Genomic DNA, 47,457 nt, shown 5'->3' with positions numbered 1-47,457 from the left:
GCTTTTCCTCCGTGTTTTGCGAAGATTTCAGCTTTTGTTTCTTTAGTTAAATACATTCCAATATTATTTAAATGATTATTATGTATGAATTGTGTTTTTTCCAATTCGTGTGCAAAGGTAGTTTTATTTTTGGAATGAACAAGTTTTTTCTAAAACAACTTTGCGACTTCTTTGTTTACAAATTCTAAAAAGCGTTCGTCACTCTCACTAAAGGGATCTAAAACATGACTGTCTATGTCAATTTGACCAATGTTTTCGCCGTTTACAAAAAGGGGAACTACTATTTCTGATTTTACAGTAAAACTACAAGCAATATAATTGTCTTGTGCACTTACATCAGGCACTACAAAATTTTGATTGGAAACGGCTACTTGACCACAAATCCCTTTTCCGAAAGGAATTACAGTATGATCGGTTGGGGCTCCAACGTATGGACCTAAATGCAAGGTTTGATTATCTGTATTTGCAAAATAGAAACCTACCCAATTGTAATAGGAAACCTGGTCTTGTAAAAACTGACATAAATTTTGGAGCTTTTCTTCTCTATCTTGTGATGGATTTTGAAGTATTTCAATTATTCCGGGTTTTAAATTTTCAAAGTTCATACTCATTTTTTTTTGCAAATATAGAGTATCAAAAACCCGTTAATTTATATATTTTTGTTAAAAATAGGTTCATGAAAAAATATTTTGAGGCTTATAAACCTTTTTTAGCTTTTTTGGTCAAATTTATCCTAAGTTATGCCATTCTTGGATTGCTTTACAAGTATTACTTGAGTTTCTATAATTCGATACCTTTTGAAGTTGATTTTATTACGCAAGAGGTGGCTAATCAAACTCAAAAGTTAATTTCTTTTTTGGGATATCAAGCCGAACAATTCCCGCATTTGAAACAAAAATCTATCAAGTTATTTGTAAATGGTGTTTATGTTGCCCGTGTAGTAGAAGGATGTAATGCAATTAGTGTTATTCTTTTGTTTTGTAGTTTTATAATAGCTTTTAAAGGGAAGTTAAAGTCTACTCTGCTTTTTATCGTTATGGGAAGTTTATTGATATATTTTTTAAATGTTGTACGGATTGCCTTGGTTGCTATTGCCTTGCTGCATTATCCTAAATACGAGCATTTTATTCACGGAGTGGTTTTTCCGTTAATTATCTATGGAATCGTTTTTTTGTTGTGGGTGGTTTGGGTAACTAAATTTTCTGTTCATGGAAAAAAATCGTAACATGCCCTTGTTTAAATACGGTCTGTTGTTTTTGTTTGTCCTGCTTTTTGTTGGAATTCGGTTCTTTGAACAAACCCTTTTTTATGATCCTTTTTTAATTTATTTCAAAAATGATTATTTGGAGATGCCTTTTCCGGAGTTTGATTTATTAAAATTGGGATTGAGTACAGTCTCAAGGTACGTGCTTAATTCAGTTATTTCTCTAATGGTAATTTACGTTTTGTTTAAAGATTTATCCTTGCTCAAATTTACGGGTTTCTTGTATGCCTCTTTTGGTTTAATATTGTTTTTGGTATTCATTTGCCTCTTAAATTTTGGAGATCAAAACAGTAATTTTGTATTATTCTACGTCCGAAGATTTTTGATTCAACCTTTATTCCTTGTCTTGTTTATACCTGCTTTTTATTTTCAAAAGAGACAGATTTAACCCTAAAATTTTGTATCTTTAAGGTATGAAATTGGGAGCTATGAAAGTTACAAAGTTTTCAGGCGAATTGGTTCATTTTGATAAGGACAAATTAGAAAAATCTCTTCAAAAATCTGGAGCTGATCAGCTTATGGTAGATCGGATTTTGTCTGAAATTGAAAAAACGCTTTACGAAGGTATTCCCACCAAAAAAATATACAAGCTCGCTTTTCAATTACTCAAAAAATTATCAAATGCTCATGCGGCTCGTTATAATTTGCGATCTGCTGTGCAGAATTTGGGTCCTGCCGGATTTTATTTTGAAAAGTTCATTGCTAAATTATTTCAACAAGAAGGATTTCAAACGCAAACCAATTTGATATTGGATGGGAAATGTATTTCACACGAAGTTGATGTTTTACTCAAAAAAGAAAACACGGTATCTATGATTGAGTGTAAATTTCACGGTAGCCAAGATGCAAAAACCGATGTAAAAGTACCACTCTATATTTTATCTCGTTTTAACGATTTGAAAAACAAAGATTTTCCGATTTTCAATTCGTTTTTTTCTATTGATAATTGTTGGATAGTTACCAATAATCGCTTTACAGAAGATGCGATTCAATTTGGACAATGTTCCGGACTTCAATTGCTGAGTTGGGATTTTCCGAAAGGGAATAGTATTCGTAATAAAATTGATGCTACGCAACTTTATCCGGTTACGTGTTTAACAACTTTGAGTTTGGCAGAAAAAGATAAATTATTAATGCAGGAAATTATTACTGTACAAGATTTGATTCAGCAATCCGATTGGTTAAAAAAAATTGAGATCAGTCCACAAAGAATAAAAAATTGCCTGCGAGAAGTTAATCAATTGTGTACTTCAATACATTAAGTCATGAAAATTCATTTTTTAGGAGGAACAAGCACAGTTACCGGTTCAAAAACACTAATTGAAATCAATCAAACCCGAATTTTAGTAGATTGTGGTTTGTTTCAAGGAATCAAATCTTTACGAGATTTAAACTGGCAACCCTTGATTGTCAATCCTTCAACGATAGATTTTGTTTTGCTTACACACGGTCACCTTGATCATTGTGGTTGGTTGCCTTTATTAGTGAAACAAGGCTTTAAAGGTAAAATATTTTGTACTGCACCAACCAAGCAAATTTCAAAATTAATTTTAGCCGATAGTGCCAAAATTCAAGAGGAAGAGGCTTCAAAAGCGAATCAAGAGCATTTTTCCAAACATAATCCAGCCGAACCACTCTATTCAGTAGCCGATGCAGAACGAGTAACACCCTTTTTTAGAGTGGTGGAACCTAATTTGGAAATTAAATTAACAGATGACTGTTATTTTACATTTTTTCCTTCTTCACATATTCTTGGGGCTTGTTCTATTGCGTTGCATGCCGAAGAAAAAACGCTTATTTTTTCAGGGGATGTGGGTCAAGATGATGATGTTCTCATGCATCCGCCTCAAAAACCAAAATCGGGCGATTATATCTTTTTAGAATCTACCTATGGAAATCGAGTTCATCCTCAAAACGATGTAATGTTTGATGTTGAGAAAACCATTAATACAACAATTAATCGTGGCGGAAATGTTGTCATACCCAGTTTTGCCGTAGAGCGAGTACAAACGGTGATGTATTTGATTTGGCAATTGCGATTGCAAAATCGCATTCCAAAAGTACCTTACATCATTGATACACCTATGGGAATTAAAGTATTGGATGTTTTTAATGACAATCCGAAATGGCATAAATTGAATCCGCATGAATGTGATGAAATGTGTAACATGTTTAGCATGATTTCCGATTATGAAGATACCATCAATGCCATTTATGATAAAAGACCCAAAGTAGTAATTGCCGCTAGTGGAATGATTACTGGAGGAAGAGTTTTGTCGTACCTTGAACGCTACATTGATAAACCCGAAAATACGGTGATGCTGGTTGGCTATCAAGCCGAAGGAACTCGAGGGCGTAAATTATTGGAAGGTGCCAAAGAAATCAAGTTTTTCGGAAAATATTATCCGGTAGAAGCCGAAGTGGTTTTAGTCGAAGGACTTTCCGCTCATGGCGACCAAAAAGATTTACTCAATTGGTTGAGCGACTTAAAACAAAAACCTAAAAAAATATTTTTAGTGCATGGCGAAAATGAAGCAGCCGACACGTTGCGATCCAAGATTGTTGAACAATACGGTTACGATGCTATGGTGCCGCTTTTAGGTCAAGTAGTTGAGATCTAATTCAATTAACATTTTTTTTAATCAAACTAATGTAAAAAAAAGTAACTTTGTAGCATGAATTTCAAAAAATGCACAAGTATTTTAATGGCTTTTTATCTGCTGATTACTTCCAGCGGATTGGCTTTAAATGTGCATTATTGTGGAGAAACAATTGCCTCTATTTCCTCTGTTTTTAATACGGAAGAACCTTGTGGGATGGATATTCAACTTGAAGAAAAAGCTTGTTGTGCCATTTCTTCTGATACCCACGACGGTTGTTGTTCCGATGAAACCATTCAAGCCGATTTGGATGATGTGGTGATCAAACAACTGCATTTTGATTTGGATTGTGTTTCGGTTTTACCCGTTTTAGCATTTACTTTTTTTACTCCTAGCGAGGAGTCAATTGATAATCAAATTTTAGATTATTATTGCGATGCTCATGCACCGCCGCTCTATCAATTGTACTCTCAATACGTTTTTTACGCCTGATTTTAGATTAAACTACATTTCACTTTGGTGAAAAAATCACGTTTAATTTAAAATACTTTTTAATGAAAAAACAAATTATAGGATTTGTGTTTTTGTTGATTTCATCTTTGTTTTTTGCACAAGAAAAAGTAACAGGGAAAATCACTTACGATACAAACCAACCTTTACAAGGAGCCAATATTTACTGGCAAAACACCCAAATTGGTGCAGTTTCTGATGAAAATGGAAATTTCTCTATTCCATTTTCAGTCGAAAATACGGTTTTAGTAATTAGTTATGTAGGTTTTAAAACCGTTAACTTAACCATTACAGAACCTAAATTTATTACCCAAAATTTAGAATTTGATACTACTTTGGATGAAGTTACGCTGATCAAAGTAAGAAAATCACTCCAAAAAAATTATTTAGCTCCAGCGAACGTACAAACTATGACAAGTAAAGAATTGCTCAAAGCAGCTTGTTGTAATTTGTCAGAAAGTTTTGAGACCAATCCGTCAATTGATGTCAATTTTTCGGATGCGGTTTCAGGAAGTCGTCAAATTAGAATGTTGGGTCTTACAAGTCCTTATATTTTAATGACGGAGGAAAATATTCCGGCTATTCGTGGTGCTTCACAAGCCTACGGACTTTCATTTGTACCCGGAACCTGGGTAGAAAGCATTCAGATAACCAAAGGTGCCGGTTCGGTTGCTAATGGTTTTGAAAGTATTTCGGGTCAAATTAATTACGAAATGATCAAGCCACACAATGACATTCCATTTTTCTTGAATGCCTATGGGTCAACTGATTCACGTTTCGAATTGAACACTCATTTTAATAAAAAGGTTACAGATAAATGGGCCACCAGTTTGTTCCTTCACGGAAATGCCAGAGTGGCTAAAAACGATATGAATGACGATGGTTTTTTGGATAATCCTATCGGAAAACAAATCAACGCCATCAACCGTTGGCAATATACCGATGCCGAAAAAGGCTGGGTAAGCTTCATCAATTTTCGTTATATGAACGATGAAAAACAAACCGGTCAAGTTGATTTTGATCCGAATAGGGATAGAGGGACTACTAATAATTGGGGCTCTGAAATCAATACGGAAAAGCTAGATATTTCATCTAAAATTGGCTATGTATCTCCCGAAATTCCGTGGCGATCAGTTGGGTTTCAAAATGCATTTAATTACCATAAACAAAACTCGTATTTTGGATTAAATGAATATGATATTACGCAACGCAGTTTTTATTCCAATTTGGTTTACAATTCGATTTTGAGTAATACATTGCATAAATTTGCAACAGGTTTAAATTTCACGTACGATCAATTCTCAGAAAATGTAAATCAAATTGATTTTAGTAGAATTGATAATTCCGTTGGTGCTTTTTTTGAATATACCTACTGCAATGATGACGACTTAAGTTATGTTTTGGGAGGTAGAGTAGATTACCACAATCGATTGGGTGTTTTTGTAACACCTAGAGCCCATTTGCGATACAAACCTTTTGAAAAGACTACTTTCAGACTTTCAGCCGGAAGAGGAAAACGCAGTGCCAATATTTTTGCTGAAAACCAACAGCTATTCGCATCGTCTCGACAATTTCAAATTCTGGATACACAAGGTAGAATTTATGGTTTAGATGCCGAAATTGCCTGGAATTATGGATTTAGTTTCCTACAGGGGTTTAAAGTTTTTGGCAAGGAAGCCGAGTTTTCAGTAGATTTTTACCGAACCGATTTCCAAAATCAAGTAGTTGTTGATGTGGATAACAGTCCGCAGCAAGTACTTTTTTATAACTTGGATGGAAAATCCTTTGCGAATAGTTTGCAAGTAGATTTGAGTTATGAACTGGCACAACATTTCAATATCAGAACAGCTTATAAATTTTATGATGTGCAAACTACGTATACCATAGGACAAATAGAAAGACCTTTACAAGCCAAACATCGTTTTTTTACGAATATCGCCTATGAAACACACGTAAAAGAAAAAGGACAACAATGGAAATTTGATTTCACCTACAATTGGATGGGAAAACAACGCTTACCTCAAACACAATCAAATCCCGAAGAATTTCGTTTGCAGGAGTTTGCCAACCCGTTTTCGGTGATGAATGCTCAAATTACCAAAACCTTTTCCAAAACCTTTGAAATTTATGTAGGGGCTGAAAACTTAGGCAATTACCAACAAAAAAATCCAATTTTAGGAAATAATGATCCTTTTGGTCCCTATTTTGATAGTTCAATGGTATATGCTCCCGTTTTTGGGGCAATGTATTACACCGGATTGCGTTTTAAAATTGAATAGTAACAATATCAGAAGTCAATAACAATAACAATATCAAAAGTTAATAATATGATGAAAAAATTAATTTTAGTACTGATGGTTTCTTTAATAGGAATTTCAGTTCAAGCACAAGAAAAGAAAAACAAAAATGCCAAACATGAAATTGAAGTAAACGGCAATTGCGATATGTGTAAAAAACGTATCGAAAAAGCAGCTTTGTCTGTCAAAGGTGTGAAATCTGCCGTATGGCATATAGATCATCATGATTTACATTTGGTTTTGGATGAGACCAAATGTACAATTGATCAAATTCACCAAGCTATAGCAAAAGTAGGTCATGATACCGACAAAGTAAAAGCTTCAGATGAAGCCTATAACAATCTTCATGGCTGTTGTAAGTTTGATAGAAAACAATAAATTTAAAATTCCGATAACGTTATCGGAATTTTTTTTTGAATTTGATTTTAGTTAATCTATTTTCATTTACATTTGACTCCTAATTTCATTCGTTTGAAAACAGTAAAAGACTTATGTAATCATCACAAAGGATATTTTTCCTTATTGTTGCTTTTTGTCTTTTTATATTCCGGTTTCGTTAGAAGTTATGTAGTTACCGATTTCTCTACTATACCGGTAAAAAAATTAATCCAAGCTCATAAAAGTACTGAAGTTGATGCACAACAAGATCATCTCATTATTTTTAATGCGGTGAATCAATTGGAGAAAAATGATTCGGAGTCGGATGAATTTCACTACGATTTTATCTCTTTTAAAACAGTAACTAATAGTGCATCTTATGTTGCTAATGTTACTATTTCTCCCAAATTAAAATTTGCCAAGGCAATCAATCTTCCGCTTTACGATTTGTTTTGTAAGTGGAAGTTCCATCTTTCTTAATACACAATTTTATTGAATCGTAAGGGTACACCTTACCACCTTCACTGTGTATTAATCTATTTCATTTTCAATGAAAACACATTCAATTGGTTTTGATGAACCTGCCGTTCTTCATAAACTAGCACATTATTTACCGGCCCAAAATCCGTTAAAAGATTTTGTGCATCATAATACTTTGCACGCTTTTCAAGAATTACCTTTTCCTAAAGCCTTGCAAAAAGCTACTACTATTTTTGGCTATAAAACCTATTTACCTTTGTCTGATTTTAGAAATCGTTTTGCCAAAGGTGAAATTCAGGAAGCCGTGTTAAATAGAATCATTTCGAAACAAAAAGGAGAAGATGAAATCTCTTTTTGGAAAGATAAAATGTTGCATCAATCCTATGACGAATCGGTTTCTCCTAGAATTGGCAGTTTACGTTCCAATTGGAAAAAACATTATGCCATCAATTTGGAAAAATCTACGCATAGTTTGTTGTTTCGAATTTTATGCAGTTACCTCGATCAAGGTATTGCCATTTGGAATTTTCCGGTTCATGACAAAGGTTTTTTGTCTTCTATCAGAGAATTAGAAAAGAATACATTTAAAGGAATTTTTTCGTCCCCACGAGCCAAAAAACTATTACAAGAAAAAGCTTCTATTACGCAACTTTTGGAAATTGTGGTTGGAAAAGAATCGTTGTTTGAAACGTATTTGTTTGACCAACAATTCAGTCATCCGGGTTGGAGTGGGATGGTGGCAACTATCGAAAGCAATCCAAATTCGTTATTAGATTCGAAAAAAATTACCTTAGAAGAATTGATTCAGCTGGAACTTTTGTTGGAAATAGACACCTTAGATACTAAATTTCATGATATTTGGGCTCCACTCGGATTTAAAGTAGAAAATCAATCGTTTGAATTGTTTGATAGTATTGCTTACAATGAACTGTTTGAAGTGTTATCCCTTTGGCAACAAGCTTTAGAATGGACCTTTTATGATTCGGTTTTAGCTAATTTAAAAAAGGTGGAAGAAGAACCTAAACAAGCAATACCAAGTTTTCAAGGTTTGTTTTGTATGGATGACAGAGAATGTTCGTTCCGAAGACACATTGAGCATTTGGATGTTAAAGCTGCAACTTATGGTACGGCTGCCTTTTTTAATTTTGAGTTTTTCTACCAACCGGTCAATGGAAAATTCTATACCAAATTATGTCCGGCTCCGGTTACCCCAAAATTTTTAGTAAAAGAAGAACATAGAAAGAAAAAGCAAGCTAAAGATTTGCATTATCACAAGCAATCGCATTCGCTCTTTTTAGGTTGGATCATCAGTCAAACCTTAGGGTTTTCATCTGCATGGAAATTGTTTTTAAATATTTTCAAACCTTCCATGTCTCCTGCTACCACGGCCTCTTTTAAACATTTGCATAAAAAATCGAAGTTAGTGATTGAAAACACAGATGCTTCTCAAAAAGAAGGCGAACTACAAGTTGGTTTTACCATTGATGAAATGGCTCATCGAGTAGAAGGTCTTTTGAAAAGTATCGGTTTGGTATCTAATTTTTCTTCTTTGGTTTATGTCGTGGGTCATGGTGCAACCAGTGTAAACAATACGCATTATGCGGGTTACGATTGTGGAGCTTGTTCGGGTAGACCTAGTTCTGTAAATGCAAAAGTGGCCTGCTTTGCGGCAAACCATCCTGAAGTGAGAGCAATACTGAAAGATCGTGGAATTGTAATTCCGGATTCAACTCAGTTTTTACCGGCTCTGCATGATACGACACGTGATGAAATTGCTTTTTATGACGAAGATATTTTGAGTCAAGAAAATAAGGCATTACATGAGCAAAATAAAATCACGTTTGCAAAAGCCTTACAAAATAATGCCAAAGAGCGATCCAGACGTTTTGATACCATTGATACCAATGCTTCGCCGGAAAAAGTGCATGAAAAAGTAAAATTACGCTCGGTTTCCCTATTTGAACCTCGTCCGGAGTTAAATCATGCTACAAATGCAATGTGCATTGTTGGGAGGCGAAATTTGTCTAAACAGCTTTTTTTAGACCGCCGTTCGTTTTTAAATTCCTATGATTATCAAGTCGATCCATCAGGTGATTATTTAGCCGTGATACTGGGTGCGGTTGCTCCGGTAGGAGGTGGCATCAATTTGGAATATTATTTTTCCAGAGTTGATAACCAAAAGTTAGGAGCCGGCTCTAAATTACCGCACAATGTGATGGGATTAATTGGGGTAGCCAACGGAATTGATGGCGATTTACGTCCCGGATTGCCTAGTCAAATGATTGAAGTACATGACCCTTTACGATTGTTAGTGATAGCCGAACATTTTCCGGAAAAAGTAATGTATGCCATTACCAAAAATCCGGCCACGTATGAATGGTTTCAAAACGATTGGGTAAAATTGGTGGCGGTTCATCCGGAAACCAAAAAATCGTATGTATTTACAAATGAAAAATTTGAATTATATGAACCCATTCAGCAACCCCATTTCATTGCTGACGAATTAAAACTGGCAGAATCTACCAAAGAAAATCTTCCGGTAAGTATCCTTTCTAATGTTTTGAGCCATGAATGAGTTTTTGCAATTTTTTATTTTATTTCCGTTTTTGGGTTTTATCATCAGTTTGTTTTTACCCGAAGCCAAAGAAAAAACCATCTCCTGGATAGCTTTTGGTACTGTTTTTATACAGCTAATCGGAATTACCGCCTTTATTATTTGGTGGTTGTTTGAGGGAGCCTCCGATTTAAATTTGGTGGAACTTTCCGTTTTAAAAACCGCTCATTATGAGTTTTTTATAGATTTTTATTTTGATAAAGTTTCGGCCGTTTATTTGTTTATTGGAGCTTTACTAACCTCAATGATTACCACTTATAGTCGGTATTATTTGCATCGCGAAAAAGGATACAAACGTTTTTTTAATACCGTTTTGTTTTTCTTTTTCGGATATAATTTAGCGATATTATCCGGAAACTTTGAAACGTTATTCATAGGTTGGGAAATTATCGGTATTTCTTCTTTTCTATTAATTGCTTTTTATAGAGAACGTTATCTTCCGGTTAAAAATGCCTTTAAAGTATTTTCGATTTATCGGATTGGCGATGTGGGATTGTTGTTAGCCATGTGGGCAAGTCATCATTTGTTTCATGAAAACATAACTTTCATGAAATTGAATAATTATGAAATGGTGAGCGAGCATTTACAAAATCATTCAACTATCGGACTATTCATTGCACTTTGTTTGGCTTGTGCTGCGGCTGCAAAATCGGCTCAAATCCCTTTTTCGTCGTGGTTACCTCGAGCTATGGAAGGGCCAACGCCTTCGAGTGCCATTTTTTATGGTTCATTGTCTGTTCATTTAGGTGTTTTTCTCATGTTGCGAACATTTCCTTTTTGGGAACATCAAACAGCCATTCGAATAGCAATTGGTTTGATGGGCTTAACCACAAGTTTAATGGCTTCATTAATGGCACGTGTTCAATCATCCGTAAAAAGTCAAGTGGCGTATAGTTCAATTGGACAAATTGGGATTATTTTTATTGAAATTGCTTTAGGTTTTGAAACATTAGCTTTGATTCACTTTGCCGGAAATGCTTTTTTACGCACCTATCAATTATTGGTTTCTCCTTCAGTAGTTAGTTACTTGATTCGCGATCAGTTTTATCATTATAAACCCAAAGAGAAGGCCATTGAAGATTCGTATCCCAAAAAAATAGAATATACCTTGTATATTTTGGCTTTAAAAGAATTCAATTTAGAAGGATTTTTGAATATAGTGCTTTGGCGACCATTAAAGATTATTGGCAAATCGTTAGATTTTTTAAACATCAAAAGAATTTATTTATTCTTTATTCCGCTTTATTTGATTGGATTTTTAATGTATAAATTCAGAGTTGAGTTACCCAGTCAAATAGCCAACATACTGCCGGAAATTTTTGCATTCATCGGATTGGTTTTTGTTTTCAAATCGTTTTCAGAACGTAAAAGTCCTTTTCTAGCATGGATACTGATTGTCATGAATCATTTTTGGATTGCACTGGCCATCGTATTTAATGATAAAGTGAGTGTAAGCGAAATTGTTTATTATTTGGCGGGTGTTGTAGTTGCCGGAATAATTGGATATATAGCATTACTTCAGTTGAGAAAATTAGAAAGAAGAATCTTGATAAGTCAATATTTGGGACATGTTTATGAACATCCAAAATTTGCTTTTTTCTTTTTATTGGCCACACTCGGCATCACCGGATTTCCAATTACATCCACATTTATAGGTGAAGATTTGATTTTCAGTCATATTGATAGCCATCAACTTTTCTTAGCCTTTTTTGCTGCTTCTAGTTTCGTAGTTTCCGGTTTTGCCGGTATTCGAATCTATGCTCGCTTATTTTTAGGTCCTCACGTGAAAACCTATCATGAATTACCTTATCGTTCCTCTTAATTTTTTAAAATAAACATGAAATCAACTATAAATAAATATGTTCCTGCTGATGGATTGGCAGGATTAAAAGAGAATTTTAAAACTGATGCTATTTCCGGTTTTATTGTGTTTTTATTGGCTTTACCTTTAAGTTTAGGTATTGCTAAAGCTTCTGATTTTCCCCCTATAATGGGTTTAATTACAGCCATAATTGGGGGCATCGTTGTGTCTTTTTTTATGGGATCTCGTTTAACCATCAAAGGTCCTGCTGCCGGTTTAATTGTAATTGTTGCCGGAGCTGTTGCTGAGTTTGGTCAAGGTGACAATCAATTGGGTTGGAAACTTGCTTTAGGAGCCATGGTTGTTGCAGGAGTAATTCAAATTTTATTCGGAATATTAAAATTGGGTAAACTAGCCGACTTTTTTCCACTTTCAGCTATTCATGGGATGTTAGCAGCTATTGGAATTATTATTATTGCCAAACAAATTCCGGTTTTATTGAATGATAATCCGGCTTTAGCAAAAGGTTTAGGGCCAATTGAATTATTAATGAATATACCAAAATTTATAATGAATCTAGACGCAAAAGCTTCAATTATTGGTATAGTGAGTTTAGCAATTATGATGGGATGGCCTTATATTAAAAACAAAACCATCAAAATGATTCCGGCACCATTGGTTGTACTTTTATTTGCCATTCCTTGTGAATTGTTTATGGATTTTGCTCATACCGAACCGCCTTATGCTTTAGTAAAAATTGGCAGTTTGGTTGATAATTTAAATATTAATGCCAGTTTTGCCGGGATTTCACAAACCGGATTGTTTATAAAATATGTTATCATGTTTGCTTTGGTTGGTACATTGGAGTCTTTACTCACTGTAAAGGCGATAGATTTAATGGACCCATATAAACGAAAATCAAACATGAACAATGATTTGATTGCTGTTGGAATAGGGAACACAATTGCTGCGTTTTTAGGGGGATTACCCATGATTTCAGAAGTGGCACGTTCGTCATCCAATGTAAATAACGGAGCAAAAACCCGTTGGGCTAACTTTTTTCACGGCTTTTTCATCTTGCTATTTGTATTATTGGCAACACCAATATTAGAAATGATTCCCAATGCTGCTCTGGCTGCTATGTTAATTACAGTAGGCATTAAATTGGCACATCCAAAAGAATTCATTCATACATTTAAAATCGGCAAGGAACAATTGGCTATTTTCTTAGTGACCATCTTCTTTACCTTATTTGAAGATTTATTAGTAGGAATTGCTGCCGGAATGGTATTGAAAATTATCATTCACTTGATAAACGGGACACCAATTTCATCCTTATTTAAAGCTCCAACCATCGTGTCATTTGAAGGGGATAATTATTTGGTTGAGATAAATAAAGCCGCTATTTTTACTAACTTTTTGGGAGTTAAAAGCAAATTAGAAGCTATTCCATACGGATTTAATGTGACAATTGACCTTAAAAAAACTAAACTAGTAGATCATTCTGTAATGGAAAATTTAGAACGTTTCAAACATGATTATGAAACGAATGGAGGAACAGTGGTGATAAGAGGCTTGGAAAATCATCAATCGTTATCCAATCATCCGTTGTCATCCAGAAAAAACAAAATGGTCATACAGCATGAAACAGAGAATAGTAGTATATAGATGTATTTTGTTTCTTTTTGGGTTTTTATACACAACAAGTTACGCACAGGTGAAAACATCCCATAAAAATGTATGGTTGCATTATTTTGGGAGAAATAAGTTAACTGAAAAATTATCTTTTTCATTTGAAGCAACCATGCGTTATGCCAATGGATTTTCTGAAAAGCAACAATACTTTATTCGCCCTTCTTTTGATTATCAAATTACAAAAAGCTTCTCCGGAAGTGTCGGGTATAGTCATTACAACACGTATGTATATGGAAATCCGTCTTTGAATAGAATAAACACCCCCGAAGACCATTTTTGGATTCAAGGAACATTTGTTCATCAAAACGGAAACCTTAAAACGACGCATCGTTTACGTGATGAATTTCGTTATGTTGGCATTGCAATACAACAAACTAATGGAGATTTTGAAATAGATCATTACGAATACCGCAACCGATTACGGTATATGCTTTTATTCAATTATCCATTGCTAAAGAAAGCAAATGAAACCCAATTATTTGGTATTTTAGGTGATGAGGTCTTTTTAAATTTAGGATCCAATGCCGGTAAAACTTTATTAAATCAAAACCGCATTATTGCTGGTTTTGGGTATAATTTTGATAAAAATCATCAACTACAACTTTGCTATATTCAGCAACATATTTTGAATTTTGCCAATACACTTCAAGAAGATAATCCAACTCTTCGATTGAGTTATGTAACTAATTTTGATTGGCGAAAATAGTTTCGTTTTCATCATCAAAAGCAAAATCCGTCAAGAATTTCTTCAAGACGGATTTTTTATTTTGAGATTAGACTAATCACTAATTACTAGTAACTAATCACTAACTTAATTACATCATCCCCGGCATTCCACCACCCATTGGCATACCACCTCCGGCGTTTTCTTCCTTGATTTCCACTAAAGCACATTCGGTAGTTAAAATCATTCCGGCAACTGAAGCCGCGTTTTCCAAAGCTACACGGGTTACTTTTTTCGGGTCAATAATTCCGGCTTTTAGCATATCTACATATTCATCCGATTTGGCATTGTAACCAAAATCACCTTTACCTTCAGCAACTTTTGCAACAACAACAGATCCTTCTAATCCGGCATTTTCAACAATGGTTCGCAATGGAGCTTCTACTGCACGAGAAACAATTTGAATTCCGGTTGCCTCGTCAGCATTATCAGCTTTTAAGTTGGCTAAAACCGCTTTTGCTCTCAATAATGCTACACCACCACCGGCAACAATTCCTTCTTCAACAGCGGCTCTGGTTGCGTGTAAGGCATCATCTACACGATCTTTTTTCTCTTTCATTTCTACTTCAGAAGCAGCACCAACGTATAAAACTGCAACACCTCCGGCTAATTTTGCCAAACGTTCTTGTAATTTTTCACGGTCATAATCAGACGTAGTGGTTTCCATTTGAGCTTTGATTTGGTTCACACGATTTTTAATCAAATCACCATTTCCGGCTCCGTTTACAATGGTAGTATTGTCTTTATCGATAGCTACTTTTTCTGCTGTTCCTAACATTTGTAAAGTAGCATTTTCTAATGTATAACCACTCTCTTCTGCAATTACAGTTCCTCCGGTTAAGATGGCAATATCTTCCAACATCGCTTTTCTTCTGTCACCAAAACCTGGAGCTTTTACTGCAGCAATTTTTAAGGCTCCGCGTAATTTATTTACTACTAAAGTAGAAAGAGCCTCGCCATCCACATCCTCAGCAATAATCAATAATGGTTTTCCGGATTGAGCTACCGGTTCTAAAACAGGTAACAATTCCTTTAAAGAAGAAACTTTTTTATCATATAATAAAATGTATGGATTTTCTAACTCCACATTCATTTTCTCAGGATTGGTAACAAAGTAAGGCGATAAATACCCTCTGTCAAATTGCATTCCTTCTACCACATCTACGTAAGTATCCGTTCCTTTAGCTTCTTCTACAGTAATAACACCTTCTTTCCCAACTTTTCCGAAAGCTGTGGCAATTAATTCGCCAATCACTTCATCATTATTAGCCGAAATAGATGCAACTTGTTTAATTTTTTCGGTTGAGCTACCTACTTCTTTAGCTTGTTTACCTAATTCAGCAACAATAGCTTCAACTGATTTGTCAATTCCTCTTTTTAAATCCATCGGATTTGCACCAGCGGCCACGTTTTTCAAACCTTCTTTTACGATGGCTTGAGCTAAAACGGTAGCAGTTGTTGTACCATCTCCTGCTAAATCATTAGTTTTAGAAGCTACTTCTTTTACCATTTGTGCTCCCATATTTTCAAGAGCATCTTTCAGTTCTACTTCTTTAGCAACCGTTACACCGTCTTTGGTTACGGTTGGTCCACCAAATGATTTACTAATGGTTACATTACGACCTTTAGGTCCTAAGGTTACTTTTACTGCGTTTGCTAATGCATCAACTCCACGTTTTAAACCATCACGTGCTTCAATGTCGAATTTAATATCTTTTGCCATTTTTTTAAATTTTAAATAATTTGAATATTCAGTTTGTCATTACACGATAGCTAAAATATCGTCTTCTCTCATGATAAGGTAATCTTTGCCGTCTAATTTTAATTCGGTTCCGGCATATTTTCCATATAAAACCGTGTCACCCACTTTTACGGTCATGGTGTGGTCTTTTTTTCCGTTTCCAACGGCAACAACAGTTCCTCTTTGTGGTTTTTCTTTTGCAGTGTCAGGGATAATGATTCCTGATGCTGTGGTAGTTTCGGCAGGAGCCGGTTCTACTAAAACGCGGTCTGAAAGGGGTTTAATGTTTACTGACATAATTATTTTGTTTTATTAAATTAAGTTTGACGTTTTCGATGAGTCAGAAATTATGCCAATTGAATGGAACTGACATTTTTTCAGTTGAGTCAAAAAAAAATCCCGATTGCTCGGGATTTTGGTTTGGTATGTATTTTTATTTATTTTCTTCCGTTGTAGGAGTCGCTGATGGAGCAGACGGCGTTGTTGCTTCTGTTGCAACGGGCACATTGCTTTTATCAATTTTGATTGTGTCATTTGAATCATTAAAAGCCAAGCTTGAAAATAAAATCAAGGCAATTAGAATGATTCCCAAAGTCCAAGTACTTTTATCTAAAAAATCTGTAGTTTTTTGAACTCCACCAATTTGTTGTGAATTCCCAAATGTAGATGATAAACCACCACCTTTAGGGTTTTGAACCATAATTACTACGATAAGTAAAAAACAAACGATTGTTATTAAAACTAAAAAAACTGAAAATCCCATGTTATTGATTATTTTGTTGTAAAATTTTGATGTCTTTAATTCGGTCTGCAAAGAAAATACTTTTTTCCGGATATTTCAAAATTAATATTTCATAAGCTTGAATTGCTTTACTATATTTTTTTTGTTCTAAGTATACACGGGCCAAAGTTTCAGTCATTAAATGGGAAGTATCACCGATTTCAATGGGCTTTGAGGCGGTTTCAACGACTTCTTTTGCTGGGGTAATTTTTGGATTACTCTCAATAAATTTGTCAATAATTTCTAATTTTTTTTGTTTTAATGACTCTTTTATAGGAGCAATATCTGTTATTGTATCTTCTTTTTGTACTTCAAGAGGCTCATTAGTATCTGTTTTTCGCTCTATGGGTTTGAAACTAGCTAATTGCAGCCATTCTTGAAATGAATGTTTTTCGTTAGGTGAAAATTCAATAGGTTTGCCGATTTCCAGTTTTTCTTCAATTTTTAAATCAGAGTCAAGGAGATTGTCAACTGTGTCTGCAATTTCTATTTCAGGTGTTGATGATTCATTTTCTGATTTTGTTTCACTTGACTCGGAAGGCGAAATTAATTCAGATGGGATGTCAGATTCTATCTTTTCTTCAGCGTGTTCAGGAGTGGTTATCGTAATCTCAGACTCTTCTGTATTTTTAATTTTTACAAATTCTACTTCACTCGATTCAAATTCAACAGTAGGGATTACTTTTAAATCGGATAAATTTTGAATTCCCGCTATATCCTTAGATTCAACTTTACTGTCAACAACATCAATATCTAATAAAAGAGCTAACTTTTTTTCGTAAATGTCCTTTTCAATTACAGTAAACTCATCTGAAGTTATAAAATCAAAAAGTACATTACGGTCTGTCGTATGTGCAGCTGTTTGTTTGAGTACAAAGTTGTATTTATAACTATCCTGATTGTACAAGCCTTTCAGATAAAGTGCTCTGGCACTTTGAAAGTAAGGGAAACTTTCAACCACTGTTTCCAAAGCTTTAGATTGCTTTTCTGAAACAGCACTTGGATTGTTGAGTAAATATGTGTATTCTGTACTATTCAAGGGGATAAGTTAAACGGCAATTCACTGTATAAAGTTAGAAAAAATTAACAATTAAAGATGATTTTTATTGAAAATCTACCATTTAGCTAAGGACTCATTAAAAATATCTTGCGTGATACGTTCAAAAATCTCTTGTTTTGCAGCGGCCAGAGTAGCTCCAACTAATTGATTATTTGCGGGATAATCATAGAAAAATGAAAAAGGTTTTTCAAAGTTATCTTCTTCTTTTTTCATATTGGTGAAACGAACATTTACCGTAAACGTTAGTCTGTTTTGAGCTGTTCTTTGATCGGCTGTTGCTGTCATGGGAGATATTCTAAATCCTGTAATTTCTCCTTCGTATCTTAAATCTCCACCAGATGTAACCAAATTTAAATTGGTTTGGTTTTGAATTAAATCTTGAAGAGCTAAGGTGAAATCACGTTCAATACCGGGCTCTATCAATTCGGCATTATTCTGAAAATAATTTACCTGAAACGTTTTTGCGTCAATTTTTCCGGTTCCGGTGAAATTATAATACTTGCAACTGTTTGTGATAAAAGTTGATACAAATAGCAACGTGATGATCAAAATTCTCTTCATGGTTTACAAATCAAATTGTTTAATTTTTCGATATAAAGTACGCTCCGAAATACCTAACTCATCGGCTGCAGCTTTGCGTTTTCCTTTGTTGCGTTCCAATGCTTTTTTGATGAGTTCAATTTCTTTGGCATCCAAACGCAAGGTTTCTTCTTCTTCCACTGTTTCGGCAAAAAGATAGTCTTGATCATCGTCATCGTCTTCAAATTCTTCTTGATCAGGAATTGGTTGAGCCGGAATGACATTCATTCGAGGTTCCTCAAACGGAATTTCATTTTCCTCTTTGCTGCCGTAAATTTTTTGAATCAAATTTTTGTTTGTTTCTTGTACTTTGGCACTCCCGTTTTGCATTAATTCTAACGTAAGTTTTTTCAAATCATTCAAATCACTTTTCATGTCAAAAAGTACTTTGTACAAGATTTCTCGTTCGTTACTAAAGTCACTTTCGACTTTTTTATCTTTGATAACTGCCGGAAGATTTGAACCTTCTTGTGGCAAATAACTATATAAGGTTTGGTACGAAATGTTGCGATGGGTTTCTAAAACCGAAATTTGTTCAGCAATATTTCGCAGTTGACGAATATTTCCGCTCCAGCGATATTTCAATAATAAGTCCACTGCATTATCTTCTAACTTTATGGGCGGCATTTTGTATTTCTGACTAAAATCGGCGGCAAATTTTCTAAATAACAAATGAATATCCTCTTTACGGTCTCTTAAAGGAGGAAGCGTAATCTCAACGGTACTCAAACGATAATATAAATCTTCACGGAATTTTCCTTTTTCAATGGCATCAAACATATTAACGTTGGTAGCCGCCACAATGCGAACATTTGTTTTTTGTACTTGCGATGAACCTACTTTAATAAATTCGCCATTTTCCAATACACGAAGTAAACGAACTTGAGTAGTTAAAGGTAATTCACCCACTTCATCCAAAAAAATAGTTCCGCCATCGGCTACTTCAAAATAACCATCACGAGCTCCGGTTGCCCCGGTAAATGCTCCTTTTTCGTGACCAAACAGCTCACTATCAATAGTTCCTTCAGGAATGGCTCCACAGTTAACAGCGATGTATTTTCCGTGCTTTCGGTGCGAAAGCGAATGAATAATCTTTGGAATACTTTCTTTTCCCACACCACTTTCACCGGTTACCAAAACCGAAATATCGGTTGGAGCCACCTGAATGGCTTTTTCTATCGCACGATTGAGTTTCGGATCATTTCCGATGATTTCAAATCGTTGTTTTATTGCTTGTACGGATTCCATGATTTGTTTCAAGTTTCAAGTTTCAGGTTTCAAGTTGAGGTGTTAACCTGAAACTTGAAACCTGAATCAAAAATTATTGCATTATTTCCGAATAACCAACCGCTTCTCCAATTAATGTCGCTGCGGTACAATCGTTGATTTTTACCATTACAAAATCGCCCACTTTGTAATTTTCTTTTGGAAAAACCACTACGGTGTTTTGCGAGTTTCTGCCGCTCCAATGTTCGGTGGAACGTTTCGATTCTTTTTCAATTAAAACTTCAACTTCCTGTCCAACAAAGCGTTTGGTTCTTTCTAGGCCTAATTTTTGTTGCAAGTCGATGATTTCATTTAAACGTCTTTTCTTAACTTCTTCCGGCACATCATCCACCATTTTTCGGGCTGCTAATGTTCCGGGACGCTCTGAATAGGCAAACATAAATCCGAAATCGTATTTCACATATTCCATCAAACTTAATGTATCTTGATGGTCTTCTTCTGTTTCAGTTGGGAAACCGGAAATCATATCTTGCGAAAGCGAAATATCCGGAATGATTTCATATATTTTGTCCACCAACGCCATGTATTCTTCACGGGTATGTTGACGGTACATTTCTCTAAGGATTCGGGTACTTCCACTCTGAACCGGTAAATGAATGTATTTGCAAATGTTATGATATTTGGCCATAATTTCAATCACTTCCACATGCATATCTTGCGGATTGGAAGTAGAAAAACGAAAACGCATTTTCGGGAATTGCACTGCACACATTTCAAGCAATTGAGCAAAATCAACTGCGGTGGCTTTTTGCATATCGGTGGCTTTGTCAAAATCTTTTTTCAAACCGCCGCCATACCATAAATAGCTGTCTACATTTTGTCCTAAAAGAGTTACCTCTTTGAAACCTCTATCATATAAATCTTTGATTTCTTCCAAAATACTTTGGGGTTCACGACTTCTTTCGCGACCGCGAGTGAACGGAACCACACAAAATGTACACATATTATCGCAACCACGTGTGATGGAAACAAACGCATTCACACCATTGCTATTCAATCGAACCGGAGAAATATCGCCGTAGGTTTCTTCTTTAGATAAAATCACGTTGATGGCGTCTCGACCTTCTTCTACTTCTTTTAATAAGTTTGGAATGTCTTTGTAGGCATCCGGACCAACCACCATATCTACAATTTTTTCTTCCTCCAAAAATTGACTTTTCAAACGCTCGGCCATACAACCCAAAACGCCTACTTTCATGGTTGGATTGATTTTTTTAACCGCATTGTATTTTTCCAGTCGCTTGCGAACCGTTTGCTCGGCTTTGTCACGAATGGAACAGGTATTCACCAAAACCAAATCGGCTTCTTCCAAGTTTTGTGTGGTATTATACCCTTGTTCATGCAAAATGGAAGCCACGATTTCACTATCAGAAAAATTCATCTGACAGCCGTAACTTTCAATAAATAGCTTTTTTGTATTGCCTTCTTTTTGTGCTAAAACTAAGCTGGTTCCTTGCTTGTTTTCTTCTATGATCTTCTCCATAATCGATTTTATCTGAAATCAGTCTGCAAAGATAATACTAAAATTGAAAATATGACAAGATGGCAGTGGTTGTTTAACAAAATTAGGGTTCAAAACGGTACTTATTTCTTTGAATTTAGTTTCCAAAAATTAAAAATTAAAAAAAAACCATACTTTTGTTGCCAAACAAATACGTACATGGCAAAGAATTTAGTTATCGTTGAGTCACCGGCAAAAGCAAAAACCATCGAAAAATTTCTTGGAAGCGATTATCAGGTAGAGTCCAGTTATGGGCACATTGCCGATTTACCTTCAAAAGAAATCGGGGTGGATGTAGAAAGAGATTTCAAACCCAAATATGAAGTTTCTGCTGATAAAAAAGCCTTGGTGAGCAAACTAAAATCGTTAGCCAAAAATGCCGAAACGGTTTGGTTGGCGAGTGATGAAGACCGAGAGGGAGAAGCCATTTCTTGGCATTTGGCAGAAGAATTAAAATTGGATCCCAAAAAGACCAAACGTATTGTTTTTCATGAAATCACTAAATCAGCCATTCAAAAGGCTATCGAAAATCCGAGAGGAATCGATTATAATTTAGTAAATGCCCAACAAGCCCGAAGAGTTTTAGACCGATTGGTTGGGTATGAATTATCTCCGGTTTTGTGGAAAAAAGTTAAAGGAGGTTTGTCTGCCGGACGTGTACAATCCGTTTCTGTTCGATTGATTGTAGAAAGAGAGAGAGAAATTCAGGATTTTAAACCACAAGCCTCTTATTCAGTTATAGCCGAATTCTCCAACGAAGCCGGTAAAACATTCAAAGCTAAATTGCCAAAGAATTTTTCAACCCAAAAAGAAGCCGAAGATTTTCTGCAACAAAATATCGGTTCTACATATAAGGTATCGGATTTGGAAACAAAACCAACCAAAAAATCACCTGCCGCTCCGTTTACAACTTCTACATTACAACAAGAGGCAGCTCGAAAATTATATCTCCCGGTAGGAATTACGATGCAAATTGCTCAGCGATTGTATGAAGCCGGATACATCACCTATATGAGAACGGATAGTGTGAATCTTTCACAAGAAGCTATGGCCGCTGCACAAGCCGAAATTACCCGTTCGTATGGTAAAGAATTTAGTAAGCCCAGAACTTTTACCAGCAAAGCCAAAGGAGCACAAGAAGCTCACGAAGCCATTCGTCCAACAGATATGTCAAAGCATATCTTAAATATAGATAGAGATCAAGCTCGATTGTATGATTTGATTTGGAAAAGAACCTTAGCTTCACAAATGAGTGATGCCGAATTAGAACGAACCAATGTAAAAATTGAAGCCAACAATCATAGCGAATATTTTGCTGCATCTGGAGAAGTTATCAAATTTGAAGGTTTTCTCAAAGTTTACTTAGAAGGAAATGATGACGATGAAGAAGAACAAGAAGGCATGTTGCCTGCGATGAAAATCAACGAACGTTTGGTTAACAATTCTATCACCGCAACAGAACGTTTTTCAAGACCGGCTAGTAGATATACCGAAGCTTCTTTAGTGAAAAAATTGGAAGAATTAGGAATTGGACGACCTTCTACCTATGCTCCAACTATTTCAACCATTATCAACAGAAATTATGTAGAAAAAGGAAGTTTTGAAGGACAAGAGCGTAAATACAATCAATTGACATTAAAAGGAAGTACTATAAAATCAGTAGTCTTGACCGAAAATGCAGGTTCTGACAAAGGAAAATTGGTGCCAACTGATATTGGTATAATTGTAAATGACTTTTTGGTAAAAAACTTTTCTACCATTTTAGATTACAATTTCACAGCCAAAGTAGAACAAGATTTTGATGAAATTGCAGAAGGAAATGAAGATTGGACCAAAATGATGCGTGATTTTTACAATCATTTTCATCCAGTGGTAAAAAATGTGGAAGAAAATGCCGATAGAGAAAGTGGTGAACGCATTTTAGGTAAAGATCCCAAAACTGGAAAGCCGGTTTCGGTACGTTTAGGAAAATTTGGCCCTATGGCTCAAATTGGAGATATCGATGATGACAATAAACAGTTTGCGAGTTTGGGAACCGATCAAAATATTGGAACCATTACATTAGAAGAAGCTCTAAACTTGTTTTTATTACCTAAAAATTTGGGCACCTACAAAGGAGAAGAAGTAGAAGTGAATAATGGTCGTTTTGGTCCGTATGTTCGTTTTGGTAAAACTTTTATTTCATTGCCAAAGGGTGAAGATCCCTTGGATGTTTCTATGGAAAGAGCTCAAGAATTGATTGATGAAAAGAACCAAGCCGATGCTCCCATTGGGACCTATGACGGATTACCTATTCAAAAAGGAGTTGGGCGATTTGGTCCTTTTATTAAATGGAATGGCATGTTTATTAATGTAAGTAAAAAATACAATTTTGATAAACTTTCGCAATCGGATTTAAACGAGTTGATTGAGGAAAAACAACAAAAGGAAATCGATAAAGTTATTCATGACTGGAAAGCCGAAGGTATTCGGGTAGAAAAAGCCAGATGGGGAAGGTCTGTTATTATGAAAGGTAAGTTAAAGATAGAGTTGAATAAAGACGTTGATGCCGAAAAATTGACTTTAGCCCAGGTTCAAGAACTTATTGAGAAAAAAACTCCGGCCAAAAAAGTACCAGCTAAAAAAGCAACTACAAAATCAACAACCAAAAAAACACCTGCAAAAAAGAAGTAAGCTATGGCATTTGATTTTTTAGCACCCCTTTCCACCGATTTAATTGAATTTATTCATAAGAATAGGAATGCTCAAACATTAAGTAGTAAAGTTGTTTTTCATACAGATGAAGATTTTCCGGACATTAATAAGGTGAAAATTGCCCTCGTTGGGGTGTTGGATAACAGAGGTGGTTCCAAAACGCTACCAATTACTTTAGATGCATTTCGAAAAGAATTTTACAGTTTATATCCCGGTAATTGGCAGACTAGTATAGCCGATTTAGGTAATATTGAAGAAGGAAATACTCCAGAAGACACCTATTATGCTGTTTCGAGTATTGTGGCAGAATTGATTAAAAAAAATGTAATACCTATTATTATTGGAGGCTCTCAAGATTTAACATATGGAATGTACAGAGCTTATGACCATTTGGATCAAATGGTAAATTTGGTAAGTATTGATAAAAAATTCGATTTAGGAAAAGATCAAGTTAAGCATACAGACGATTCTTTTCTGTCAAAGATTATTATCAACGAGCCCAATAATCTATTTAATTATAGCAATATTGGTTTTCAAACTTATTTTAATTCACAAGAAGAAATAGATTTAATTGAAAAGTTATACTTTGATGCCTACAGATTGGGTGAAGTTACTGCTGATTTAACTCTCACAGAACCAGTCTTTAGAGATGCAGATGTTGTGTCTATGGATTTAACAGCTGTAAAATCTTCAGATTCAGCAAATTTTACTACATTTACCCCGAATGGTTTCAATGGAAAAGAAATTTGTGCCTTGGCTAGATATTCCGGAATAAGTGACAAAGTGACTTTGTTTGGTATTTTTGGTCATAATGATTCCGAGAATGAAGCGGTTTTAACGGCTCAAATTATTTGGTATTTTATAGAAGGGGTTAATTTTAGGTCCAATGAATACCCTAAAGGGGATCGAAATAATTTCATCAAATACATTGTTCCTATAGATGATATGGAGTTGGTTTTTTTCAAAAGTTCTAAAACTGAAAGGTGGTGGATTGAGATTCCATTTATTTCAACTGTTAATAATAAATTAAAAAAAAGTGCGTTATTGCCATGTACACATGAGGATTATTTGCGAGCTTGCGACCAAGATATCCCCGAAAGATGGTGGAAAGCACAAAGAAAGAACCTCTTATGATTGAAAGTAAAAGATTACATTTTGAGTAAAAACATGTATTTCATCGACAAAAACAGCTTTTTATCGATTTTTTTCTTTTTAAATTAGAGTATAATTTTTAGTTTTGGTTAAAATTTAAATTATTGAAATAAATAATTGCATTTTAGAAAAATAATAAATAGGTTTACGGCCTTAAAAATTCGAGTACATGATAACCCAAATTTATATGAAGAAGTTCATTACATTATCAACAATTTTAGTCTTATTAGTGGGCTGTGGTTCAAGCGACAAAGGAGAGCTTGTTGGAGTTAAAGGTAGAAAATGGCATCCGGAGAAACCTTACGGGATGACTCTCATACCTGGTGGAGCATTTATTATGGGTAAATCAGACGATGATTTAGCTAATGTACAAGATGCACCTACCAAAACAGTTACTGTTCGTTCTTTCTATATGGACGAAACGGAAATCACCAACAGTGAATACAGACAGTTTGTAGAATGGGTTAAAGATTCGACTATTCGAATGAAATTGGCCATTTATGCAGATGAGCTAGGTCAAACAACTGGAACCGGTGGCGGTAAGAGAGGTGGAAGCAGTATTGGTGACTATGCTTTTGCAGATGCCGATCCTGAAAAAATGACTCCTTACGACAAATACATGTATGAGAATTACTATAGTATAGGAACAGAGGACGATATGTTCGCGGGTAGAAGATTGAACCGTAAAGTTAAATTGATTACCGATACTTCTAAATATCCGGATGAGTACTATGTAGAAATTATGGATTCTATGTATTTGCCTGCGGCAGAATCTTACAATGGTTTACGTACCATTAATGTAAATAAATTGGAATTTAGCTACACTTGGATGGATATTCAAGCAGCTGCTAAAGCTAAAACCGGAAAAAGATCAGATTTTATCAAAAAAGAGAAAGTAAGAGTTTATCCTGATACGACATCATGGATTAAAGATTTTGCTTACTCTTACAATGAACCAATGCATAACGATTACTTTTGGCATCAAGCTTACAGTGATTATCCAGTAGTGGGTGTTTCTTGGAAACAAGCAAAAGCATTTTGTGCTTGGAGAACGTTGAATAAAAATGCCTATATCAAATCTAAAAAGAAAAAGAGAGATTTTATCAATTCTTTCCGTTTACCTACTGAAGCTGAATGGGAATATGCAGCAAGAGGTGGTCTGGAATCTGCTACTTATCCTTGGGGAAGTCACTATGCTAAAAACGATAGAGGATGCTATTTAGCAAACTTCAAACCAAACCGTGGAGATTATGCTGCAGATGGTGCTTTGTACACAGTTGAAGCTAAATCCTACGAACCCAATAATTACAATTTGTATAACATGGCCGGAAATGTTTCAGAATGGACCGATTCATCGTATGACCCTGCTGCTTATGAATACATTTCAACCATGAATCCAAACGTTCCGGATTTAACCAACAAACGTAAAGTAATACGTGGAGGTTCATGGAAAGACGTGGCCTACTTCCTTCAAGTAAGTACCCGTGATTATGAATATGCCGATTCTGCCAGAAGCTACATTGGTTTCCGAACCGTACAAGATTATATGGGTACGCAAGTAACCGGAAATGCAAACAACAGAGGAAGAGCAAAATAACCAAAATTTAAATTTAACCAACTTTAAATATTTAATTAACTTAACTAACTAAAATTTTTTATTATGGCACTACCAAAAAAAGTAATGAACATGGCCTATGGTCTTGGAGCAGCAGTTGTAATCATCGGAGCATTATTCAAATTGATGCACTGGCCAGGAGCAAGTGCAATGCTTATTGCCGGATTAGGAACTGAAGCATTTATTTTTGCATTATCAGCATTTGAACCTGTTGACAAAGAACTAGATTGGTCTTTGGTTTATCCAGAATTGGCTGGTGGTGTAGCAAAAGAAAAAGGTAAAAAAGAAGATCCTAAAGATGCACAAGGATTATTGTCTCAAAAATTAGATGCAATGTTGAAAGAAGCTAAAGTTGATGGCGAGTTAATGGCTAGCTTAGGAAACAGCATCAAAAATTTTGAATCTGCCGCAAAAGGAATTGCTCCAACAGTAGATTCTATTGCAGGTCAGAAAAAATACAGTGAAGAATTGTCTATGGCTGCCGCTCAAATGGAGTCTTTAAATAGCTTGTACAAAGTACAATTAGAAAGTGCTTCTAGAAATGCAGAAGCTAATAAAGAAATTGCAGAAAATGCAGCTAAATTAAAAGAGCAAATGCAAGCAATGACAGCTAATATCGCATCATTAAACAATGTTTATGGTGGTATGTTGTCTGCAATGGGAAATAGAGGATAATTAGTTTTATCAAATTTATAACAACTTAACAAAACTAATTAGAAATGGCAGGAGGAAAATTAACCCCTAGACAGAAGATGATTAACCTGATGTACTTGGTTTTCATCGCGATGTTGGCATTAAACATGTCAAAAGAAGTACTTTCAGCTTTTGGTATTTTAAATAATAAAATAGAGGATTCAAACTTAATTATTGATAATAATAACCTCGATTTATTTAATCAATTATCTGAAAAGGCTGAACAACAACCAGGTCAGTACGCTGCGAAAAAGGCAAAAGTTGATCAGATAAAGAAATTATCTGACGAATATAATGCGTATGTTGAAAATATTAAAAAAGAAATAACTAAGGATTACGAAAAAGATGCTGATGGAAACTTACCATTTGAATCTATGGATAAAGGTGATCAGGTTGATGAAATGTGGTTTCAAGGTGATAAATTAACTGCTAAAGGTCAAGAATTCCTCGACAAAATGAAGTCTTACCTTAAAAGTGTTAAAGAAATTTCAGGTAGTGATTTACTTGAAGAAACCAAAGTTAAATTAGATAAAAGGTTTTCAACAGCAGATGTAAAATCAAAAACTGCAGGAACAACTTTATCTTACATGCATTACAACTACAATGGATTTCCTGTAATTGCTACATTAACTAAATTAACACAGCTTCAAAATGACATAAAAACTACAGAAAATGAAATTGTTTCTGGGATGTTTTTGGAAGGTGTTAAAAAGGCAGCGTCGTTATCAGCTTTTGAAGCAATAGTTGTACCTGATAAAACTGCTTTTTTTACCGGTGAAACTGTTACTGGAAAAATTATATTAGGGAAGAAAGATCCAAATTTAAAAGCTCATGCCGTAATTGTAAACGGTTCATCTTTATCAGAAGATAAGATGTTGGCTGGTCAGGCTTTATTTTCTTTTGGTGCAGGTGCTATTGGAGAGAGAGATATTACTGGTGAATTTCAATTCAAAGAAGGTGATTCCATTATAAAGCTACCTATAAAAGGAAATTATGTAGTAGTTCCTAAGCCAAACTCAGCAACTATATCAGCTGATAAGATGAATGTTGTTTACCGTGGAGTAACTAACCCAATGACAATTTCTTTTGCAGGTGTTTCTGCTGATAAAGTTGATGCTAGTGCTCCAGGACTAACTAAAGGTTCTAAGCCTGGGTCTTATTACATGAATCCTGGTCAAGGAACAGAAGTAGTGATTAATGTTACTGGGAAATTGCCAGACAATACTACAGTTTCTGATAAAAAAGTATTCCGTATCAAAGGGATTCCAGCTCCTGTAGGAACAATCGGAGGTGAATTATACGGTGCTAAAGGTCAAAAATCACGTTTAGCTGTTTCTCAAATTGGAGCTAAATTACCTGATTTTGATTTTGATGTTAACTTAATTGTAACTGGGTTTACTTTCAAAGCACCAGGTCAAGCAGCTGTGATTGTAAGTGGTAATAGAGTAAATGCTCAGTGTGAAGCGGCTATGGCCAGAGCTTCAAGAGGTGATATAATTACAATTACAGATATCAATGTACGATTAGAAGGTTCTGAAATTAGGTTGCCTAAAACGGCTCCAGTAGTATTCGAAATACAATAATTAAAATAGAATAGCGTTTATTCTTTAAAACCTACAAATAATATCATGAAGTTAAAAGCAATAGTTTTTGGAATCTCAGTCTTAAGCATGACATTTGCAGCTCAAGCTCAATCAAACTTGCTTAATGCCAAAACACCAGATCAAATTGGTATCAAGACTGCAGCTCAAATGGAATCTGACAACGACAAACCTTTACAATATGGGTATGTTCATGACAGAGACGTTCTAATGGGTAAAATGGTTTGGGAAATCATCGATTTGGATGAGAGAATTAACTTCCCGCTTTATTTCCCTGTAGATACAGCCAATATTGGTAAAGACAGAAGATCATTATTTGATGTTTTGATTAAAGAAATCAAAGCCGGTAGAATCACAGAAGTATATTATGATGATTATTTCAATAGAAAGAAGTCATTACAAGACATGAAATCTTCTTTTACTTATGTTGATACTACTGATGCCGGTAGAGAAGAAATAAATACGTATTACGATTTATATTTTCCACAGAAAGCTGCTCCAAAATACGACAAAAAAGGAAAATTAATACCTCAACCTGAAGTTACTCCAAAAGTATTGGATGCCCAATATATAGATAAACGTGAGCTGGGTGCAATTGATGTTTCTGGATATAAAATCAAAGGGTATTGGTATTTTGACAAGCGTCAAGGTGAAATGAAATACCGTTTACTTGGAATTTGTCCGGTTGCTCCTGAAGCCCGTGAAGTAGGTTCTGAAAATCCGGATGTAATTGAATTGTTTTGGGTTTACTTCCCTGCTGTAAGAGATGTTCTTCACGAGTGGAAAGCTTTTAACAACAAAAACTCAGCTATGCCTATTACTTTTGACCATTTGTTAAATTCACGTCGTTTTAGTGGAGTGATTTACAAAGAAGAAAACGTATATGGCGATAGACAGATTGCAGAATACATGAAAGATAATGCTCTCAACCAACTTTTGGAGTCTGAAAGAGTGAAAGAAAAGATTCGTGATTTTGAACAAGATATGTGGAATTATTAATCGCATAAAATTTAATATCAAAAACTCTTACCGCTACGGTAAGAGTTTTTTATTTTTGTAATATGATTGATTATTTAATAGTAGGCTCGGGTTTATCCGGAATTGCATTTGCAGAATGGGCTTTGCAAAATGGAAAGACCATTCATGTTTTTGATAATAAGTCGCAAAATTCATCCGTAATTGCTGGGGGATTATACAATCCGGTTATTCTCAAACGGTTTAGTGAAGTTTGGAAATCTCAAGAACAAATCAATCTTGCTCTACCTTTTTACAGTGCTCTTGAACAAAAATTACAATGTGTTTTAGATTATAAAATCCCCATATTTCGAAAACTTTTCTCGGTTGAAGAGCAAAATAATTGGTACGTTGCCTCAGATAATCCCAATTTAAAACCTTTCATTGCTTCTTCTATACTTTATAAAGACTTTCATGGAATTGATGCTCCGTACGGTTATGGAGAAGTAGTACAATCCGGTTACATAAATACATCTCTTTTAGTAAAAACATATCAAGATTATTTGAATCGTTTTAAATTTCTCTCCGAAGAGTCTTTTGATTATTCCCAATTAGATATTTCAAACGAGTTTCCGGTCTATAAGAATGTGTATTACAAACATGTGGTTTTTGCAGAAGGTTTTGGTTTGCATGCCAATCCATTTTTTTCTCAATTACCATTAGATGGCACAAAAGGCGAATTAGTATTAATCAAATGTCCGGAATTGAAATTAGATGCCATCATCAAATCTTCTGTCTTCATTTTGCCTTTGGGGAATGATTTGTTTAAAGTTGGAGCAACATACAATTGGCAAGATAAATCGGCAGAACCTACAGAAGCCGGTAAACAAGAATTGTTGACCAATCTAAAATCCATTTTAAATTTAGATTTTGAGGTAGTTGCCCATTTAGCCGGGGTAAGACCTACGGTTAAAGACCGTCGCCCATTGGTAGGGTCTCATCCTAAATTTACCCGTCTTCACGTTTTAAATGGTTTGGGAACCCGAGGGGTTATGTTGGCTCCTTTTGTAGCAAAAGCACTATTTGAATCTATAGAAAATAAAACACCTCTCGATGAAAATCTCGATATTCGTCGTTTTAAAAAGTTAAAATGGGATTAATTCTGATTTGCTTTCCAATTTTTATCAAAATGAATAAACATATTAATCCAAATATTACGTGATAAACGTAAAATTATGGGGAAAGTCAGTACTAAGGTCCCCAATATCGCAAAAAAGGAATAAATTAAACCTAAACCCAGAAAAACATTTGAAATTATAAAAGCAGCTACACCAAAAGCTATGCTTACCGCATAACTCACATACATGGCTCCGTAAAAAAAGGAAGGTTCCATTTTGTATCGTGTTCCACAATGACCACATGTTTCATGCATATCGAATACTTTACCCATTTTATACGGATTTTTTTCTTTATACATACTTTCTTCTTGGCATTTAGGACAACTTCCTGTTAAAATGCTATTGAGTTTGGATCCTTTTTTTAACATTTGCAAAAATTTTATACAAAGGTATCTTTTTCAAAGATTACACAATGTAACATTAGTCACAAAATTATGCTGAATATACACAATTTATCGGTTTCCTTTGGGGGTACGTATTTGTTTGAAGAAGTTACTTTTCGTCTGGGAGCCGGCGATAGAGTTGGATTGGTGGGGAAAAATGGTGCCGGTAAATCTACCATGCTCAAAATTTTGTCGGGCGATATGAAACCCGATTCCGGGAGTATTGCCACGGAAAAGGAAATCAAAATGGGTTTTCTTCGACAGGACATTGATTTTGAACAAGGGAGAACGGTTTTGGAAGAAGCGTATCAAGCATTTGAAGATATTAAACGTACCGAAAAAAGGATTGAACAAATCAATCATGAACTCGCCACTCGTACCGATTATGAAAGTCAGTCTTATTCTGAATTAATTGATGAACTAAGTGATGTTACCCACCATTATGAAGTGTTGGGAGGCTATAATTATGTAGGCGATACCGAAAAAATCTTACTAGGTTTGGGTTTCAAGCGAGAAGAATTTAACAATGCCACCGAAACCTTCTCTGGGGGTTGGCGAATGCGAATTGAATTGGCTAAATTACTTTTGCAATCCAATGATATTTTGTTACTCGATGAACCTACCAACCACTTAGATATTGAAAGTATTATTTGGTTGGAGAGTTTTCTGCGTAATTTTCCCGGGGTGGTTGTGATTGTTTCGCACGATAAAATGTTTTTGGATAATGTAACCAATCGAACCATAGAAATTTCACTAGGAAAAGCCTATGATTTCAATAAACCGTATTCTCAATATCTGGTTTTAAGAGAAGAAATTCGCGAAAAACAATTGGCTACTCAAAAAAACCAACAAAAGAAAATTGAAGAGACCGAAAAATTAATCGAAAAATTTCGTGCCAAGGCTTCCAAAGCTTCCATGGCTCAATCTTTAATTAAAAAACTAGATAAAGTAGAACGCATTGAAGTAGATGAAGACGATAATTCGGTTATGAATATTTCTTTCCCGGTGTCACAAACTCCAGGCAGAGTAGTTATCGAAGCGGAACATGTTACCAAATCCTATGGCGATAAAACCATTCTAAAAGATATTTCCCTATTGGTTGAACGAGGGAGTAAAATTGCTTTTGTAGGTCAAAACGGTCAAGGAAAATCTACTTTTATTAAAGCTATTGTTAACGAATTCAAATATGAAGGTAGTATAAAACTCGGACACAATGTTCAGTTGGGTTATTTTGCTCAAAATCAAGCGGAGTATTTGGATGGTGAGAAAACATTACTAGACACCATGATTGAAGCTGCAACCGATACGAATCGTTCTAAAGTTCGCGATATGCTTGGTGCTTTTTTATTTCGTGGAGATGATGTTGAGAAAAAAGTTAAAGTACTCTCCGGAGGTGAGAGAAACCGTCTGGCTTTATGTAGACTTTTGTTGCAACCCATCAATGTTTTGTTGATGGATGAACCCACCAATCACTTGGATATTAAATCTAAGAATGTTTTAAAAGCAGCCCTTCAAAAATATGAGGGTACGCTACTTTTGGTATCTCACGATCGTGATTTCTTACAAGGAATGGCCAATGTGGTATATGAATTTAAAGATCAAAAAATAAGAGAATATTTGGGTGATATCAACTTTTTCTTAGAACAACGTAATGCGATGAATATGCGTGAAATTGAAAAGAAAGATGTGGTTTCAACTTCAATTTCTAAAGAAAACAAGTCGGTTTCATATGAAGATCAAAAGAAAACCAAATCCCTTCAAAATCGTTTAAGTAAAATTGAAAGCCAAATCAAACAATTGGAAATCGATATTCAAAACGATGATAAAGCCTTAGCTTCAAATTATGATAAGCATTTTGAAGATGCAAACTTCTTTGTGGCTTACAATAAGAAAAAGCAAGAACTCGATAAATTGTTAGAAGATTGGGAAACAGTGCAACTCGAAATTGAAACGCTGCAATAGTAAGTAAAGTGAATCGGAAAAATCTACATTTGTTATTATCAGTGGCTATTGTAATTCCGGCAGCCCTTTTTTACGGTTGGAATCCAGAATATGTTTTGCCGTATTTTTTTGATTTTGAAGTAAAAACAACTGATTTAAAAAGTGTTTTTCGTGCAATTTTGGGACTTTATCTTTCCTTTAGTTTGCTTTGGATTTTGGGAATCATGAAGTCGAATTTTTGGAAAGTTGCCACACTTTCAAATGGGGTTTTTATGTGTGGAATTGCTCTAGGTAGATTGCTGAGTTTGGTACTCGATGGTAAATCTTCCGATTTATTTTTCTATGGTTTTTGGGGTGAAGCAATTTTGGCTTTTTTTGCATTCTATCAATATAAAAAATACGCCAAAACTATTTAAACGGATTGCGTTCTTTCCATTCTGTTTTAGGTTCTAAATAGCAAAATAATTGCTCCATTTTTCGGTTTATAAAAGAGTTGGAGTGCTCAATAAATCCAAACATTTCTTGTGGTTTTGCTCCAACAGAGCTTTTTATCTCTAAGGCTGTTCGTGCAAAAACAATTTCTTTAAATCCTTTGTTAATAGAATAGGCAATCATGTCATACAACATATTTAGATACAACATTTTTTCTCTTTGTATAGATTCGTTATACCCTAAAAAATAGGTATCCATTTGGAAGCCATTTTTGATTAATGTATTAAAGCCTATTAGTTTTTGATTGTCAAAATAGCCGTAAAATAGAAAATCATCTTTGAGGTTTTCTTTCATTACCCTAAAATGGTTTTTAGGTAGAAAAAAAGTATTAAAGGGAGCATTTTGAGCCACATGATGATACAAATCGTAAATAGTATCTTCAAGATGATTAATTTCCTCTAAATTGAGTTTACGCTTTTGAATTCCGTCTCCTTTTTTGCGACATCTTTTGTATTGATCACGGTATTTCTTACTTAATGCATTAAGGTAGTCTTCAAAATTATGCCATTCATGGCAAGAGCAGAATACCATGTTGGGTTGTGTAGAAAACGAATACAAAGAAGCAAAATTTTCGGAAGGAAAATGGGTTAGGTCGTCTTTTTCAAAGTCTTTATACGTAGTAAGATGAACCGGTAGACCTGCTTTCTTTAGTTTTTCTTTGAGTTCAAGACTTGCCTCGAAAAGGGTTTGAATTCCGAGCGTTTTATTGGCATTAATTTCAAAAGCAAAAGCATTTTGACCGGTAAGCATATTGTTGCCCATGAAAAGAACATGCGAACAAAACTTTTTAAATATAAAATTGCGAATACTTGTTTTGAAACAACGATCTCTTTCTCCAAAGGTTTCCAGTTGGTTTAGGTTTAAAAATTGGCTTAAAGCTATTCCTACAAGTCGCAACGGATCAAAAACACCTATGTAGTAGCACTTCATATTTTGCGGAGGAGCATCTTCTAAAATCTTTAGATACCTTCGGGATAAAAAGATGTTAGACCGAGCCAATTCATCCCAATCTTCGGGTAAATGAGAGGTTTTTTCGTAAATAATGTAAGTGTAAGTAGTTTTCAAATTAAAAAAATCGCTCCACAAATGTAGAGCGATTGTTCTATAATAAAATGTTAAACTATACCCAACCGCACAATAGAGCACCCATGAGTGTCATTACCAGGGTCCAATATCCGCTGTGGATTAATATATATTTCCATGTTCTGCGTTCAAAAAGTCCATTGATGGCAATCAGAGGGAAAGCTAAGAATAAGCCAGACATAAAGCCATGTAGGGCACCATGTTTAAACGTTCGGAATGCCATGCCGTAATCATTCATGAAGGCGGTATAGGAGGGAAGAGCGTTCTCTATAAATTGAGGTCCGCCAATCATTCCTAAGGGGCCAAATTGATGTATGCAAAGCATTTGAAGGAGTAAGGCTAGCATAACAGAAAACACATAAGTTAATCCGAAAATTTTGAGCATACTGCCCTTTTTCAAATCTTCTTCAGAAAGACCGGTTTCTTTCATCCAAGCTTTAGCAAATAATACAGGGCTATACCACAATGACCCAATAATTAAAGGGATAATTGCGGAAACAAAAACTGCAGTAAAATTTATTTCCATATAAAAAGGTTTTGGTTAGTCTATCAAATGTAACACAAAACCTTTAAATTTTACTAATCAAATGACAATTAATCAATTTACAGTTAAGCTTCCTGCCAATTCTTTTAAATTGATTTCTGTTAGTTTTACAGTCAATTCGGCATTATTTAATCGCATAACTGCATTAGTATAGTTTTCTTGAGCGGTACGAAATTCTACAGTAGAAATGGAACCAATTTTAAACTTTTCTAAAGTAATATTCAGGTTTTGTTTGGCAATATTTTCATTTTGTTTTTCTAAATCTAAAAGGGCTAGGCCGGAAAGGTAGGATTGAAATAAAACGGCAACTTGACTTTGTATGGATTGTTTTTGTTGTTCAATTAGAATTTGAGAATTTTCAAGTTGAATTTTGGCTACTTTTTCATTTCGATTTTGATTGAAACCATCAAAAATATTCAATGTGGCAGTGAATCCATAATTGATATTTCTACCCGTAGATTCTGTAACGAAGCCAAATGGAGTTTGAGAGCGAACCAAATTGTATCCTGAGGTTAAAGTCACTATGGGGTATCGGTTGGCTTTAACTTGTTTCAATTCATATTCCTGTATTTTTTGATTAATGAATTGAACTTGAAGTTTTGGATTTTGTTGTAAAGCCAATTCGTTTATTTCATCAAACTTTAAAGTTTGGTCAAGCACAAGTTTTGTATCTACCTTAAAATCGAATTGTGGGGGTTGAACGAGTAGTTGATTCAATTGCACTTTGACAATTTGAAATTGCTCTTGTAGTGTTAATCGTAAGGATTTATCGGTGTTTAAATCTACCTCAGCATTGAGAACTTCCAATTTTGATGCTTTTCCTATTGTAAATCGGTTTTGAGCGGTTTTCAATCGAAACTCGGATACCGAAATTATGCTGTCAATATTTTGAATTTGTTTTTGAAAGTTTACCAATTGGAAATAGGTTTCATAAACTTCACTCAATCGAGTTAAAATGGACACTCTTAGTTCGGATTCACTTAGTTTTAGACTTTCTTTAAGTTGCTTATTTCGAGCAAACATTCTAAAACCATCAAAAATGGTCCATTCCAGTCCAACACCATAATTGATATTGATATTTTGAGCACCATCAATTTCTACATTTTCACCATTGGCAAAGGTTTGATCAATATTTAAAATAGTATTGTTGTTGGTAATTATTCCGTTTACTCGAGGAAGCATTCCCGCATTCCCTATTGATAGGTTTTCGGATGCTATTCGAACCTCGTTTTTAGCAATTTTAAGGTCAAAATTATTTTCCAAACATTTCTCTATTGCATTTTCAAGAGTCAGTAATTCTTGTGCACTGCTTTTGGGAAAAGGAATACTAAAAATCAGGATTATATAAAATAAGTTTCTCATGATTTTTGATTTAAAGGGATGATTCTTTATCATATTGGTCTAAGGTTTGTGCATCGTAAAGATGCTTTTTCTCTCTAGACCACATCAAATAGACCGCCGGAATAACATATAAGGTTAAAATTAATGAAAATACAGTTCCACCTACAATTACAATACCCATTCCCATTCTGCTTTGCGATGCAGCACCAAGTGAAACAGCAATTGGCATTGCTCCCAAAGCTAGGGTTAAACTTGTCATCAAAATCGGTCTTAATCGAGATTCTGAGGCTTTGACCACCGCTTCGTACTTAGAAAGACCTTGTTCTCGCAATTGATTGGCAAATTCTACGATTAAAATTCCGTTTTTAGTAACAAGACCTATAAGCATTACAGTGCCAATTTGACTAAAAATATTCCAAGTTTGATCAAAAAGCCAAAGAGAAAATAAGGCCCCGGCTACTGCCATTGGAACGGTTAGAATAATAATCATGGGGTCTATAAAACTTTCAAATTGTCCGGCTAATATTAAGAATATTAAGAGTAAGGCAAGACCAAAAGCAAAAAGGGTATTCGAATTACTTTCGGCAAAGTCTCTTGATTCACCTCCTAAATCGGTTGTGAAAGTATCGTCTAACACTTTTTCTTTGATGCGTTCCATAGCTGCGATACCATCACTTATACTTTTTCCTGGGGCCAGACCGGCAGATACGGTGGCCGACATGTATCGGTTGTTGTGAAATAATTGAGGAGGACTACTTTGTTCGTCAATTTGGACTAAATTGTCTAGTTGTACCAATTCACCCGAAGCGTTTCTTACATACAGTGAAGCGAGGTCTAAAGGTTGATCTCGGTCTTTTTTATCAAATTGACCAATAACTTGGTATTGTTTTCCATTCATAATAAAATAACCAAATCGCTGCCCACTTAAGGATAACTGTAGCGTTTGGGCTACATCCATTACAGAAATTCCCATAGATTCTGCCTTTTCTCTATTGATAGTAACGTAAATTTCGGGTTTATTAAATTTTAAGTTAACATCAGTAATTGAAAAAGTGGGGTCTTGAGCGGCTTCTTCCATAAATTGTGGAATTTTTTCTTCCAATTTTTCAAAGTTTTTAGCTTGAATGATAAATTGTATGGGCAATCCACCTCTTCTATTTACAGAAATTGTAGGTTGTTCTGAAACTGTAGTTTTGGCATCTGTAAACCCTTTTGTCCACTGAGTAAGCTTTGCAGCTACATCTTTTTGAGCGTTTTCTCTTTCTTCGGGGTCTACCAATGAAATTCGAGCAAATCCTCTATTTACAGCTCCAACTCCAAAACCGGGAGAAGTAACAATTAAACTTACTTTCTTCTCCGGAATTGAATCCGTGATTAACTCAGATAGATTTTGCATGAAACGATCCATATAATCGTAAGTGGCTCCTTCTTGTCCGGTTACATTTACCAATATCATGCTGCGATCGTCATAAGGTGCGGTTTCTTTTTGTAAGGTTGTATAAAAGTAAAAGGATATTCCTAAGCAAAACAGTAGAATTGGGAAGCTTAACCATTTTCGCTTCATAAAACCTTCTAGAGAACGAGCGTAACTTTTATTGAGATTTTCATAAAAAGGTTCTGTTTTTTCATAAAATTTGGATCGTTTTTGTTTGCCACCTTTCATCAAATAGGCATTAAGCATAGGGGTTAAACTCAAGGAGACAAAAGCAGAAATTAACACGGCTGCTCCAATAACAATTCCAAATTCTCTAAAGAGTCTACCTACAAAGCCTTCAAGAAAAATAATAGGTAGAAATACGGCAGCAAGTGTTACAGAAATAGAAATTACGGCAAAAAATATTTCATTAGAACCTTTAATGGCGGCTTCTTTTGGCGACATACCTTCTTCTACTTTCTTGAAGATGTTTTCAGTAACCACAATTCCGTCATCAACAACCAAACCCGTTGCCAAAACAATAGCAAGAAGCGTTAAAACATTTATAGAAAATCCACAAATGTACATGATAAAAAAAGTAGCAATTAAGGAAACCGGAATATCTATAAGTGGTCTAAACGCAATAGCCCAATCTCTAAAAAACAAATAGATAACAAGAGTTACCAATAATAGAGCAATCAATAAGGTTTCGGCTACTTCTAAAATAGCTTTCTTGATAAAAATAGTTGTATCTATGGCTACATTGAGTTCAAAATCTTTGGGCAAATCTTTTTGAAGCTCTTCATATTGTTTATAAAAGGCTTCAGAAATATCTAAATAATTGGTTCCCGGTTGAGGCGTAATGGCCAAGCCTATCATGGTTTGTCCTGAATCGCTTAGGCGAGTTTCTAAGTTTTCGGCTTCTAAACTGGCTTTCCCCACATCTGAAAGCCGAACTATTTGATCTGCTTCGGTTTTAATGATAATGTTGTTAAACTCTTCTTCCGTAGATAAGTTTCCCAATGTTTTAACGGTCAATTCGGTATTGTCACCGGTTAATTTACCAGACGGAAGTTCTACATTTTGTTTGTTTAAAGCATTCAAAACATCCGATGCAGTACAACCGTATGCGGCCAATTTTGTGGGGTCTATCCACAATCGCATTGCATATTTTCGTTGCCCCCAAATTTGTACACTACTAACTCCGGGTATCGTTTGTAGTCTTTGTAGGATAACATTTTCAGCATAATCTGTGAGTTCCAACACATTTTTATTCTCACTTTTCATCGTCATGGTAAGAATAGGGTCTGAGTTGGCATCGGCTTTGGAAACTACCGGAGGAGCTGTTAAGTCTTGAGGTAAGCTTCGGACTGCTTGTGAGACTTTATCCCGAACATCATTAGCGGCTTCTTCTAAGTCTTTACCCAAATTAAATTCAATAGATATTACACTGGTTCCTTGGGCACTGGTAGACGATATATTTCGAATACCGTCTATAGAGTTAATGGCTTTTTCGAGGGGTTCTGTAATTTGAGATTCGATAATATCTGCATTGGCACCGGTATAATTGGTTTGAACTGTTATTTGTGCCGGATCAATTGAGGGAAATTCGCGAACACCCAAATAGGTAAATCCAATGATTCCAAAAAGGATGATCATAAGATTCATTACAATGGTTAGAACAGGTCTTTTTATACTTAAGGTAGATAAGCTCATAAGTAATTCCGTTATTTTATTTTTAATTGTAATGAAGTTCCGTTTTTAAGAGCCATAATTCCGGAAGTAATTACGGTATCTCCGGTTTTTAATCCGGATAGAACTAAAATTTCTTTTTCCGTACGTGTTCCGGTTTCGATAATTTGTTCTTTGGCTTTGCCATTTTCAGAAATAAATACTTTTTTACCGTTTTGAATTGGAATAATAGCTTCATTTGGAATTAAAATCGCATCTTGAATCACAGCTAATGGTAAAATTATATTGGCAAATGATCCGGGTGTGAGTTTTCCATCTTTATTTTCACAAATGGCTCGTACTTGGAGTGTGCGTGTAGAGGTGTTTATTTCGGGTTCTATAGCATAAATTTTAGCGGTGTAGGAAGTGTTTTTGTCTGAAGTGTAAAATTTCAATTTTCCCTCTTTTTCAATAGCGTTTGCATATTTTTCCGGAACTGAAAAGTTAATTTTAACTTGATTGGAATTAACCAATTTGGCTATCGTAGAGGTAGAAGTAACAAAAGAACCCGGTGAAACGTATCGAAGTCCAATTTTTCCACTAAATGGGGCTGTAATAACGGTTTTTGATATTTGAGCTTGAATCAGTTGAACTTGAGCTTTACTGCTAATCCATTCACTACGGGCCACGTCATATTCTTCTTGACTTATGGCTTCTTTCTCTAGTAGTAATTTAGCTCTTCGTTCGTTTTCAGAGGCTAAATTTTGTTTGCTTTTTGCCTGTAAGAGTTGGGCTTGAAGTTCAATGTCATTTACTTTAAGTAAAACTTGACCTTTGGTTACTACCGAGCCTTCATCAAACCGAATGTATTCAATTTTACCGTTTATTTCACTTCTTATATCAGTGCTTTCATTGGCTTCTATACTCCCTGCTAGGGTTAATTCTGTTTCAAACATACGGGGTTTGGCAATTACCGCTTCTACTAAATTTTTATTTCCATTCCCTTTATTTACAGGGGCTGATGTTTCTTTTTCTTGGTTTTTGATAATGCGATAAACTATTAAAGATAGTAAGCCCAATGCTAACAGAAAAAGTAAAATGTTCTTGGTTTTCATAAGTTTTGGCAAAAATTGGAATGACAAAACTAATTTTTAAAAATGTAATTAACTCAAAGGTTTAATTTTATTTAACAGTCGTAAATTTTTATTTTTTTGTTTAATTTTTGTAAGATAAATATTTATTAAAGTATAAAATAATGCATTTCATCGAAAAAAGTGTACACTTAAACGAATTTTAACTATTTTTACTCTGTTAAACTAATACAGATGTGTTATGAATAAATATATTTTTACTTTCTTATTCATTTTTGTGAGTCTTTCTTCATTTGCAGGTATATCGGTATCGGAGAAAAAGGCTTTGGTTTCTATCTACCAATCATTGAATGGTAAAAATTGGAACACCAAATGGGATTTAAATAAACCGGAGACTACTTGGTTTGGTGTGCAAATTGCAAATAATAAAGTAATTGCTTTGGATTTATCCAATAATAACTTAACCGGAACTTTACCAGTTGAACTTGGTCAATTGGTTCATTTGCAAAAATTGAATTTATTCAAAAATAATATTGAGGGTCAAATTCCTAATGTTTTTGGGTCTATGAAAGATTTGCAAGTGCTGAATTTAGCTTTTAACAAACTTTCAGGGGTTTTACCCAATTCATTTGTAGAAGCCAGTTCGTTAAAGTCTATTGATTTGTATATGAATCAATTGTCGGGTGAATTGCCTGCACAAATTGGGAAACTTCAACAATTGGAAAACCTATCTTTGTACAATAATAATTTTAGCGGTGAATTACCAAAATCCATTTATGAGTTAAAAAATTTGAAAGTACTTTTATTAAGTAGTAATTCATTTTCCGGAAGATTGAGTTATGAAATTGAGAATTTAAAAGCTCTTGAAAATTTGAGTTTATTTGAAAACAATTTTGTGGGTCAAGTACCTTTTGAGTTGGAATCTTTAACACATTTGAAAGAAATGAACATCTCATACAATAAATTCAATGGATTAATATCTTATGCATTGGCAAAAAAAGATTCGTTTCAAATGATGATGTTAAATGATAAAGGAGTGGCATACAAACTCCCTTTGGTAACAGACAATACTGGAGTTGTAGGTTCGCCTGACTAATGATTTTTTAAACTTTTTTTTAAATAAAACCCAGCATAAATTTGTTGGGTTTTTTATTTTGTATAAATTTTCTTATTTTTCTTATTCAAATTTTTAAATTCTATAATTTTTTTATTTCCTTAAATTACATCATATCAATGTTATATTTTTTTATTTTTTTAAAGAAATTGTTAAATTAAATAAAATACTTCATCATTTTGTAAGTTGAAATAACCGGACTAAGGATTCATTTTTTGTAGAACAAATTCTACAAATAAATTTGATATTGTAGTACAAAACAAATGTTAATATGTGTTAATTTTGCTAAATTCATATTTTTTTAAATTCTAAAAACCAAAGAATTATAATTTGAAGATCAGTTTCTATTTGTAAACCAATATTGAGAAACTTTTTTTCATTTTTTTAAAAAATTAGTGAAAAGAAAAAATACCACATTATGGTTTCAAAAGTTAAAAGTTATCTTTTTCCGGAAATTAAAAATAAATCACGAAAAAAGCTGCATTATTCGTTGTTGGGATTGGTTGTTGCATTACAATTCATTTTGTTACTTATTGGTTATAACGAAGTTTTTAATCAAAAAAAGCTCAATTCAATTTCCGAAGATTTAGAAGCTTCAAAGTTATCAGATAAGTTGGTTTCTGATGCAAAGGTGTCTTATTTAATGGCTCAAAATGATTTTTATAAATTTTTATTAGCAAAAGACACCCTTGCTTTGAAGTCCTATTTTTCCGAAATGAGTGAGCTTGTTCATTCCCTAGATTCCATTAAGAATCTTCAAAATAATACGCGAACTTTTAACGGATTAATAAAGAATCATTCACAAATAAATCAAGATATTTCGTACTTAAAAATGAAGGTTGATTCCATGTTGTTGTACAATGATTATTTTGATTACAAAGACGATTCAGACCTTTTTAAAATTAAAGAATTTAAAGAAGATGAAATATTAAATAGTGTCGATGTTGAATCATTTGTTGTTGTAGATAGTATTTCAAGAAAAGGTCTTTTTAGTAGGTTATTAGCTGCATTATCCGGACGAATTGATATCCAAAAGGAAATTATGAATGTCAAAGTAACCATGAAATACGGTAAAAATACAGAGATTGGTAATGTTGAAGAGCAACTTAAATTGGCTTTTGAACATGTAACTAATCATTACAAAACACAATTTAAAAATTTACAAAATAATTACAATCTCATTCAGAATAAAGATCTAGAACTTTTGCACAATAATGCAAAAATGGAGCGTGTTGTCAATTCATTATTAGAAAGTTTTTCTCAAACAAGTAAGCAAGCTAAAGAACAGGTAGAGAACCAATTTGAAAAGCAAAAAGGGTTAATGGAAGGTTTTAAATTTGTAATTGTATTCGGAATCATAATTATTTTAATAGCTCTTTCATTTGTGTTAATTCAATTTACAAAAATGGCCTTTGATTATGAAGAAAAGTTAGAAACGGCTCAATTGCAGATTCAACAAAACTTAAATTTTAAAAATAGAATTGTTGGAATGATAAGTCATGAAGTACGATCACCCTTAAGTTTAATTTCAATATACAGTAAAATAATTCGTTCTAAAATTCAAGATGATGAAGTCAAAGAAGTTTTTCAATCTGTTGATTTCACAACCCATTCCTTACTTTTAATGTCAAATCAAATTTTAGAGTTTTCTAAAAGCGAAAATGCTAAATTGGAATTAAAATTTAACACGTACAATCTGTATGAGGATTTAACTAAAATTACAAACTCTCTAAAAGATCTGGTTGAATCCAAAGGAAATACACTCAAATTGAAAATTCAAGTTGACAAAAGCACAATGGTGTTTTCAGATGCTGTCAAAATTCATCAATTACTCTATAACATTGTAGGGAATGCAAATAAGTTTACAGATAAAGGAACGATTTCAATAGATGTAAAAGAAAATTTTATCGATTCAAAAAAACTCGAATTAAAATTTGAAATCCAAGATACAGGTAGAGGGATTTCAGAAACCGATTTGAAATACGTTTTTGAAGCCTATCATCAAGGTACAATTTCCGAAAATGTAAACGATTTAGGAGCTGGTTTAGGACTCAACTTATGTAAAGAAATTGTTGAGCTTTTTAATGGTGAAATTAATTTGTCAAGCGAAGTTCATAAAGGAACCAGAGTAGAATTTAACATTTTTGTAGATAAAATATAATAAAAGCCCATACATGAAAAGTTTTTTAATAGCAGACGATCACGCCGTAGTAAGACAAGGATTAAGCTTGATTTTGAATGATATGTACCATAATCCTATTATTTATCAAGTAGGAATGCTCGATGAAATTCTCGAAGTCATTCAAGTTCAAATAATTGATGTACTTATCCTGGATATTGCCTTTCCGGAGGGAGATAGTATTCATGTTGTTCAAGAGGCCAAAAAAATTCAACCTAATTTAAAAGTTTTAGTTTTTTCAGCTTATGATGAAGAGATTTATGCTTTAAGATATCTTAACAGAGGAGCCGATGGTTATTTAAGTAAATTAAGTCCCGATGACATTATAAGAACCGCTATTTCATCAATTGTAAGGGAAGGAAAGTATGTAAGCGATAAAACTAAAGAAAAAGCGTTCTTATCTTATGTTAAAGGAGAATCTTTAAACGAATTGGAACAACTATCAAATAAAGAAATTGAAATAGCTAGATTGTTGATAAAAGGCTATGGTAATTTAGAAATATCCAATATTTTAGGTATACAAAAATCAACGGTTAGTACGTACAAAAGTAGAATTTTTGAAAAGCTGAGTATTGACAATGTAGTTGATTTACTTCAAATTTTTAAATCCAACAACTATTGATTAACTCCTTTTGGTTTCGGGTTATATCATAGATTACCTATTTCAAACATATAAAAAAAATGAAATGTTTTCAATTTCAGAAGATTATGTTTCAAATTGAATGCTAAACCTTTTTTATATTCAACATTTGTAAAATTTTGGAGTATCTGATAATTCTAGAATTTTATCGATGAAATGTATTACACTCTATTTTTTGTAAGAAAAAATTTTAAATATTTAACATTCAATGTAGTTTTTTTTAGTTTGTATTGTAGAACAAATTCTACATTTGTTTAAATGTAGTTCTACAACTTCTTTAAAATCAGTAATTTATATTTGTTCGCACTATCTAACCGTAACATTGTTTATCTCTAAGAAGATGAATAGTGTTTCATAGTGCTTTTTATAAATTAAATTTTATCGAAAATGATTAAAATTACAAAACAGAAATTAAATAGGCCCCTATTTGTAATTTCTAAACCTAAAAAAGACTACCTTATTTTAAAATTGATTTTGTTACTCTTTGTAACAAATGTTATCCAAGCCCAGATTTATGGAGACTTTCCTTATGGTCAGACATTTCTATCTGGGACACAGCCATCAGAAGTCTCTTTGTTAGTTCCTCAAAACAATGCCGCTAACTCAGCCACATTCACATCTGAAGGCTTACAGTTGACACCTGCTTCCAACGGAAGGTTTGGAGCTGTATATGTTGCAACAAAACAATTTAGTTCCTTAAATGGAATTAAGATTGAGTTTGAGTACGGCATGTATGGGGGGAGTGGTGCTGATGGAATCTGTATGTTTTTATTTGATGCAAGTGTGGGAGTTCCAACAATTGGAGCAAATGGAGGTGCTTTAGGTTACAGTTACAATAGAGCAAATCAAACCTTTTCATTTGCTAGGCAAACCGGCTTAACCGGAGCCTACCTTGGTGTAGGACTGGATGGATTCACTAATTTCAAAAGGAGTGTATTTGAAGCAAACCTCAGAAATAATGGAGTGCCCAATACTACTTTTACTCAACAATTAAGTCATGTAACTTTAAGAGGAGCAAAAGGAGTTCAAATAGATGCTTCTAAAGGATTAGGAGACGGGTTTACAGGATATCCAACATTGACAACTAAGTCAACTTTAAGCTCATCAATTGGTTCAGCTACCATTAATCCTTCAACCGGTTTGTTTACTACAGGACCCGGAATGAGTGAAAATTTTAATTTGAGAACAAGTGCTTTGTCTTGGGATCCATCAAATGCTAATTACAGAAAATGTTATGTCGAATTAATGCCACATCCAAGTGGTGGATTTTATGTAACGGTAAAAATTCAACACGGAAGTACAATTTCAACCGTTATAGACAATTATTGGTATCAAACCTCTTATACCTACATAGAAAATGCAAATCCGGCAGTTTCGGATTTTGAAGCATCTAATTTACAAGGCCCAAATACAGTTCATACTTTAAGCACGGTTCCGCCTGCATTATTTAAAATTGGTTTTGGAGCTTCTACCGGAGGATTAAACAATATTCATCTTATCAGAAACTTAAAAGTTTCATTGCCTTTTGCAGCAGAGGCTGTTGCAGACAATGCCGAATTTTGTTACGGAGAAACTGCTGAAATTAGCCCATTTTTAAATGATATTGCTTACACGGGAAGTATAGCTATGGGCCCAACGGCTTCAAGTGCTAATATAGATCCAAATTCTTTTCAATTTGTTGATTCTAATGGAGTAGCACAAGGACAAAATTATTTTATTCAAGGTGTAGGGACATGGGTTTTTAATCCCGCTACAAATAAAGTTTCTTTTAATCCGGTTCCGGGGTTTAATTCAACAGTTTCTGTTCAATACAATATTAAAGGTTTAAATCCACCCTTTAATGATGATGCTTACAGAAGCCAATTAGCCACAATTACAGCGGTTTATGAAGATTGTTCGGCAGATTTAATGGTTTCAAAAGTCGTAAATATCAATAATCCTTTTGTAGGGGATAATGTTGTTTTTACTATAGCAGTTACAAACCAAGGTCCTTTAAATGCTACCAATGTTACTGTTGCAGATTTGTTACCTTCTGGTTTTAATTTTATCAATGCTATTCCTTCTGTAGAAACATATAATAACTCCACAGGAAATTGGATTATTGGAAATTTAAGTGCTGGAAGTGCTGTTACTTTGACTGTAGAGGCTCAAGTTAATGCTGTGGGGAATTTTGTAAATACAGCCACAGTATCAGGTGATGAGGAAGATTATGTAGTGTCTAACAATACAGCTTCTGTTGCGGTTTATCCTGTAAATGTTATAGATGCCGTTCCAGATAGTAATTCAACACCAGTAAACGGATTAACGGGAGGTGATGCGGGTATCAATATCTTTGACAACGACACGTTAAACGGACAACCGGTAA

39 protein-coding genes are annotated in these 47,457 nt (G+C 34.3%); 25 read left to right on the top strand and 14 right to left on the bottom strand.

Annotated features, from left to right (window positions below):
* Nucleotides 1-149 precede the first annotated feature (149 nt).
* Entirely contained in the window at nt 150-605 is a 456-nt protein-coding gene (locus V7M80_RS11220; protein WP_333696163.1) for a GAF domain-containing protein, read from the bottom strand.
* 71 nt (nt 606-676) lie between these two features.
* Between V7M80_RS11220 and xrtF the strand changes: the two genes are divergently transcribed.
* From xrtF to V7M80_RS11160, 12 genes are all read left to right on the top strand, one after another.
* Complete coding sequence (gene xrtF / locus V7M80_RS11215; protein WP_333696161.1) at nt 677-1,225, top strand: exosortase family protein XrtF; 549 nt, start codon at nt 677-679, stop codon at nt 1,223-1,225.
* Nucleotides 1,209-1,652, top strand: a complete 444-nt coding sequence (locus tag V7M80_RS11210) for an exosortase F system-associated membrane protein (RefSeq protein WP_333696159.1) — start codon at nt 1,209-1,211, stop codon at nt 1,650-1,652. The genes xrtF and V7M80_RS11210 overlap by 17 nt, the downstream gene beginning before the upstream one ends.
* Nucleotides 1,653-1,692: 40 nt before the next feature.
* Entirely contained in the window at nt 1,693-2,526 is an 834-nt protein-coding gene (locus V7M80_RS11205; RefSeq protein ID WP_333696157.1) for an ATP cone domain-containing protein, read from the top strand.
* A 3-nt stretch (nt 2,527-2,529) separates the two neighbouring features.
* A complete protein-coding gene (locus tag V7M80_RS11200; RefSeq protein WP_333696156.1) occupies nt 2,530-3,885 on the top strand; it encodes an MBL fold metallo-hydrolase in 1,356 nt (451 codons plus the stop codon).
* Between the two features lie 54 nt (nt 3,886-3,939).
* Nucleotides 3,940-4,356 (top strand): HYC_CC_PP family protein, encoded by a 417-nt coding sequence (locus V7M80_RS11195; protein WP_333696155.1) that lies wholly within the window; start codon nt 3,940-3,942, stop codon nt 4,354-4,356.
* 62 nt (nt 4,357-4,418) lie between these two features.
* Nucleotides 4,419-6,653 (top strand): TonB-dependent receptor, encoded by a 2,235-nt coding sequence (locus V7M80_RS11190; RefSeq protein WP_333696154.1) that lies wholly within the window; start codon nt 4,419-4,421, stop codon nt 6,651-6,653.
* A gap of 48 nt (nt 6,654-6,701) precedes the next feature.
* The gene (locus tag V7M80_RS11185; protein WP_333696153.1) at nt 6,702-7,049 is read left to right on the top strand and encodes a heavy-metal-associated domain-containing protein; all 348 of its coding nucleotides are present in this window, start codon (nt 6,702-6,704) and stop codon (nt 7,047-7,049) included.
* 93 nt (nt 7,050-7,142) lie between these two features.
* Complete coding sequence (locus tag V7M80_RS11180; RefSeq protein WP_333696152.1) at nt 7,143-7,529, top strand: hypothetical protein; 387 nt, start codon at nt 7,143-7,145, stop codon at nt 7,527-7,529.
* A 70-nt stretch (nt 7,530-7,599) separates the two neighbouring features.
* Nucleotides 7,600-10,104 carry a YbcC family protein gene (locus V7M80_RS11175; RefSeq protein ID WP_333696151.1) on the top strand — a complete coding sequence of 835 codons (2,505 nt, stop codon included), beginning with the start codon at nt 7,600-7,602 and terminating at the stop codon, nt 10,102-10,104.
* Nucleotides 10,097-11,965, top strand: a complete 1,869-nt coding sequence (locus V7M80_RS11170; protein WP_333696150.1) for a proton-conducting transporter transmembrane domain-containing protein — start codon at nt 10,097-10,099, stop codon at nt 11,963-11,965. The genes V7M80_RS11175 and V7M80_RS11170 overlap by 8 nt, the downstream gene beginning before the upstream one ends.
* Nucleotides 11,966-11,980: 15 nt before the next feature.
* Nucleotides 11,981-13,612, top strand: coding sequence for a SulP family inorganic anion transporter (locus tag V7M80_RS11165; protein WP_333696148.1), 1,632 nt, complete (start codon nt 11,981-11,983; stop codon nt 13,610-13,612).
* On the top strand, nt 13,587-14,345 hold the full coding sequence (locus tag V7M80_RS11160; RefSeq protein WP_333696147.1) for a DUF2490 domain-containing protein: 759 nt from the start codon (nt 13,587-13,589) through the stop codon (nt 14,343-14,345). The genes V7M80_RS11165 and V7M80_RS11160 overlap by 26 nt, the downstream gene beginning before the upstream one ends.
* A gap of 109 nt (nt 14,346-14,454) precedes the next feature.
* Here V7M80_RS11160 and groL read toward each other — a convergent pair whose 3' ends face one another.
* From groL to miaB, 7 genes are all read right to left on the bottom strand, one after another.
* Nucleotides 14,455-16,086, bottom strand: a complete 1,632-nt coding sequence (gene groL / locus V7M80_RS11155; protein ID WP_333696145.1) for a chaperonin GroEL — start codon at nt 16,084-16,086, stop codon at nt 14,455-14,457.
* Between the two features lie 39 nt (nt 16,087-16,125).
* Complete coding sequence (locus V7M80_RS11150) at nt 16,126-16,401, bottom strand: co-chaperone GroES (RefSeq protein ID WP_026711921.1); 276 nt, start codon at nt 16,399-16,401, stop codon at nt 16,126-16,128.
* A gap of 136 nt (nt 16,402-16,537) precedes the next feature.
* Nucleotides 16,538-16,867, bottom strand: a complete 330-nt coding sequence (secG, locus tag V7M80_RS11145) for a preprotein translocase subunit SecG (RefSeq protein ID WP_333696142.1) — start codon at nt 16,865-16,867, stop codon at nt 16,538-16,540.
* A gap of 1 nt (nt 16,868) precedes the next feature.
* Nucleotides 16,869-17,924: a tetratricopeptide repeat protein gene (locus tag V7M80_RS11140; RefSeq protein WP_333696140.1), complete on the bottom strand. Its 1,056-nt coding sequence runs from the start codon at nt 17,922-17,924 to the stop codon at nt 16,869-16,871.
* Between the two features lie 75 nt (nt 17,925-17,999).
* A complete protein-coding gene (locus V7M80_RS11135; RefSeq protein ID WP_333696139.1) occupies nt 18,000-18,506 on the bottom strand; it encodes an LptE family protein in 507 nt (168 codons plus the stop codon).
* Between the two features lie 3 nt (nt 18,507-18,509).
* Nucleotides 18,510-19,772 carry a sigma-54 interaction domain-containing protein gene (locus tag V7M80_RS11130; protein ID WP_333696137.1) on the bottom strand — a complete coding sequence of 421 codons (1,263 nt, stop codon included), beginning with the start codon at nt 19,770-19,772 and terminating at the stop codon, nt 18,510-18,512.
* 73 nt (nt 19,773-19,845) lie between these two features.
* A complete protein-coding gene (gene miaB / locus V7M80_RS11125; RefSeq protein WP_333696135.1) occupies nt 19,846-21,294 on the bottom strand; it encodes a tRNA (N6-isopentenyl adenosine(37)-C2)-methylthiotransferase MiaB in 1,449 nt (482 codons plus the stop codon).
* A 177-nt stretch (nt 21,295-21,471) separates the two neighbouring features.
* Between miaB and topA the strand changes: the two genes are divergently transcribed.
* From topA to V7M80_RS11090, 7 genes are all read left to right on the top strand, one after another.
* Entirely contained in the window at nt 21,472-23,985 is a 2,514-nt protein-coding gene (gene topA, locus V7M80_RS11120; RefSeq protein ID WP_333696134.1) for a type I DNA topoisomerase, read from the top strand.
* 3 nt (nt 23,986-23,988) lie between these two features.
* A complete protein-coding gene (locus V7M80_RS11115; RefSeq protein ID WP_333696133.1) occupies nt 23,989-25,140 on the top strand; it encodes a formimidoylglutamase in 1,152 nt (383 codons plus the stop codon).
* A 205-nt stretch (nt 25,141-25,345) separates the two neighbouring features.
* Entirely contained in the window at nt 25,346-26,755 is a 1,410-nt protein-coding gene (gene porK / locus V7M80_RS11110; RefSeq protein WP_333696166.1) for a type IX secretion system lipoprotein PorK/GldK, read from the top strand.
* 60 nt (nt 26,756-26,815) lie between these two features.
* On the top strand, nt 26,816-27,448 hold the full coding sequence (gene porL / locus V7M80_RS11105; protein ID WP_333696165.1) for a type IX secretion system motor protein PorL/GldL: 633 nt from the start codon (nt 26,816-26,818) through the stop codon (nt 27,446-27,448).
* A gap of 44 nt (nt 27,449-27,492) precedes the next feature.
* Nucleotides 27,493-29,049: a type IX secretion system motor protein PorM/GldM gene (gene porM / locus V7M80_RS11100; protein WP_333696132.1), complete on the top strand. Its 1,557-nt coding sequence runs from the start codon at nt 27,493-27,495 to the stop codon at nt 29,047-29,049.
* 45 nt (nt 29,050-29,094) lie between these two features.
* The gene (gene porN / locus V7M80_RS11095; RefSeq protein ID WP_333696130.1) at nt 29,095-30,066 is read left to right on the top strand and encodes a type IX secretion system ring protein PorN/GldN; all 972 of its coding nucleotides are present in this window, start codon (nt 29,095-29,097) and stop codon (nt 30,064-30,066) included.
* A 62-nt stretch (nt 30,067-30,128) separates the two neighbouring features.
* Nucleotides 30,129-31,181 (top strand): NAD(P)/FAD-dependent oxidoreductase, encoded by a 1,053-nt coding sequence (locus V7M80_RS11090; protein WP_333696128.1) that lies wholly within the window; start codon nt 30,129-30,131, stop codon nt 31,179-31,181.
* Here V7M80_RS11090 and V7M80_RS11085 read toward each other — a convergent pair.
* Nucleotides 31,178-31,567, bottom strand: coding sequence for a DUF983 domain-containing protein (locus V7M80_RS11085; RefSeq protein WP_333696127.1), 390 nt, complete (start codon nt 31,565-31,567; stop codon nt 31,178-31,180). The two genes, V7M80_RS11090 and V7M80_RS11085, sit on opposite strands and share 4 nt — an antisense overlap.
* A 66-nt stretch (nt 31,568-31,633) precedes the next feature.
* On the opposite strand from V7M80_RS11085, the gene V7M80_RS11080 reads away from it, so the two are divergent.
* Nucleotides 31,634-33,544, top strand: a complete 1,911-nt coding sequence (locus V7M80_RS11080) for an ABC-F family ATP-binding cassette domain-containing protein (RefSeq protein ID WP_333696125.1) — start codon at nt 31,634-31,636, stop codon at nt 33,542-33,544.
* 29 nt (nt 33,545-33,573) lie between these two features.
* Nucleotides 33,574-33,939, top strand: a complete 366-nt coding sequence (locus V7M80_RS11075) for a DUF4345 domain-containing protein (protein ID WP_333696123.1) — start codon at nt 33,574-33,576, stop codon at nt 33,937-33,939.
* On the opposite strand, the gene V7M80_RS11070 is transcribed toward V7M80_RS11075, so the two are convergent.
* From V7M80_RS11070 to V7M80_RS11050, 5 genes are all read right to left on the bottom strand, one after another.
* Nucleotides 33,932-35,080: a peptidogalycan biosysnthesis protein gene (locus V7M80_RS11070; RefSeq protein WP_333696122.1), complete on the bottom strand. Its 1,149-nt coding sequence runs from the start codon at nt 35,078-35,080 to the stop codon at nt 33,932-33,934. The two genes, V7M80_RS11075 and V7M80_RS11070, sit on opposite strands and share 8 nt — an antisense overlap.
* 55 nt (nt 35,081-35,135) lie before the next feature.
* Nucleotides 35,136-35,624 carry a DUF1761 domain-containing protein gene (locus V7M80_RS11065; protein ID WP_333696120.1) on the bottom strand — a complete coding sequence of 163 codons (489 nt, stop codon included), beginning with the start codon at nt 35,622-35,624 and terminating at the stop codon, nt 35,136-35,138.
* A gap of 72 nt (nt 35,625-35,696) precedes the next feature.
* Complete coding sequence (locus V7M80_RS11060) at nt 35,697-37,004, bottom strand: TolC family protein (RefSeq protein ID WP_333696119.1); 1,308 nt, start codon at nt 37,002-37,004, stop codon at nt 35,697-35,699.
* A 10-nt stretch (nt 37,005-37,014) separates the two neighbouring features.
* Nucleotides 37,015-40,113 (bottom strand): efflux RND transporter permease subunit, encoded by a 3,099-nt coding sequence (locus tag V7M80_RS11055; RefSeq protein ID WP_333696118.1) that lies wholly within the window; start codon nt 40,111-40,113, stop codon nt 37,015-37,017.
* A gap of 11 nt (nt 40,114-40,124) precedes the next feature.
* Entirely contained in the window at nt 40,125-41,183 is a 1,059-nt protein-coding gene (locus V7M80_RS11050; protein ID WP_333696116.1) for an efflux RND transporter periplasmic adaptor subunit, read from the bottom strand.
* A 217-nt stretch (nt 41,184-41,400) separates the two neighbouring features.
* Between V7M80_RS11050 and V7M80_RS11045 the strand changes: the two genes are divergently transcribed.
* The 4 genes from V7M80_RS11045 to V7M80_RS11030 form a co-directional block, all read left to right on the top strand.
* Nucleotides 41,401-42,255: a leucine-rich repeat domain-containing protein gene (locus V7M80_RS11045; protein WP_333696114.1), complete on the top strand. Its 855-nt coding sequence runs from the start codon at nt 41,401-41,403 to the stop codon at nt 42,253-42,255.
* A 436-nt stretch (nt 42,256-42,691) separates the two neighbouring features.
* Nucleotides 42,692-44,434, top strand: a complete 1,743-nt coding sequence (locus V7M80_RS11040) for a sensor histidine kinase (protein WP_333696112.1) — start codon at nt 42,692-42,694, stop codon at nt 44,432-44,434.
* Between the two features lie 13 nt (nt 44,435-44,447).
* Nucleotides 44,448-45,074, top strand: a complete 627-nt coding sequence (locus tag V7M80_RS11035; RefSeq protein WP_333696110.1) for a response regulator transcription factor — start codon at nt 44,448-44,450, stop codon at nt 45,072-45,074.
* Nucleotides 45,075-45,479: 405 nt separating this feature from the next.
* The coding region (locus tag V7M80_RS11030) for a hypothetical protein (RefSeq protein ID WP_333696108.1) at nt 45,480-47,457 on the top strand (1,978 nt) is incomplete at its 3' end.

Origin of the sequence: Flavobacterium sp., assembly GCF_036759525.1 — a bacterium.
Lineage (GTDB): Bacteria > Bacteroidota > Bacteroidia > Flavobacteriales > Flavobacteriaceae > Flavobacterium.
The sequence above is the reverse complement of the archived record's forward strand: the minus strand, read 5'-3'. Positions and strand labels throughout refer to the sequence as shown.

Bases quoted from the DNA above. Each gene is read 5' to 3' on its own strand.
- V7M80_RS11220 (WP_333696163.1), bottom strand. From the start codon at position 605: ATGAACTTTGAAAATTTAAAACCCGGAATAATTGAAATACTTCAAAAT.
- xrtF (WP_333696161.1), top strand. From the start codon at position 677: ATGAAAAAATATTTTGAGGCTTATAAACCTTTTTTAGCTTTTTTGGTC.
- V7M80_RS11210 (WP_333696159.1), top strand. From the start codon at position 1,209: ATGGAAAAAAATCGTAACATGCCCTTGTTTAAATACGGTCTGTTGTTT.
- V7M80_RS11205 (WP_333696157.1), top strand. From the start codon at position 1,693: ATGAAAGTTACAAAGTTTTCAGGCGAATTGGTTCATTTTGATAAGGAC.
- V7M80_RS11200 (WP_333696156.1), top strand. From the start codon at position 2,530: ATGAAAATTCATTTTTTAGGAGGAACAAGCACAGTTACCGGTTCAAAA.
- V7M80_RS11195 (WP_333696155.1), top strand. From the start codon at position 3,940: ATGAATTTCAAAAAATGCACAAGTATTTTAATGGCTTTTTATCTGCTG.
- V7M80_RS11190 (WP_333696154.1), top strand. From the start codon at position 4,419: ATGAAAAAACAAATTATAGGATTTGTGTTTTTGTTGATTTCATCTTTG.
- V7M80_RS11185 (WP_333696153.1), top strand. From the start codon at position 6,702: ATGATGAAAAAATTAATTTTAGTACTGATGGTTTCTTTAATAGGAATT.
- V7M80_RS11175 (WP_333696151.1), top strand. From the start codon at position 7,600: ATGAAAACACATTCAATTGGTTTTGATGAACCTGCCGTTCTTCATAAA.
- V7M80_RS11170 (WP_333696150.1), top strand. From the start codon at position 10,097: ATGAATGAGTTTTTGCAATTTTTTATTTTATTTCCGTTTTTGGGTTTT.
- V7M80_RS11165 (WP_333696148.1), top strand. From the start codon at position 11,981: ATGAAATCAACTATAAATAAATATGTTCCTGCTGATGGATTGGCAGGA.
- V7M80_RS11160 (WP_333696147.1), top strand. From the start codon at position 13,587: ATGAAACAGAGAATAGTAGTATATAGATGTATTTTGTTTCTTTTTGGG.
- groL (WP_333696145.1), bottom strand. From the start codon at position 16,086: ATGGCAAAAGATATTAAATTCGACATTGAAGCACGTGATGGTTTAAAA.
- V7M80_RS11150 (WP_026711921.1), bottom strand. From the start codon at position 16,401: ATGTCAGTAAACATTAAACCCCTTTCAGACCGCGTTTTAGTAGAACCG.
- secG (WP_333696142.1), bottom strand. From the start codon at position 16,867: ATGGGATTTTCAGTTTTTTTAGTTTTAATAACAATCGTTTGTTTTTTA.
- V7M80_RS11135 (WP_333696139.1), bottom strand. From the start codon at position 18,506: ATGAAGAGAATTTTGATCATCACGTTGCTATTTGTATCAACTTTTATC.
- V7M80_RS11130 (WP_333696137.1), bottom strand. From the start codon at position 19,772: ATGGAATCCGTACAAGCAATAAAACAACGATTTGAAATCATCGGAAAT.
- miaB (WP_333696135.1), bottom strand. From the start codon at position 21,294: ATGGAGAAGATCATAGAAGAAAACAAGCAAGGAACCAGCTTAGTTTTA.
- topA (WP_333696134.1), top strand. From the start codon at position 21,472: ATGGCAAAGAATTTAGTTATCGTTGAGTCACCGGCAAAAGCAAAAACC.
- V7M80_RS11115 (WP_333696133.1), top strand. From the start codon at position 23,989: ATGGCATTTGATTTTTTAGCACCCCTTTCCACCGATTTAATTGAATTT.
- porK (WP_333696166.1), top strand. From the start codon at position 25,346: ATGAAGAAGTTCATTACATTATCAACAATTTTAGTCTTATTAGTGGGC.
- porM (WP_333696132.1), top strand. From the start codon at position 27,493: ATGGCAGGAGGAAAATTAACCCCTAGACAGAAGATGATTAACCTGATG.
- porN (WP_333696130.1), top strand. From the start codon at position 29,095: ATGAAGTTAAAAGCAATAGTTTTTGGAATCTCAGTCTTAAGCATGACA.
- V7M80_RS11090 (WP_333696128.1), top strand. From the start codon at position 30,129: ATGATTGATTATTTAATAGTAGGCTCGGGTTTATCCGGAATTGCATTT.
- V7M80_RS11085 (WP_333696127.1), bottom strand. From the start codon at position 31,567: ATGTTAAAAAAAGGATCCAAACTCAATAGCATTTTAACAGGAAGTTGT.
- V7M80_RS11080 (WP_333696125.1), top strand. From the start codon at position 31,634: ATGCTGAATATACACAATTTATCGGTTTCCTTTGGGGGTACGTATTTG.
- V7M80_RS11065 (WP_333696120.1), bottom strand. From the start codon at position 35,624: ATGGAAATAAATTTTACTGCAGTTTTTGTTTCCGCAATTATCCCTTTA.
- V7M80_RS11060 (WP_333696119.1), bottom strand. From the start codon at position 37,004: ATGAGAAACTTATTTTATATAATCCTGATTTTTAGTATTCCTTTTCCC.
- V7M80_RS11055 (WP_333696118.1), bottom strand. From the start codon at position 40,113: ATGAGCTTATCTACCTTAAGTATAAAAAGACCTGTTCTAACCATTGTA.
- V7M80_RS11050 (WP_333696116.1), bottom strand. From the start codon at position 41,183: ATGAAAACCAAGAACATTTTACTTTTTCTGTTAGCATTGGGCTTACTA.
- V7M80_RS11045 (WP_333696114.1), top strand. From the start codon at position 41,401: ATGAATAAATATATTTTTACTTTCTTATTCATTTTTGTGAGTCTTTCT.
- V7M80_RS11040 (WP_333696112.1), top strand. From the start codon at position 42,692: ATGGTTTCAAAAGTTAAAAGTTATCTTTTTCCGGAAATTAAAAATAAA.
- V7M80_RS11035 (WP_333696110.1), top strand. From the start codon at position 44,448: ATGAAAAGTTTTTTAATAGCAGACGATCACGCCGTAGTAAGACAAGGA.